Source organism: Texcoconibacillus texcoconensis, from assembly GCF_014202575.1.
GTDB lineage: Bacteria > Bacillota > Bacilli > Bacillales > Salisediminibacteriaceae > Texcoconibacillus > Texcoconibacillus texcoconensis.
On the sequence record NZ_JACHHB010000009.1, the window covers coordinates 57672 to 115342 of the forward strand.

Annotated in this window: 62 protein-coding genes (1 of these 62 only partly in view); 17 read left to right on the forward strand and 45 right to left on the reverse strand. The window is 39.9% G+C overall.

The annotated features are described in order from the left end of the window. The 9 genes from dnaK to gpr form a co-directional block, all read right to left on the reverse strand. Positions 1-1823: the 5' portion of a molecular chaperone DnaK gene (gene dnaK, locus HNQ41_RS10495; RefSeq protein ID WP_184664383.1), read on the reverse strand. Its footprint begins 13 nt before the window's first position; the window shows 1823 of its 1836 coding nt (coding positions 1-1823); it begins with the start codon at positions 1821-1823; its stop codon lies off the left edge, out of view. A 50-nt stretch (positions 1824-1873) separates the two neighbouring features. Continuing rightward, complete coding sequence (grpE, locus tag HNQ41_RS10500; RefSeq protein ID WP_184664384.1) at positions 1874-2446, reverse strand: nucleotide exchange factor GrpE; 573 nt, start codon at positions 2444-2446, stop codon at positions 1874-1876. Between the two features lie 153 nt (positions 2447-2599). Further along, positions 2600-3646: a heat-inducible transcriptional repressor HrcA gene (hrcA, locus tag HNQ41_RS10505; RefSeq protein WP_184664385.1), complete on the reverse strand. Its 1047-nt coding sequence runs from the start codon at positions 3644-3646 to the stop codon at positions 2600-2602. Between the two features lie 102 nt (positions 3647-3748). Then, positions 3749-4894: a radical SAM family heme chaperone HemW gene (gene hemW, locus HNQ41_RS10510; RefSeq protein WP_184664386.1), complete on the reverse strand. Its 1146-nt coding sequence runs from the start codon at positions 4892-4894 to the stop codon at positions 3749-3751. A 147-nt stretch (positions 4895-5041) separates the two neighbouring features. Then, positions 5042-6868: a translation elongation factor 4 gene (gene lepA, locus HNQ41_RS10515; protein ID WP_184664387.1), complete on the reverse strand. Its 1827-nt coding sequence runs from the start codon at positions 6866-6868 to the stop codon at positions 5042-5044. A 237-nt stretch (positions 6869-7105) separates the two neighbouring features. Further along, positions 7106-7321: a hypothetical protein gene (locus HNQ41_RS10520; RefSeq protein ID WP_184664388.1), complete on the reverse strand. Its 216-nt coding sequence runs from the start codon at positions 7319-7321 to the stop codon at positions 7106-7108. Positions 7322-7375: 54 nt separating this feature from the next. Further along, positions 7376-7768 carry a hypothetical protein gene (locus HNQ41_RS10525; RefSeq protein ID WP_184664389.1) on the reverse strand — a complete coding sequence of 131 codons (393 nt, stop codon included), beginning with the start codon at positions 7766-7768 and terminating at the stop codon, positions 7376-7378. Between the two features lie 14 nt (positions 7769-7782). Then, positions 7783-8955: a stage II sporulation protein P gene (gene spoIIP / locus HNQ41_RS10530; protein ID WP_184664390.1), complete on the reverse strand. Its 1173-nt coding sequence runs from the start codon at positions 8953-8955 to the stop codon at positions 7783-7785. A gap of 97 nt (positions 8956-9052) precedes the next feature. Continuing rightward, entirely contained in the window at positions 9053-10177 is a 1125-nt protein-coding gene (gene gpr, locus HNQ41_RS10535) for a GPR endopeptidase (protein WP_184664391.1), read from the reverse strand. Between the two features lie 175 nt (positions 10178-10352). Between gpr and rpsT the strand changes: the two genes are divergently transcribed. Then, the gene (rpsT, locus tag HNQ41_RS10540; RefSeq protein ID WP_184664392.1) at positions 10353-10619 is read left to right on the forward strand and encodes a 30S ribosomal protein S20; all 267 of its coding nucleotides are present in this window, start codon (positions 10353-10355) and stop codon (positions 10617-10619) included. 228 nt (positions 10620-10847) lie between these two features. Here rpsT and holA read toward each other — a convergent pair whose 3' ends face one another. After that, positions 10848-11876, reverse strand: coding sequence for a DNA polymerase III subunit delta (holA, locus tag HNQ41_RS10545; protein WP_184664393.1), 1029 nt, complete (start codon positions 11874-11876; stop codon positions 10848-10850). Between the two features lie 310 nt (positions 11877-12186). Here holA and HNQ41_RS10550 point away from each other — a divergent pair, with 310 nt between their 5' ends. Continuing rightward, positions 12187-12321, forward strand: coding sequence for a YqzM family protein (locus HNQ41_RS10550; protein WP_184664394.1), 135 nt, complete (start codon positions 12187-12189; stop codon positions 12319-12321). A gap of 58 nt (positions 12322-12379) precedes the next feature. Here HNQ41_RS10550 and HNQ41_RS10555 read toward each other — a convergent pair whose 3' ends face one another. The 3 genes from HNQ41_RS10555 to HNQ41_RS10565 form a co-directional block, all read right to left on the reverse strand. Beyond that, positions 12380-14683 carry a DNA internalization-related competence protein ComEC/Rec2 gene (locus HNQ41_RS10555; protein WP_184664395.1) on the reverse strand — a complete coding sequence of 768 codons (2304 nt, stop codon included), beginning with the start codon at positions 14681-14683 and terminating at the stop codon, positions 12380-12382. A 91-nt stretch (positions 14684-14774) separates the two neighbouring features. Further along, positions 14775-15356: a ComE operon protein 2 gene (locus tag HNQ41_RS10560; RefSeq protein WP_281394010.1), complete on the reverse strand. Its 582-nt coding sequence runs from the start codon at positions 15354-15356 to the stop codon at positions 14775-14777. Between the two features lie 72 nt (positions 15357-15428). Further along, entirely contained in the window at positions 15429-16085 is a 657-nt protein-coding gene (locus tag HNQ41_RS10565) for a helix-hairpin-helix domain-containing protein (RefSeq protein ID WP_184664396.1), read from the reverse strand. 106 nt (positions 16086-16191) lie between these two features. On the opposite strand from HNQ41_RS10565, the gene comER reads away from it, so the two are divergent. Further along, positions 16192-17028 carry a late competence protein ComER gene (gene comER, locus HNQ41_RS10570; protein WP_184664397.1) on the forward strand — a complete coding sequence of 279 codons (837 nt, stop codon included), beginning with the start codon at positions 16192-16194 and terminating at the stop codon, positions 17026-17028. A gap of 78 nt (positions 17029-17106) precedes the next feature. On the opposite strand, the gene HNQ41_RS10575 is transcribed toward comER, so the two are convergent. The 8 genes from HNQ41_RS10575 to HNQ41_RS10610 form a co-directional block, all read right to left on the reverse strand. Then, entirely contained in the window at positions 17107-17844 is a 738-nt protein-coding gene (locus tag HNQ41_RS10575) for a class I SAM-dependent DNA methyltransferase (RefSeq protein ID WP_184664398.1), read from the reverse strand. A gap of 99 nt (positions 17845-17943) precedes the next feature. Further along, complete coding sequence (rsfS, locus tag HNQ41_RS10580; RefSeq protein ID WP_184664399.1) at positions 17944-18300, reverse strand: ribosome silencing factor; 357 nt, start codon at positions 18298-18300, stop codon at positions 17944-17946. A 5-nt stretch (positions 18301-18305) separates the two neighbouring features. Continuing rightward, on the reverse strand, positions 18306-18881 hold the full coding sequence (yqeK, locus tag HNQ41_RS10585; protein ID WP_184664400.1) for a bis(5'-nucleosyl)-tetraphosphatase (symmetrical) YqeK: 576 nt from the start codon (positions 18879-18881) through the stop codon (positions 18306-18308). After that, positions 18874-19446 carry a nicotinate-nucleotide adenylyltransferase gene (locus tag HNQ41_RS10590; protein WP_184664401.1) on the reverse strand — a complete coding sequence of 191 codons (573 nt, stop codon included), beginning with the start codon at positions 19444-19446 and terminating at the stop codon, positions 18874-18876. The genes yqeK and HNQ41_RS10590 overlap by 8 nt, the downstream gene beginning before the upstream one ends. Before the next feature lie 16 nt (positions 19447-19462). Continuing rightward, positions 19463-19756: a ribosome assembly RNA-binding protein YhbY gene (yhbY, locus tag HNQ41_RS10595; RefSeq protein ID WP_184664402.1), complete on the reverse strand. Its 294-nt coding sequence runs from the start codon at positions 19754-19756 to the stop codon at positions 19463-19465. Then, on the reverse strand, positions 19756-20592 hold the full coding sequence (gene aroE, locus HNQ41_RS10600) for a shikimate dehydrogenase (RefSeq protein ID WP_184664403.1): 837 nt from the start codon (positions 20590-20592) through the stop codon (positions 19756-19758). The genes yhbY and aroE overlap by 1 nt, the downstream gene beginning before the upstream one ends. A gap of 17 nt (positions 20593-20609) precedes the next feature. Then, positions 20610-21737, reverse strand: a complete 1128-nt coding sequence (yqeH, locus tag HNQ41_RS10605) for a ribosome biogenesis GTPase YqeH (protein WP_184664404.1) — start codon at positions 21735-21737, stop codon at positions 20610-20612. Beyond that, positions 21725-22240, reverse strand: a complete 516-nt coding sequence (locus tag HNQ41_RS10610) for a YqeG family HAD IIIA-type phosphatase (protein WP_184664405.1) — start codon at positions 22238-22240, stop codon at positions 21725-21727. Before HNQ41_RS10610 ends, yqeH begins: the two co-directional genes overlap by 13 nt. Before the next feature lie 520 nt (positions 22241-22760). Here HNQ41_RS10610 and HNQ41_RS10615 point away from each other — a divergent pair. After that, positions 22761-22901, forward strand: coding sequence for a sporulation histidine kinase inhibitor Sda (locus HNQ41_RS10615; RefSeq protein ID WP_184664406.1), 141 nt, complete (start codon positions 22761-22763; stop codon positions 22899-22901). 202 nt (positions 22902-23103) lie between these two features. Here HNQ41_RS10615 and HNQ41_RS10620 read toward each other — a convergent pair whose 3' ends face one another. Further along, the gene (locus tag HNQ41_RS10620) at positions 23104-23310 is read right to left on the reverse strand and encodes a hypothetical protein (protein WP_184664407.1); all 207 of its coding nucleotides are present in this window, start codon (positions 23308-23310) and stop codon (positions 23104-23106) included. A gap of 524 nt (positions 23311-23834) precedes the next feature. Here HNQ41_RS10620 and HNQ41_RS10625 point away from each other — a divergent pair. Genes HNQ41_RS10625 through mnhG form a run of 7 tightly spaced genes read left to right on the forward strand, consistent with a single transcriptional unit; the run spans position 23835 to position 29590 of the window. Next, the gene (locus tag HNQ41_RS10625) at positions 23835-26255 is read left to right on the forward strand and encodes a Na+/H+ antiporter subunit A (RefSeq protein ID WP_184664408.1); all 2421 of its coding nucleotides are present in this window, start codon (positions 23835-23837) and stop codon (positions 26253-26255) included. Beyond that, the gene (locus HNQ41_RS10630; protein WP_184664409.1) at positions 26252-26677 is read left to right on the forward strand and encodes a Na(+)/H(+) antiporter subunit B; all 426 of its coding nucleotides are present in this window, start codon (positions 26252-26254) and stop codon (positions 26675-26677) included. Before HNQ41_RS10625 ends, HNQ41_RS10630 begins: the two co-directional genes overlap by 4 nt. Next, on the forward strand, positions 26677-27015 hold the full coding sequence (locus tag HNQ41_RS10635) for a Na(+)/H(+) antiporter subunit C (protein ID WP_184664410.1): 339 nt from the start codon (positions 26677-26679) through the stop codon (positions 27013-27015). The genes HNQ41_RS10630 and HNQ41_RS10635 overlap by 1 nt, the downstream gene beginning before the upstream one ends. After that, positions 27008-28489: a Na+/H+ antiporter subunit D gene (locus HNQ41_RS10640; RefSeq protein WP_184664411.1), complete on the forward strand. Its 1482-nt coding sequence runs from the start codon at positions 27008-27010 to the stop codon at positions 28487-28489. The genes HNQ41_RS10635 and HNQ41_RS10640 overlap by 8 nt, the downstream gene beginning before the upstream one ends. 5 nt (positions 28490-28494) lie before the next feature. Then, on the forward strand, positions 28495-28971 hold the full coding sequence (locus HNQ41_RS10645; RefSeq protein ID WP_184664412.1) for a Na+/H+ antiporter subunit E: 477 nt from the start codon (positions 28495-28497) through the stop codon (positions 28969-28971). Then, positions 28972-29253, forward strand: a complete 282-nt coding sequence (locus HNQ41_RS10650) for a Na(+)/H(+) antiporter subunit F1 (protein ID WP_184664413.1) — start codon at positions 28972-28974, stop codon at positions 29251-29253. It begins immediately after the preceding gene. Further along, positions 29225-29590, forward strand: coding sequence for a monovalent cation/H(+) antiporter subunit G (gene mnhG, locus HNQ41_RS10655; RefSeq protein WP_425506987.1), 366 nt, complete (start codon positions 29225-29227; stop codon positions 29588-29590). The genes HNQ41_RS10650 and mnhG overlap by 29 nt, the downstream gene beginning before the upstream one ends. A gap of 47 nt (positions 29591-29637) precedes the next feature. Here the strand turns inward: mnhG and HNQ41_RS10660 are convergent, their stop codons facing one another. From HNQ41_RS10660 to HNQ41_RS10675, 4 genes are all read right to left on the reverse strand, one after another. Next, positions 29638-30996, reverse strand: a complete 1359-nt coding sequence (locus tag HNQ41_RS10660) for a (Fe-S)-binding protein (RefSeq protein ID WP_184664486.1) — start codon at positions 30994-30996, stop codon at positions 29638-29640. A gap of 5 nt (positions 30997-31001) precedes the next feature. Continuing rightward, positions 31002-32414 (reverse strand): glycolate oxidase subunit GlcD, encoded by a 1413-nt coding sequence (gene glcD, locus HNQ41_RS10665; protein ID WP_184664415.1) that lies wholly within the window; start codon positions 32412-32414, stop codon positions 31002-31004. Between the two features lie 131 nt (positions 32415-32545). Continuing rightward, positions 32546-33679 (reverse strand): CdaR family transcriptional regulator, encoded by a 1134-nt coding sequence (locus HNQ41_RS10670; protein WP_184664416.1) that lies wholly within the window; start codon positions 33677-33679, stop codon positions 32546-32548. Positions 33680-33704: 25 nt separating this feature from the next. Next, a complete protein-coding gene (locus HNQ41_RS10675; RefSeq protein ID WP_343043357.1) occupies positions 33705-34511 on the reverse strand; it encodes a phosphatidylserine decarboxylase in 807 nt (268 codons plus the stop codon). 231 nt (positions 34512-34742) lie between these two features. On the opposite strand from HNQ41_RS10675, the gene pssA reads away from it, so the two are divergent. The 4 genes from pssA to deoD all read left to right on the forward strand — a co-directional run bounded on the left by pssA (position 34743) and on the right by deoD (position 39923). Further along, positions 34743-35285 carry a CDP-diacylglycerol--serine O-phosphatidyltransferase gene (gene pssA / locus HNQ41_RS10680; RefSeq protein WP_184664418.1) on the forward strand — a complete coding sequence of 181 codons (543 nt, stop codon included), beginning with the start codon at positions 34743-34745 and terminating at the stop codon, positions 35283-35285. A 213-nt stretch (positions 35286-35498) separates the two neighbouring features. After that, positions 35499-38120 carry a CBS domain-containing protein gene (locus tag HNQ41_RS10685; RefSeq protein WP_184664419.1) on the forward strand — a complete coding sequence of 874 codons (2622 nt, stop codon included), beginning with the start codon at positions 35499-35501 and terminating at the stop codon, positions 38118-38120. 356 nt (positions 38121-38476) lie between these two features. Beyond that, on the forward strand, positions 38477-38926 hold the full coding sequence (locus tag HNQ41_RS10690; protein ID WP_184664420.1) for a TlpA disulfide reductase family protein: 450 nt from the start codon (positions 38477-38479) through the stop codon (positions 38924-38926). 289 nt (positions 38927-39215) lie between these two features. Further along, the gene (gene deoD, locus HNQ41_RS10695; RefSeq protein WP_184664421.1) at positions 39216-39923 is read left to right on the forward strand and encodes a purine-nucleoside phosphorylase; all 708 of its coding nucleotides are present in this window, start codon (positions 39216-39218) and stop codon (positions 39921-39923) included. A gap of 90 nt (positions 39924-40013) precedes the next feature. Here the strand turns inward: deoD and lplA are convergent, their stop codons facing one another. The 12 genes from lplA to HNQ41_RS10755 form a co-directional block, all read right to left on the reverse strand. Next, the gene (lplA, locus tag HNQ41_RS10700; protein ID WP_184664422.1) at positions 40014-41003 is read right to left on the reverse strand and encodes a lipoate--protein ligase; all 990 of its coding nucleotides are present in this window, start codon (positions 41001-41003) and stop codon (positions 40014-40016) included. Positions 41004-41214: 211 nt separating this feature from the next. Then, positions 41215-41952 (reverse strand): RNA polymerase sporulation sigma factor SigK, encoded by a 738-nt coding sequence (gene sigK, locus HNQ41_RS10705; protein WP_184664423.1) that lies wholly within the window; start codon positions 41950-41952, stop codon positions 41215-41217. A gap of 147 nt (positions 41953-42099) precedes the next feature. Next, positions 42100-42267 carry a sporulation histidine kinase inhibitor Sda gene (gene sda / locus HNQ41_RS10710; RefSeq protein ID WP_184664424.1) on the reverse strand — a complete coding sequence of 56 codons (168 nt, stop codon included), beginning with the start codon at positions 42265-42267 and terminating at the stop codon, positions 42100-42102. A gap of 272 nt (positions 42268-42539) precedes the next feature. After that, positions 42540-43151, reverse strand: a complete 612-nt coding sequence (gene wrbA / locus HNQ41_RS10715) for an NAD(P)H:quinone oxidoreductase (RefSeq protein ID WP_184664425.1) — start codon at positions 43149-43151, stop codon at positions 42540-42542. A 300-nt stretch (positions 43152-43451) separates the two neighbouring features. Continuing rightward, on the reverse strand, positions 43452-43898 hold the full coding sequence (locus tag HNQ41_RS10720) for a MarR family winged helix-turn-helix transcriptional regulator (RefSeq protein WP_184664426.1): 447 nt from the start codon (positions 43896-43898) through the stop codon (positions 43452-43454). A gap of 97 nt (positions 43899-43995) precedes the next feature. Continuing rightward, positions 43996-45801 (reverse strand): ferrous iron transporter B, encoded by a 1806-nt coding sequence (locus HNQ41_RS10725; RefSeq protein ID WP_184664427.1) that lies wholly within the window; start codon positions 45799-45801, stop codon positions 43996-43998. A 16-nt stretch (positions 45802-45817) separates the two neighbouring features. Continuing rightward, positions 45818-46102, reverse strand: coding sequence for a FeoA family protein (locus HNQ41_RS10730; RefSeq protein ID WP_184664428.1), 285 nt, complete (start codon positions 46100-46102; stop codon positions 45818-45820). Beyond that, positions 46086-47111 carry a lysylphosphatidylglycerol synthase transmembrane domain-containing protein gene (locus HNQ41_RS10735; protein ID WP_184664429.1) on the reverse strand — a complete coding sequence of 342 codons (1026 nt, stop codon included), beginning with the start codon at positions 47109-47111 and terminating at the stop codon, positions 46086-46088. The genes HNQ41_RS10730 and HNQ41_RS10735 overlap by 17 nt, the downstream gene beginning before the upstream one ends. Further along, positions 47108-47671 (reverse strand): SAM-dependent methyltransferase, encoded by a 564-nt coding sequence (locus HNQ41_RS10740; protein WP_184664430.1) that lies wholly within the window; start codon positions 47669-47671, stop codon positions 47108-47110. The genes HNQ41_RS10735 and HNQ41_RS10740 overlap by 4 nt, the downstream gene beginning before the upstream one ends. Before the next feature lie 180 nt (positions 47672-47851). After that, positions 47852-49018, reverse strand: coding sequence for a TraB/GumN family protein (locus HNQ41_RS10745; RefSeq protein ID WP_184664431.1), 1167 nt, complete (start codon positions 49016-49018; stop codon positions 47852-47854). A gap of 181 nt (positions 49019-49199) precedes the next feature. Continuing rightward, a complete protein-coding gene (locus tag HNQ41_RS10750) occupies positions 49200-49496 on the reverse strand; it encodes a hypothetical protein (RefSeq protein ID WP_184664432.1) in 297 nt (98 codons plus the stop codon). A 12-nt stretch (positions 49497-49508) separates the two neighbouring features. Then, the gene (locus tag HNQ41_RS10755) at positions 49509-49862 is read right to left on the reverse strand and encodes a PH domain-containing protein (protein ID WP_184664433.1); all 354 of its coding nucleotides are present in this window, start codon (positions 49860-49862) and stop codon (positions 49509-49511) included. A 196-nt stretch (positions 49863-50058) separates the two neighbouring features. On the opposite strand from HNQ41_RS10755, the gene HNQ41_RS10760 reads away from it, so the two are divergent. After that, on the forward strand, positions 50059-50667 hold the full coding sequence (locus HNQ41_RS10760) for a class I SAM-dependent methyltransferase (protein WP_184664434.1): 609 nt from the start codon (positions 50059-50061) through the stop codon (positions 50665-50667). A 58-nt stretch (positions 50668-50725) separates the two neighbouring features. After that, on the forward strand, positions 50726-51667 hold the full coding sequence (locus HNQ41_RS10765; protein ID WP_184664435.1) for an arsenic resistance protein: 942 nt from the start codon (positions 50726-50728) through the stop codon (positions 51665-51667). A 42-nt stretch (positions 51668-51709) separates the two neighbouring features. Here the strand turns inward: HNQ41_RS10765 and HNQ41_RS10770 are convergent, their stop codons facing one another. The 7 genes from HNQ41_RS10770 to HNQ41_RS10800 all read right to left on the reverse strand — a co-directional run bounded on the left by HNQ41_RS10770 (position 51710) and on the right by HNQ41_RS10800 (position 57428). Continuing rightward, entirely contained in the window at positions 51710-52129 is a 420-nt protein-coding gene (locus HNQ41_RS10770) for a universal stress protein (RefSeq protein WP_184664436.1), read from the reverse strand. A gap of 123 nt (positions 52130-52252) precedes the next feature. Continuing rightward, positions 52253-53722 (reverse strand): SulP family inorganic anion transporter, encoded by a 1470-nt coding sequence (locus tag HNQ41_RS10775; protein WP_184664437.1) that lies wholly within the window; start codon positions 53720-53722, stop codon positions 52253-52255. A 259-nt stretch (positions 53723-53981) separates the two neighbouring features. Continuing rightward, a complete protein-coding gene (locus HNQ41_RS10780; RefSeq protein WP_343043358.1) occupies positions 53982-54686 on the reverse strand; it encodes a peptidoglycan recognition protein family protein in 705 nt (234 codons plus the stop codon). A gap of 246 nt (positions 54687-54932) precedes the next feature. Beyond that, positions 54933-55217, reverse strand: a complete 285-nt coding sequence (locus HNQ41_RS16930; protein WP_184664439.1) for an adhesin — start codon at positions 55215-55217, stop codon at positions 54933-54935. A gap of 66 nt (positions 55218-55283) precedes the next feature. Then, positions 55284-56018: a P-II family nitrogen regulator gene (locus tag HNQ41_RS10790; protein WP_184664440.1), complete on the reverse strand. Its 735-nt coding sequence runs from the start codon at positions 56016-56018 to the stop codon at positions 55284-55286. Further along, the gene (locus HNQ41_RS10795) at positions 55990-56739 is read right to left on the reverse strand and encodes a DUF1538 domain-containing protein (RefSeq protein WP_184664441.1); all 750 of its coding nucleotides are present in this window, start codon (positions 56737-56739) and stop codon (positions 55990-55992) included. The genes HNQ41_RS10790 and HNQ41_RS10795 overlap by 29 nt, the downstream gene beginning before the upstream one ends. Beyond that, entirely contained in the window at positions 56736-57428 is a 693-nt protein-coding gene (locus HNQ41_RS10800) for a DUF1538 domain-containing protein (RefSeq protein WP_184664442.1), read from the reverse strand. Before HNQ41_RS10800 ends, HNQ41_RS10795 begins: the two co-directional genes overlap by 4 nt. Between the last annotated feature and the right edge of the window lie 243 nt (positions 57429-57671).

The following is a 57671-nucleotide window of genomic DNA, read 5'->3' on the forward strand; positions in this document are numbered from 1 at the left end:
TCATCGTCATTTACTTCTTCGTAGTCAGCATCTACAACGTCATCTTGCCCTGCTCCAGCATCGCCTTCAGCGCCTTGTTGTGCTTGCGCTTGTTCAGCAGCTTGTTGATAAAGCTTTGTAGAAAGCTCTTGAACAACTTCTTGAAGTTCGTCTTTCGCTGTGCGGATTGCTTCGATATCTTCACCTTCAAGTGCTGTCTTCACTTTATCTTTCGCTTCTTCAGCTTTTTGCTTTTCTGCTTCCTCGACACTTTCGCCAAGATCATTGATTGTCTTCTCCGTTGTAAAGACTAACTGATCTGCTTCATTGCGAAGGTCAATTTCTTCACGACGCTGCTTATCTGCTTCTGCATTTTCTTCTGCATCTTTTACCATTTGCTCGATGTCTTCTTCAGAAAGGCCAGAAGAAGATGTGATCGTGATCGATTGTTCTTTGTTTGTGCCTAGGTCTTTCGCACGAACATTAACAATACCGTTCGCATCGATATCAAATGTCACTTCGATTTGCGGTACACCACGTGGTGCTGGTGGAATATCCGTCAATTGGAAACGGCCAAGCGTCTTGTTGTCAGCAGCCATCTCACGCTCACCTTGTAGGACGTGAATGTCAACAGAAGGCTGGTTATCTGCTGCAGTAGAGAACACCTGTGACTTGGACGTTGGGATCGTCGTATTACGCTCAATCAACTTCGTTGTTACGCCACCCATTGTTTCAATACCAAGTGAAAGTGGTGTTACGTCAAGTAAGACAACATCTTTAACGTCACCAGTTAAGACACCTGCTTGAACAGCAGCACCAAGTGCAACAACTTCGTCTGGGTTCACACCTTTGTGAGGGTCTTTTCCTGTAATTTTCTTAATTCCTTCTTGTACCGCAGGGATACGAGTCGAACCACCAACAAGAACAACTTTATCAATTTCATTTGGTTGTAGACCTGCATCTTTTAATGCTTGGCGCGTTGGTTTCATCGTTTTTTCAACAAGATCTGCTGTTAACTCTTCAAATTTCGCACGAGTAAGCGTTGTTTCTAAATGCTTAGGTCCTGCTTGGTCCGCTGTGATAAACGGAAGGGAAATTTGCGTTTGTGATACACCTGACAAATCTTTCTTCGCTTTTTCAGCAGCATCTTTAAGGCGTTGTAAAGCCATGTTGTCTTGTGACAAATCAATGCCATTTTCTTTCTTAAATTCAGCTACAAGATGATCGATAACTGCTTGGTCAAAGTCGTCACCACCAAGTTCATTATCACCAGATGTTGCACGAACTTCAAAGAACCCGTCGCCTAGTTCAAGGATCGAAACGTCAAATGTTCCGCCACCTAGGTCATAAACGAGAATCGTTTGATCGTTTTCTTCGTCTAAGCCGTATGCAAGTGATGCAGCTGTTGGCTCGTTAACGATACGTTCAACTTCAAGACCTGCAATACGACCTGCATCCTTTGTCGCTTGACGTTGGGAGTCATTAAAGTAAGCTGGAACTGTAATAACTGCTTTCTCAACAGTTTCACCTAGATAAGCTTCAGCGTCGGATTTTAATTTTTGTAGGATAATCGCGGAAATTTCTTGTGGAGTGTACTCATTCCCTTCCATTTCCACTTTGTAATCTGTTCCCATATGACGTTTAACGGAAACGACCGTATTTTGATTTGTAATCATTTGGCGCTTCGCAACTTCACCAACTTGGCGTTCACCATCTTTAAAAGAAACAACAGAAGGTGTTGTGCGGCTTCCTTCAGCGTTTGGAATTACAGTTGCTTCGCCACCTTCCATAACAGCAACACAAGAGTTTGTCGTACCTAAATCAATACCGATAACTTTGCTCATGATTAATCCTCCTATTCTACTTCCATTTATGTGCGATGTTTTTATGCTACTTATGTGTTTACTTTCACCATTGCCGGACGAATCACGCGATCGTGAAGTTGATAACCTGTTTGCAGCTCTTCAACGACAACATTGCTATCATATTCATCTGATTCTACCTGCATGACGGCTTGATGAACATGTGGGTCAAACGGTTGTCCGACTGTTTCAATTTGCTTTACACCTTCACCATTCAGCGCTTCGTGCAGTTGTCGATAAACAATATCCAGTCCTTCAAGAAGGTTTTTTGCTTCTTCAGTTTCTGGTGTTGTTTGAATCGCTCGATCGAAATTGTCAACGACCGGTAAAAGTTTTTCAAGGAACGTTTGCGAGCGATACTTCGCTTCTTGCTCTTTCGCTTGTTTCGTACGTCGTCGGAAATTATCGTAATCAGCTTGAACTCGCAGGAGACGCTCATTGAGATCGGACACTTGATGTTCCAAATCCTCAATTTTTAGCTCTTGCTCAGATTTAGCCTCTTGTTCGCTTGCTTTATCATCCTCTTGGATTTCTTGCTCTTCTGATACGGACGCTTCTTCCTGTTGCGATGTTTGCATTTCCTGCTGTTTTGATTGTTCTGTCACGACGTTCACCTCCTCAAACCTAGGACCTAGTCGATCCCTTCTATATTCAAATTTCTTCTAAACCATAACGAAACCGCCTTTTTCGGTATGAACCAAAAGACGTTCGATCAGTCCAATACTGGAGAATAAAACGAATGGCGTTATTTGTCAATATCACCACTCGTTTTTTCTTTGATATAGATTCGTCAACAGTTTCGACAAATCTTTGGAAATATAATCTAAAATCCCGATCACACGACGATACTCCATTCGCGTCGGCCCGAGAATCCCTACAGTTCCCATATGTTTACCATCGATCGAATACGATGCAGTAATAATCGTACATTGATCAAAGGGCTCCAAATCGTTCTCTTCACCAATACGAATGGTCATACCATGATTTTGCGAACGAAAGAGTCGATATATCAACGATTCCTCTTCAAACATGTTCATCATTTCTCGAATTCGATCAACGTCTCGAAACTCGGGTTGCGCCAAAATATTTGTCTTACCAGAGTAATAGATTTGTTCATGGAGCTCTGGGTTAATGGTTTCATTTAGCATCCCAATCATTTCTTCATAATGATCGAGATATTCCCGTAAAACGTAGCGAACTTCTGTGTTAATTTTCTCTTGGAGCTGAATAAGCGGAACATGCCTAAGTCGGTCATTTAAAATTTTCACAAACTTCTCTAATTCCGTTGTTTGAATGACTTCTGGGATTGACACCGTTTGTTTCTCAACATGCCCTGTATCAGTAACAATGATCGCAACCGCTGTGTCTGGCGAAATCGGTACAAGTTGAATTTGTTGTAATGACGAAGAAAACACAGCCGGCCCTAAGACAATCGACGTGTAACGTGTCAAATCAGATAGTATATTCGCGGAATGCTGAATAACCTTCTCAAGCTCGTTAAATTTTTTTGTAAACAACTGATCGATGTCAGCAATCTCATGTCGACTCAAACCCACATCCTTTGGTGCAAGGAGGTGATCAACATAATAACGGTACGCTTTTTGTGATGGGATGCGACCAGCGGAACTATGCGGCTTTTCTAGAAATCCAAGTTCTTCCAGATCTGCCATGTCGTTTCGAATGGTAGCAGGGCTGAATTTGACATCACGACGCTTGGAAACACTACGAGAGCCTACTGGCTCCGCGAAGCGAATATAATCATCAATGATCGCTTCTAAGATGAGCAATTGTCGCTCTGATAACATAGTATCACCCCTGTTAGCACTCGTGTGTTTCGAGTGCTAAATCTATTCTATACGTTACCAAATCACCATTGACTTTGTCAACGAAGTTCAACTGTAAATGAACTACTCTTCACCTAATAAAAATTGTTCAAACACATCGTTACCGAAATAGATACCTTCTTCTGTTAAAGAAACGGCTTCGTCCGTTTCTTTTATGAAACCTTTTTCCGTTAAATAATCCAAAGCGTCCGCAAATACTTTACGTAATTCAATATCATATTTTTCACGAAACATTGATTTTGAAACCCCTGCTTTCTTTCTAAGACCCATAAACATTTCTTCTTCCATCATTTCTCGCTTACTTACATGATGCTCTTCACGAATAGGTAGTTCCCCTTCTTTAATCGACGTCATGTATTTAGGTAAGGGGCCGAGGTTCTCCCGGCGCACACCTCCCATATAACTATGGGCACCTGCACCCACTCCGTAATAACCCTCGTTGTTCCAATACGTCAAGTTATGCACACTTTCATAACCTCGCTTTGCGAAGTTGCTGATTTCATATTGGCTATATCCATTTTTCTCCATCTCTTCAATGAGTACTTGAAACATCTCTGCTTCTGTTTCCTCAGATGGTAACGGGAGAACACCTTGTTTCCACCGTTGATAAAACACCGTCTTTGCTTCGATTTTCAAGGCATAACTACTTACATGATCTACATCTAAACGAAAAGCTTCGGCTAAAGTATCACGAAAACCTTCTAGCGTTTGCCCTGGTAAAGCATACATCAAGTCGATCGAGATGTTGTTAAACCCAACCTTACGCGCAGCTTTTATTGTACGTTCCACATCACCTGGAGCATGGTCTCGTCCAATTTTTTTCAACAATTGTTCGTTGAATGTTTGCGCACCAATACTTAGGCGATTAACACCACGCTGTTTCAATTGCTTAAGTTCTTCCACGCCGACATTTCCAGGATTAATTTCAACGGTATATTCGATATCACTTGCACGTTTCGGAAAATGATGAGCAATGCTACTAAGGAGTTTATCCAATTCTGTAGATTTCAACGCCGTCGGCGTTCCACCTCCAACATAAATGGAACGAATCTCCTCTGGCGGGTACAGCGATGTAACACGCTTCATCTCTTGGTCGCAACATTGTAAATACTCATCTACAGGTTGGTATTGGTAATAAAACTTATTAAAGTCACAGTAATGACATATTTGTTCACAAAATGGTACATGAACGTAAACAGCTTGAATCATGATTACCCCTCAATCTAACAGGAAAAGAAAGGCCCGGCCCTTTTAATGAACCATCAATCTAGCGCCTCCACCTTGTAGTGTCCAGCTCACTATATCGATGGGTCTAAAAAAGCCAGACCCTTTTAAATTCCCCTTTTATTTATACCTTTAGTTGTCCTCATCCATACTCAATACAGACATGAAGGCTTCTTGTGGTACTTCTACATTACCAACACTTTTCATGCGTTGTTTACCTTCTTTTTGCTTCTCAAGTAATTTACGTTTACGAGAAACGTCACCACCGTAACATTTCGATAGGACGTTCTTCCGCATCGCTTTAATCGTCGAACGAGCAATAATTTTTTGACCAATACTTGCTTGAACTGGAACTTCGAATTGCTGTCTTGGAATTAATTCTTTCAACTTTTCAACAATCGCTTTCCCACGGTAATATGCACTATCTCGGTGAACAATGACTGATAAGGCGTCGATTCGATCACCATTTAGTAAGATGTCCATTTTCACGAGGCTGCTTTCGCGATAGCCGATCATTTCATAATCGAACGAAGCATATCCCTTCGTACTTGACTTCAACGTGTCGAAAAAGTCATAAACAATTTCAGCTAATGGAATTTCATAAACGATTGTAACACGCTTATCATCCAAGTATTGCATATCAGAATAAACACCGCGTTTTTTCTGACAAAGCTCCATAACAGGTCCAACAAAATCATTTGGCACCATGATTTCAGCGCGTACAAATGGCTCTTCGACTGAAGAAATCTTCTGTTGTTCAGGCATTGAAGCTGGGTTATCAATATAAATCGTCTCGCCCTCGCTTAAATGAACAGAATAGATTACCGAAGGCGCTGTCGTAATTAATTCAATATTAAATTCTCGTTCAATTCGTTCTTGAATGATTTCCATATGCAAGAGACCTAGAAAACCACAACGGAAGCCAAAACCTAGCGCTTGTGATGTTTCTGGTTCATATTGCAAAGAAGAATCGTTTAGTTCTAATTTTTCAAGCGCTTCACGTAAACCAGTATAATTATTTGTATCCACTGGATATAAACCACAAAACACCATCGGATTCATTCGTTTATAACCAGGAAGCATTTCTGGTGCAGGGCGATTCGCATGGGTAATCGTATCACCGACACGGCTGTCACCAACATTTTTTATCGACGCTGTTAAGAAACCAACATCTCCAACTGTTAACTCATCGCGAGCTTCTGGGTTTGGCGTAAACACACCTAGTTCTTGCACTTCAAAATCTTTTTCCGTTGCCATCATACGAATTTTATCGCCAGGACGAATACCCCCTTCTACAACTCGGAAATAAACGATGACGCCACGGTACGGATCATACAAAGAATCAAAGATCATTGCTTGAAGTGGCGCTTGTGGATCACCAGGCGGGGGTGGCACTTGATCGACCACTGCCTCTAAAATATCTTCAATCCCGATGTTATTTTTCGCAGATGCCGGGATCGCCGTTTCTTTAGGTAAACCAATAACGTCTTCAACTTCCTGTAGTACACGATCTGGCTCCGCACTTGGTAAATCAATTTTGTTCACCACTGGGATAATTTCCAGATCATTATCGAGAGCGAGGTAGACGTTTGCTAACGTCTGCGCTTCAACACCTTGCGCAGCATCCACGATGAGAAGAGCTCCTTCACATGCTGCCAATGAACGCGACACTTCGTATGTAAAGTCGACGTGCCCAGGTGTATCAATAAGGTGGAAAATATATTCTTCACCATCTTTTGCCGTATATGTTAATTGAACGGCATTTAATTTAATTGTAATACCGCGCTCTCTTTCTAAATCCATCGCATCCAACATTTGATCTTGCATTTCACGTTGGGTCAATGCACTCGTATGCTCTAATATTCGATCAGCCAATGTTGATTTACCGTGGTCAATATGGGCAATAATCGAGAAATTCCTGATTTTTTCCTGTCGTTGCAACCGTTCCTTGTTGTTCATTTCACTACCACTCCTACTTTATTGGGAGAATACACTATCGTTCATTATAGCAATAAGGTTTGTGAACTTCAATGACCATCATTTTTTACCTTAAGCTGTTTTTTAAAAGATTGCTGCTTTTTAAAGATTTCACACTGGAATTCGCTACAGGTAAACGGTGGATAAGACGACATCAATTCTTATTTCAACTGTCCCATTCATGGCGTCTTCTTTGTCGCGGACATACAGTCCGTTATTTCAGTCAAAAATGCCATTTTTAAGAGCTGCACGGACATTTGTTCCGTTAATCCTCTCTTTTGCATGCAATAAGGCTGTTTTTTTGCTAATAGCGGAACTCATGTCCGTAAAAAGCTCAAAATCAGCCTTTTTCAAGTAAATAATGGAATTAATGTCGGCACTTAAGGCGAACGACATAATGGGCATTTCCACATTTAACCAACCTGACGTCGTCACTTTTTGCTTCTCCAAGTTCATCGAAAATAACAAAGTTAACGAAAGAGCTATATCCTAAGAAGACGGAGGCTCTTCAGTGTAAGAACGGTTTCGATCTAGCAATGTAAACAATGACCCGAATACTTGTTCAACGATATCGGCTGTCTTTATTCCAAGCTGAGAAAAGACATTTTGATTATGGTCAACTTTGTCATACCTCTGTTTCAAACGAACATTTTCGCGTTTTTCAATGGATTTGTCTTCTTGTCCAATAAGTTCTTCTTCCAGTATTCTTGGCTCATCATAATCAACGACACCACTAGTATATGTTTCTTCTTCTGTTTCTTCCACCTCCACAGGTAGAGACGGTGTCGCACCTTGTTGCATATTGATAAACACGATACCGAAGATTGCTCCGAAGAAAAATATGGTGGTCATGACGCAAACTTTTATAAAAAACGACTTCACGCCACTTCCTCCTCTCATTCACCCGATCCTTCTTTTTGCTCCCAATAGTATTCACTAAACACTTCCGCAAATGCGTCTACAGAACGGTAGGCTTCTTCTAATGTATTATCGACACCACCAACTTCAATTAAAACCGAGTTTTCCGACAAATCTTGGTTGTAACGTCCGTTACTTCCAGAACCACCTTTACCGATAACTCCACGATTCAAACCAGGGTACTTCTCTTCGATTTGTTCGTGCAATTCATTAGCAAACTGTAGGTTCTCTGCATAAGATTCATGATTTTCACCAATGACAAAGAGCGTTCGGGCATATGGTTCACCATTAATATCAACAGTTGTTGTCTCTCGTGGCTGAGCATCTCGATGGACATCAAAGAAAAACGCTAATTCATCGTTTGTATCGATCGCGTCTGTGACAATTTCACGAGACATATCATATGACTCACTATAATTCCATCCTCGATCATTTAACTTTGCATTAATATCACTTTTATCTACCTCTGTTGGAATCCCCTTTTCGTGAAGCCGCTGACCCAATCGTTCTCCAACGAGCGTGATATTCACTTCATCGTGAAAAGCAACGTCCGCATCTTTCAATTCAGGGAAAAATGATTCACGATTATGGGAATGAACAATATGGACGACAGGATCTTTGTTACTTATGTCTTCAACTGACTCTTCACGCTCTCCCTCTTCTCCATCTGTTTCTTCTAAGTCATTTGTTGCTACTTCACGATCTTGCATCAACACTTCCATTGGTGGTGCAGATTCAATCGACATGCTCGTAAAATCCATTCCTTTACCAGCAGTGTGAATCCGTCCATCAAACAGGGCAAAACCCGGTAGCTCACGACCTAACAAACTCCGCGGATCATCGGGATTAATACTTGTCGCTAATTCGAACATTACTGAAGACACATCAAATGGTTCACTGTCTTCAGGTAAGTTTTGCGTAAAGTACGGGTTTTCCACGCCTAAAAGATACACAAAATCTTCTTTATCGAACAATGAATCGCTCCATTCATGAACCGACGAAGAAGAAACGCTGTAATTTGGTCCAAAGGCTGTAAAAAAACTTGCTACAAAAAATAATAAAAAGACGCCGGAAATAATATTTACCACCCATTTACGTACCGCCGTCTTGATGTTTATATTTCGTTTATGAACCGGGTAATTACGCCGCATGTTCTCACCTTCTTACGATTACTTGTTTACACTTAAGACTATGTCTCTCGTAAGAAGGCTAGAACATATTTTTAGGACAAGCTAAATTTTAAATCATTTAATGTGTGTAAGAACCTACATTACCGCCATCGATTTCACCGTGTAAAGCACGGTTCAACCCTTGTGCCAATACATTGGCCATATCTTCAATAAATTCGTCTACTTCTTTCGGCGTAACCATTAAATCGTGCCCAAGTGGAGCAAGAACTTCTTTAATAAGCTGGCGCTTCTCTTGTTCATCAAGACCACCAACCATTCCTAAAATTCGTTGCTTTTCTTCGTTACTTGGCATGTGTTCCTCTGTCAGTTCTTCTTTCTCTCCAAAAGTCATTCCGGCTGGTGTTAAATTCCTCTTCGGTGAATCACCTTCTTGCATACGTTTACCAATATGTTTAAGCACAAAATCAACCGTATCACTTGTGATTGATACAGCATCCACAACTGTTGGAATACCTACAGCAATAACAGGAATACCTAACGTTTCATATGACAACTCTTTACGGTCATTTCCGACACCAGAGCCAGGATGAATGCCTGTATTCGAGATTTGAATAGTCGTATTCACTCTTTCTATAGAACGAGACGCGAGCGCATCAATAGCGATCACAAAGTCAGGCTTCGCTTTGTCAATCACCCCTTCGATAATCTCGCTCGTTTCAATACCCGTCAGCCCCATGACACCAGGTGAAATCGCACTGACAGCACGAAAACCATCGTCTACTTGTTCTGGTGCCACATCAAAAAGGTGGTTCGTAATAAGCATATTTTCGGTTGCAATTGGACCTAGCGCATCTGGTGTAACATTCCAGTTCCCAAGTCCAACGACGAGGCAACGAGCGTTTGGTGAAATATTCATCTCTTTTAAAAATTCATTCATTTCTTTTGCAAACACAGCCTGTACATGTTCTTGTAACTCCGTATCTTTTTTTCTAATCCCTTGTACGTGTAATGTCAAATACAGTCCTGCTTTCTTCCCCAAACGTTCTGACCCGCGCTCATCAATTTCAACACGCGTAACATCTACACCATTACTTTCATGCTCTTTTATGATGACACCATCTAATTCTTTCGTTTGCTTCGCTTGTTCTTCCTCTTCTTCAGTAACCATCTCTGTTGCTTCGAGCGCTAAATCCGTGCGCAAATGATACGTTTCTTCAGTGAATTCTTTTTTACCTTCATTCATCGGACATCCTCCTATCCAGCAACACAAAATCTTTACCGTTAGCTTGAACGACTTCTTCTGTTTTCATTCTTTTGTTGCAAAGAGGTGCGCATTTTGGTAAAATCCACTGTGTTGCCTAAGAAGTAAACATTAAATTACTCTTATAAGAAACGGTTGCATCAAGGAGGTGAGAAGTATGCCAAATATTAAATCCGCTGTAAAACGTGTTAACACAAACGAAAAGCGTCGTGCGCAAAACATCGCATTCAAATCAGACCTACGTACATCCATCAAGGATTTCAACACGAAAGCTGATAAGAACGACGTTGAGGGTGCAAAAGAAGCACTCTTGGTTGCAACCAAAAAGATTGATAAAGCCGCTAATAAAGGCATCATCCATAAAAACGCAGCCAACCGCGAAAAATCCCGTCTAGCGAAACGCCTAAACGAGATTTCCGCATAATGAGAGGACAAGCCTAAGGCGCCCTTTATGTCGGTAATCAATAGAGGTCTGACAATTATATGTAAGCTAATTAGCCCTTATAGAAGGCTTTATTGACTTCAAACGAACGGCGCCTTATAGCTACCGCTCTCTTTCTAGTCATCAAGATATGGCATTCTCGTCTTTTTATGAGACGGATGCCATTTTTTATTTATAAAAACCAGAGTCATTAGGACTCTGGTTTTTTGATTAAGAGGACCGAGACGTTAAATTCGCAAAAAACATCTCCACTGCCACTTGTTTATCCACTTTCCCGGATTTCATTTCATAGTCAGCATCAGCTAAACGAGCGAGTATGTAGCGAATCTCTTGAAATGAAAAACGCTTTACTTGCCTATTAGCCACCTTCACAGCATATGGATGAAGTTTAAGTTGTGAGGCAATTTGCTTTTCTGCATATCCTTCACTGACTAGCTGCTTGACTTGATACATAATCCGAAACTGCCTGGCGATCAAAGAGACGATTTTAATTGGCTCTTCCTTTTGTTTTAATAAATCATAAAAAATACGTAAAGCTTTCTCTACGTTACGATTGACAACGCCATCAACCAAGTCAAAAATGTTTTGCTCTAACGTACGAGCTACAAGTTGATCAACCAAGTTACGATCTATGGTACCATTTTCCCCTGTGAAGGTGACAAGTTTTGTCATCTCTGTTGCAAGCAACATCAAGTGACCACTTGTTCTTTCGATCAATAACATTGCCGCTTCTTTATCGATATTTACTTTCTCTTCACGAGCCCGTTGGACTAACCAATCTCTTAACTCTTGTTCAGTTAACGGCTTAGCCTCCATAACCGTCCCGTTTTGCTTCGCCAACTTCACAATCTTTTTACGTTGATCTAACTTTTCATATGGCGCAATTAAGATAAGGACCGCTTCCGCCAAAGGATCTTGAATGTATTGTTCCAATTTTTTCAGGTTATGTTCGACACTGCTTTTATCGGACACATTCGTTAAAAATGCAGCATCTTTTGCTATTACAACGCGTTTTCCTCCCATAAACGGAAACGTATACGCATCTTCCACAGCCACATCAATCGGACTTTCCTTCATATCAAGTTCGGTTAAATTAAACGCTTTTTGCTCTTCGCTTAAAGTTGAATTCACGATTGTTTGTACAAGATCTTCAATCAAAAATGTTTCCGTCCCCCATAATAAATAAAATGGGGCGACATCACCTTGTTCTGCTTGCTTTCTTAATTGAAAATACGACAACGGCTTTCCCCTTCCTTCTTCTCTTCACACTACTCATGTCTTATGATAACATGTGTGTAATAGAAAAAGGAGGTTGGCTCGAATCGCCAACCTCCATTTATGATGAACGCTGCCAATCCGTACCTAGGATCCTTCTTGGCAGCGATTATCATAACTTTGTTATGTACTGTTATGATATCCTATGCGCGAAAAGGTTATAGGTGACAACTCTTAACAATTTAATCGATTTTTTACCATGAATATGATGAAAACATATTGGATTTTTTATAAACGTCACGTATACTAATAACTGTAAGAGGAGGGATCTTTCATGAACAATGAATTCGAGAAAAATGTACAGTCTCAACGAAACGACTTTCTCGACAGTGTCGTTGGATTCGTGGTTACATTTGGCTTTTTCACAGTTATTTTTGCGATCGCAACTGTGATCGACCTCTTTGTATAACAACACGTAATACATAGTTCAATGACCCTTCGAAGGCTGACACGACGTCAGCCCTTTTTTATTGCACGACAACTTCAAATTTCCCATTTTTCCGATCAAAAATGTAGCGAACATCACCGTTTTCATCCGTTCGATATACCATTATCTCCCTTTCGTACAAACGGTCGATCACCTCATCATGCGGATGACCAAATAAGTTATTTCTACCTGCAGAAATAAGCGCGTAAGAAGGAGTGAACGTCTCAAGCAACACATCCGTTGTCGATGTGGCACTTCCATGGTGAGCGACTTTCAATATATCAACGTCTAACCCAGGGTAATCAGCAACAATCCTCCTTTCTCCTTCTTCTTCTACATCCCCTGTAAAAAGCCAAGTATTCGTTCCTAATTCAACAGAAAATACAATCGAACGGTTATTCAGAGACTTTTCCTTACCTGTCGGAGAAACAACGTAAGCAGTCGTATCGCCATCCTCCCAAACATCTCCTTTTTCCGTCCACTTTATCGGAATTCCTCTTTCTCGAAACATCATCAACACATCATGCTCCAAGTCTGTTTCTATCCCTCCAACAGGATAATGTACACGCTCGATCCCGACATGATCCACTAAAGAAGGCACTCCCCCAATATGGTCGGCATGTCCATGCGTTAATATTAAACGATCAACATTCGTGACCCCTTTCGCTTTTAAGTAAGGTAAAACGACATCACGACCTGGCTCAAAATTGAATTGTTCATGATCATCATCAAAGAAATTGGCATTTCCACCAGTGTCGATGAGGTAAATCGCTTCTCTGTACGGAAGTTCAACGTAAATCGCATCACCTTGACCAACATCTAGCATTGTTACTTCTCCTTCTCCATCAAAGTAAGGAGAAATCTTTTGCCAACTAAGTAAAAGGAAAAACGGTAATAACGATAACAAAGCACGTTTACTCCATCCATACTTCTCAAATACATACAAACTTATAAGAAACGCGAAAATAAGTAAAAACACAAGACCGATAGACGGCTTTCCAAACACAAGCGCAGAAAAATTCCTATCAACCAAATCAAATAACCAGTGCGCACCATCTAACATCAAATCTAAAAGGTGTATAAAACGTTCAGCTAATGTCGGAGAAATGTTGAGCAACAAACTGATCAAAAACGATATCGGTAATACAAAAAAGGAAATAAACGGAATGAAAAGTAAGTTTAGAGGAAGAGAAAAGAAGGACCATTCATACTGATGATATAATATGATCGGCAGTGATACGAGTTGCGCGATAATGGTCACAAGAAGCATCACTTTCCATTTACTATGAACACTTTGTAATAAGTTGTTAGAAGCTAGTAAGCTGAAGCTAATGAAAAAGGATAGTTGAAACCCAAGGTGAAATACGAGGTAAGGATCTGCAATTAACATCGCAAGCGCAACAAAACTAATCACATCAAAAGGGTGTAAGCGCACTTTGATCAAGCTTAGCACTAATACGATTGCTGTCATAAGTGAAGATCGTACAACCGACGGAGCCCCTCCTGCTAACATCACATAAACTGGTAATATTGTAACTAGAAGAACAATCGCATATTGCTTGTAAATCCCTATTCGGATAAAAATAAAAAATAAGGTTGCCGTAACAAGTCCAACATGCAAGCCGGATACGGCCAATAAATGAATAAGACCAAACACGCGATATTGCTCTTCACGTTCATTGTCAAAAAAAGAACGATCACCAAAGACAAGTGCAGAAACCATAGCCGGTGCCTCTCCAGTTGATAAGCTCGCGATCCGTTCAATTTGATCACCTCGAAACCTTCGCAGCTTATTCAAAATTCCCGTCTCTGCAGTCCTACAAAACGTCTGCTCCCCTTCTTCGACATTTAACACCCAATGAATACCCTCTTGATGTAAATATGCTTGATAATCAAAACCATAAAAATGAAACGTCTTATCAGGCTTTTCTATTCGCCCTTCGATACGACAGCGATCACCACTTTTGAGATCAAATTCTGAGAAAATCCGATCTTGATCAGCTCGGTTATAAAAACCTTGTAATCGTTCGCCATTGTCTAATTTCAGTTGAAAAGATTGTGAACCATTAACTGTATAAGAGGTTTCTAGCACTGTTCCTGTAAATATCGTCTCTTCACCGGTAAGCATTGAATCATTATTTGAAAATGTATCACCGGCATAGATGAAATAAAATGCACCAATGATTAAACAAACAACCCACAATAACTTGTTTTTACGCATTTGCGTAAAAACTAGAAAAAAAGCGAGAATAACCAGAAAATATAAAGCTGGTAACACTGTACCATTTGCAAGGAGAACACTAGTGATGGCACTAAGAACAACGAGGTACCAGCGTCCAAACATACAATCTCCCCTTTTCAATGGGATTTGGACGTGCATGTGCGAGGTTCAAAAGGAGGTGACTGACTTTGACACCTCCCGAGGCAAAAAAAAATTATGAATTCGTAAATAATCGGTTCGCTTCATCTTTTAAATTAGCGAGATCTTTTTCATTTAATCCAAGTTCCTCTAAACGATGAAGTAACCCTGCAGTGAAACGAAGTTTTTCTCCACTGTTTTGATCAAGGAGCATTTCTTCTAATTCTACTTTTTCCGTTTCTACCCCTGCTTCATGAAATAACTCTAAAGCAAACGGGTCATTTTTATAATCTTCAGCATACACAACTTTGCTGATCCCAGCTTGAATAATCGCTTTACAACAATTTAAACATGGAAAATGTGTGACGTATATTTCAGACCCTTGTGTTGGCACACCAAATTTTGCACATTGTAACAATGCATTCACTTCAGCATGCACCGTTCGAACACAATGACCTTCAACAACGTAACAACCTTTGTCAATACAATGATCGCCACCTGATATCGACCCGTTATATCCACCTGCTATAATTCGTTTATCACGTACGATCGTCGCCCCGACCATAAGACGAGTGCACGTACTCCGCAAAGATAACAAATGACTTTGCGCCATAAAATACTGATGCCATGAAATCCGCTCTACTTTTTTCCCCTCCAAAGTGAAACCTCCCTTTTGATATACATAGTGTCAGTTTAGCGACAAAAGACAGAAGTCGTCAATCTTTTCATGCTAACGATAAAAAACATGTTCATCAATCGTCTCTGCTGTTTTTTCTCCGATTCCAGTTACCCGGGATAGATCCTGTTTACTTTCAAAACGCCCATTTTCTTCTCGTTCATCAATGATGGACTGCGCACGAACTTCACCAACACTTGGTATTGTTTGCAAATCAATAACGGTCGCTGCATTGATATTAACCTGTTCATCATCACGGTTTTGCCTGTCCATTGAATCATTAAGTGAACCCCCCTCAACAACCTCTTCTTCATTTTCGTTAGGTACAACAATAATTTTTTCGTCAAACAAACGCTTTGCGAAATTAATGACATCCTCATTTGCTTCCGCAGTTAGCCCGCCTGCTTTTTCAACCGCATCAATTACACGCTCCCCTTCTTCAAATTCATACACGCCAGGATTTTCAATTTCACCTTTTATATCGACAACGATTTTTTCCGATAATGTTTTTGAAGAACCACCAACATCTGCAGCAGTCTCATCTTCAGTTTCAAACATTTCTTCCCAACTTTCTTCCGCTTCTATTTCCGTTTGCTCACTTCTGTCAAAAACAAGAAAAAAGACGAACACGACAGTTACACACAAGATAACAAGAACTGTTAAACGTTCACGAACGAAAGAAACCATACGTATCGATAATGATTTAAACATAGAATCTCTCCTCAAATCATACATTTAGAAATAAACGTGCATACCTATATCGTCGTGCACATACATTGGAAGGTAACGGACTGAAAACTGTAAAGGGGGGAAGACGATGCACACCATCGGCTTCATCGGAACTGGAAGTATGGGAAGGATATTAATTGAAGCCTATGCCAATGCCGAAGGAACAAACCAGTCTCATATTGTCATTCATAACCGAACAAGAGAGAAAGCAGAAGATATAAAACGAGATTATCCAGATATAAAAGTGGCTGACAGTGCTGAAGACGTTGCAAAACAAGCGGATTTCATATTTATTTGTGCAAAACCATTACAAATCATTCCTTTGCTACAATCAATTAATACATCACTTCATAAAGATAAGATGATCATTTCCATAACGAGTCCTATTACTGTTGATGAACTAGAAGAGGTTGTTTCATGTAAAGCAGCACGTTTCATCCCAAGTATTACCAACCGCGCTTTAGCAGGTTCATCGTTGATTACGTATGGATCACGCCTCGGTAAAAAAGACCAAGAAAACCTTTGGTCACTTGCTGAAAAAATTTCTCAACCGATTGTCATCGACGATTCTATTACCCGCGTCTCATCTGACATCGTTAGTTGTGGTCCTGCTTTTTTTAGCTTCTTACTAGAAGATTTCATTCAAGCGGCAACACAACAAACAAACATCTCTGAATATGAAGCAAGAAAATTAACGAGTGACATGATGATCGGGTTTGCTACCTTACTTAGTGATGAACATTTCACATTATCATCGCTTCAAGAGAGAGTATCAGTACCTGGAGGCGTAACTGGAAAAGGGCTAGATGTTTTGCGAGGGCAGGTCGGAAGCATGTTTCATGATTTATTTATCGCCACCCATGAAAAGTATGCGCATGACCGTGCGCAAATCCAAGAACAAGTAAATGCTTTAAATAAATCTTAAGTCAATCAGAATGAAGGCTCACATTAAGAAAGCGAGAAACGTATTTGCGTTCCTCGCTTCTTAATTCGCCATTTATCGTTAATATCCTTTTTTTGCAACGAACAAAATTCGTTCATTTTCTCCATTAGGCCTAGCTTCCGTGAAATCCGCACTTATTTCTACCTGTTCAAAACCAACTTCTCTCAACCATGTTTCATAATCTTCTGGAGAAAACGTCCGTTGTTCGTGCCATTCATCAACACGGCGGTACCCGCCCTCTTCATCATCTTGAATAAAAAAGGATAAATCATGTTCAACCATATTTGCATATTCACCTGGTTCGCAAACCCATACAAATGAGATGTCTTCTTCATTACTTGCATATAAGCGATCATTGATCTGCTGAGCGATTTTCTCACGGGAATGAACGTCAAATAAAAACGTCCCACCTTCACATAGGTGGTTATACACACGGGTAAACGCTTGTTTTACATCCGTTTCTTCCAGTACATAATTTAAACTATCACAAAACATTGTTACCGCATCATACTGGCCTAAGCCATCCATGTTTCGCATATCACGTTGAAAGAACGCGACGTCAACACCTGCGTCCTCTACTTTTTCCTTAGCAACATCTAACATGTCTTCAGAAACATCAACAGCAGACACAAGATAGCCTTCTTTAGCTAGCATCAATGCAATCGCACCTGTACCCGTCGCAACATCAAGAATCGTCGCTGGTGTTTTTACATAGTTTCTCGTAAAATTTAACCACTGTTCATACGGCGCATCTGTCATCAATTGATCATAAATATAAGCAAATTGTTGATAGCTCATTTCCCTACATCCTCTCTTTGAGACACGTGAAAAAAAGGCCGGTTACTCACAAACACTAGCAAGTACCGAACCTTTCCCATCACTTGAATCAACTTACAATTAAACACTTAATAACGAATTCACGTCGACTTCTTTGGCATCAATCCATAGTTTTTCTAAGTTGTAATATTGGCGTTCCTCTTGATGAAAAACGTGCACAACGATATCTCCAGCATCAATCAATACCCAACGAGAAGAATCGAGCCCTTCTAGACGCTTTAATTCAAATCCTTGTTCTTGCGCGGCTTTCTTCACCGCTTGAGCAATCGCGTCCACTTGTTTTTCAGAGCCTCCGTTACAAACGACAAAATACTTAGCAATCACAGATACGCCTTCCATATCTAACGCAACGATATTTTCTGCCTTTTTATCGTCCGCAGCTTGGACGAGTTGTTGTAATAACTGCTTTTCCTCCATGTACGTTAATTCCTCCCTTTCAATTTTCGCAACGCGAAGTCATTGTAAGCATGAAAAGTATCAGGATGAATCGGTTGCTGTTTGTTGACAAGAAAGGTGATCGTGTTTTTTATCGACAACAAGCACGCTTCATCCAAGTCTCTTTCTGCTTCTTCCCTTACTGCCTGCAATCCCGGGAAAGACCGTCCTGGTTCAATATAATCAGCAAGAAAGACCACCTTCTCCAACAAACTCATGTCTTTTCGGCCGGTTGTGTGTGAACGAATCGCCTTTAATACGTCCTCGTCACAAATCCCTTGCTCTGTTTTCACGAGATATGAACCAACAGGGGCGTGAAGTAATTCTCCACCTATTTCTGCAAAGGAATCATCAATATCCGTTTCATAAACAATCTTCGTCATCTCTTCTAAAGAGCGATATTTCGCATAGTCATGCCAAATCGCAGCTTCTCGAGCTTTCTCGACATTTGCACCAAAGCGCTTGGCTAATGTCTCAGACTCTTCGACAACGCGGAGTGTATGCGCATAACGAGGCGGCTTCAACTCTTGTTTTACAATTTCAAGTGCTTCGTTTTCACTCATACAGACGATACTCCTTTATATAATCAAAAACATCCTTCGTTAATAAAAATTGATTGAGGGACCCTTCTTTGATTTGATTGCGAATGGATGAAGATGAGACATCAACAAGCGCACCTTCTAGGTGGATCATCCACTCATCGTATGGTGGTACATTTCGATACCCTGGCCGATCTATACCGATAAACGTGACTAGTTCTAGCAAGTCATCGATACGATACCAATTCGGTAAGTCGTCGATCATATCACCACCGATAATAAAATAAAAGCGAGTATCAGAATAACGCTCACAAAGTTGTTTCATCGTATCGTACGTGTATGATCGCCCATCTCGTTCTAACTCTACCGTAGATAACTGATAATGTTCGTGTAAAGATACCATTCGTTCGGTTAAAGCGAGACGATCCTTTTCACTCGTTTGCGATGGCTGCTTTTTATGAGGTGGAATTCGATTAGGAAGCCACCACACTTCATCAAGATTCACACGCAAACGGGCCTCTTCTGCCATGAGTAAATGACCAATATGAGGAGGATCAAATGTCCCCCCTATGATCCCTACGTGTCGCATTTGGCTCCCCCATTAATTATTGTGGCAATTCACTTGTTGGATTATTGACGGATGTTTTGTACAAAACAATCGTCGAACCGATGACTTGCACAATATTTGCGTTCGTATCTTTTTCAATTTCCTTTGCAACCTCATTTCGGTCTTGAAGGCAATTTTGCAAAACACTCACTTTAATTAATTCTCTTGCTTCTAATGCTTCTGCTATTTGTTTTGTCATATTTTCATTCACACCAGACTTCCCTACTTGGAAAATCGGTTTGATTTGATGAGCTTGCGCGCGTAAAAAGCGCTTTTGTTTCCCTGTTAACATCATTTTCCTCCTAATGACTCAATCACTTGTTGTCGCATCAATTTTGTATCTGGTTTTTCACCTGTCCAATACTCGATGGCTAATGCTCCTTGATAAACGAACATCCCAACACCATCTAGAACTTCCGCCCCTAAATTGTCAGCTTCTTGAAGCCACTTCGTTTTAAGTGGATTATAAATTAAATCACTGACGAGCACACCTGGGCGAATCCCTTGTAAAGACATCGGTTGCTCATTTGTATTTGGTGACATTCCCACCGATGTCGTTTGAATAATAATATCATATTCATCCATGCATTTTTCCGATTGTTCAATCGTTTTAGCTTCAGTCGATTGCCACCCTTGACATAAGTCAACTAAAACCTCTGCTTTAGTAACGGTACGGTTAGCAATCGTTAACTGTCCAATTCCGTGTCTCGATAATGAAACAGCAACCGCTCTAGCAGCACCTCCCGCTCCAACAACGAGCACATGTTTATCAGATAAGTCGTCTCCGATTCTTTCAGTAAGAGATAAAAGGTATCCACGTCCATCGGTATTATAACCTTTTAACATACCATCATCATTTACAATCGTATTTACCGCTCCAATTTGTTTCGCTTCTTCTTCAATATCATCCAAATAATCCATGACATCCACTTTATGTGGAACCGTTACATTCACTCCCCGTAACCTTAGCGCACGTATCGCCTCTACTGCTTCTTTTAAACGATCAGGCTCTACATCAAACGCATGGTACGTGTAAGGAATTTGCAAACGTTCATACTGGGTATTATGCATGACTGGTGAAAGAGAATGACCAATCGGATGCCCAAAAAGACCGACGAGTTGCTTCATCTTCTTCTCCTTTCTGGTTACGTAATAAGAGCAGGTCGAAGCGTCACATTTACACCTTCTGGCACATAAGCACGTACGATCGACCCTTCACCGTGAACCGTAACCCAACCAAGGCCAGAAAACACAATATCTGTTTTTTCTTCTGGAAGTTTAAACTCTTGTTCTTTCAGTTTCGGAAATGACGACACATCTTCTGTTTTCGGAGGGCTTAACAGCTCTCCGAGATGGTTTTCATACAGATCATCTGCTTTTTCTGTCTTTGTTCGATGAATATTCAGTTCATTAGACATATAGCAAACGACAGCTTTACCTTGCGATTTTACAATATCAAGCCGAGCTAAACCAGCAAAAAAGAGTGTCTGTCCATCATCTAATTGAAACACTTTCGGCTTAATTTCTTTTTGCGGAATGATCGTCTTTAAATCGTCTTTGCCGACAGCATGATGAATTTGGTGATGGTTGATTATTCCAGGTGTATCAAACATCGTCGCTCCATCATCTAACGGAATATCAATCATATCTAATGTTGTACCCGGTACATTTGACGTCGTAATCATTAACTCATCATCACCGCCAAATTGCTTGATCAGTTGATTAATAAACGTCGATTTACCTACGTTCGTACTACCAACAATATATACATCTTTACCTTCACGCCATTTATCGATCAACCTCGCTGTTTCCGAGACTTCATCATTGCGAGCAGCACTCATCAAATGTACACCGATCGGCTTCAAGCCAAATTCACTTGCCATTTTCTTCATCCAATGAACCAATCGTCTCCTGTTCACTGAACGTGGGAGAAGATCGACTTTATTTCCAACGAGTAACACTGGGTTATTTCCTACAAATCGATGTAACCCCTGTAGCCAACTACCATCAAAATCAAAAATATCAACAATTTTAACAATTAATGCATCCTTTTGACCCAGTTGGTTTAATAATTGTAAGAAGTCATCATCTGTTAAGGAAACATCTTGCACTTCATTATAATGTTTTAATCGAAAACAACGTTGGCAAATGACTACGTCTCGACTTAATGCAGATTGTGGTGCATATCCGAGTTTGTTTGCATCTTCTGTTTGAATTGTCACACCACAGCCAGAACACATCATGTCTTCAGGACGTCCTTCTATCGTTCCCATTCAATCATCCCCTTTCGTTTCATCCAAGCAAGAGCCACTCTCTCTAAGCGCCGATTAAATTTCGTGAAAAACCCGTCACTTTCCACAACAGGCGCGACAAGAACTGTATAAAAACCAGCGCGATTGCCACCGAGAACATCTGTAAATAATTGGTCCCCAACGACGACACACTCTTCTGTTTTTCGGTCCATCTTTTTTGCAGCTTGTAAAAATGAGCGGACCATCGGTTTTTTCGCACTATAAATAAATGGAATACCGTGCGGCTCAGCAAACTTACTAACCCGTTTTTCTTGATTGTTTGAAACAATCACAATTTGGAACCCGGATTCTTTGATTTTTGCAAACCAATCAACTAATTCTTCAGTCGCTTCCGGTCGGTCCCATTCTACAAGTGTATTATCAAGATCAGTAATGATCGCTTTTATTCCACGTGCTTTCAAATCGTCTAATGATATATCGAACACAGACGGAACATATTCATTTGGAAGTAATCGACTCATCATCTTCTCAACCCTTCATTGTAAGTAGGTTTATGTAAAACGTATGCAACACTCGTCCATTTCATATCATACATGGACAAACATGTATTTTGCAATTCCTTAAATGATCATCTATGCTTGAAACCTCCCAATCTATATATCCTTTTAAACAAAATTTGAAGAGTAATGCTAAAAAAGAACCCCCACTACGTTTCGACGAATTTAAACAAAGCTGTAATTTATTATAGAAAAAATTCGACACATTCTTCAATGTTCCAACATATGTGGATAACTCCATGCACAAATCCACACAGATGTACCAAAGTAACAAACGACATATGAACAACATATCCACAGAATACCCACAAGGAACTGTGGATAAAACGAACGGTTGTTCTGATGTTTTTCACGTGATAGCATTTAATTACAGTTAGCAAATAAACAATTATATGAAAAAATAAGACACATTATGTTATGTTTTTTCTTTCCTTTACTTAATCATTGGATGTACAGGAGGTGAAACTACCATTTAGGTAGGCAAAATATGAACCATTTATCCGATGAACTACTTATGGAAACGTATGAGAAAGCTGTTGAACTAAAACTAAGTGATGACTTTATTAGATTAATAGAAAATGAATTAGAACGTAGATCATTGTTGGACAAGCTTCGTTTATCATCCTAGCTTTCTGTTTTTTTAAAAGAAACAATCGTTGTGCTTGATACAGATAATATAGAAACAATTAGAACACGAGACACAACAGTGATCCTTTTTAATTTTCTACACCTAATTATGAACTTACGATGGCGAACTCGGTAAGGTCGAAATGGGACACTAGCGCACTTTATCCATTAATCGATCTTTAAGAAGAGTTCGCCTGTTTCATTCATTTCTGAATTTGTATATACTCTCGCGGTTGGAACTTCATTTCAAACCATTGATCTTCTTCCTCTACACCAAACATTTGATAACCATCTACATTTTGACGAAAAACAATCTCCCGATTATATTCACCATTCAACCCTGCAAAAACAGCCACTAATGAAAGAAACAAACCTAATGAAACCATGATTTTAGAACGGTTTTCTTTCATGACGACTCACCCTTCCTATTCATTCCTATCTTTTAGTCTGTCGCCATAAAGAATTTTGTATACATATAAAGAACAGTATGACTAAACGGTGAAAAAATTTTTTTGAGGCGATATTTCCGTCTTTCATCATATTTAATAAATCTTAAAATTTAGGGTTAACCTACAAAAGAAGAAGGATGCAAGGAATTTTAATTTATTATATAATTCTCTATGCGTTTAATATGGAACTTTGTGTGTTCACCGACATTCCTGTAGCTGCTTGTACATGTGACAATCGAACTGCATAGCCTGTCCAATACCAAGCGTTCCCCTATTTTCTTTTTAGGTTCTCACGTTAACATTACATGAGAAATAGGAAATGTACCCTTTGGTATAGGATTGTGTCATTCAATCAATTAGATCGAATATCTGTTTAAAAGTAAGTAATTTTACATCTTTATTATTAAAATACTTTCTAAACAGAGAGAACTAGGTTGACCTGAATGCTAGCTTACGACTATTGAAAGAAGAGGAGGTTAAAGAATTTGTCTTTATTACATCTTGTCGTATTAGCCCCATTTCTCTTGGCGATTCTGATCCCTTTTTTGTATAAAAAATTTCGCCATATTCACACTGGATGGTTTGTACTAGGACTTCCACTCGTTCTCTTTATTTACTTTCTCACATTTTTACCTGAGATTAGTGGTGGGGGAGCCGTTCAGGAAACAGTCCCATGGATTCCTTCCTTAGGGATTGATTTTACCGTCTTTGTTGACGGACTAGGCCTTTTGTTTGCACTATTAATTACCGGGATTGGAACACTCGTTGTGTTATATTCCATTTACTACATAGCAAACAAAAAAGATGAGCCTTTAAACAACTTTTATGTATATTTACTCATGTTTATGGGAGCCATGCTCGGGGTTGTCTTATCTGACAACTTAATGGTCGTTTATGTCTTTTGGGAAACGACTTCTTTAGCTTCAATGCTACTTATCGGTTATTGGTTCCATAAAGAACGCTCACGGTACGGAGCACAAAAATCGATGCTCATCACAGTATTCGGTGGTTTTTCAATGCTTGCAGGGTTTACGCTCTTATACGTGATGACAGAGACGTTTAGTATTCGTGAAATCATTGCTCAAACAGATGTCATCGCAAGTCATGAGTTGTTCTTACCTGCGATGTTACTCATTTTGTTAGGCGCATTTACGAAGTCGGCACAATTTCCATTCCACATCTGGTTACCTGATGCCATGGAAGCACCGACACCTGTTAGTGCTTACCTTCACTCGGCTACAATGGTAAAGGCAGGTATTTATCTTGTCGCTCGCATGACACCTGTCTTCGGTGGAGAACCACAATGGTTTTGGTTACTTTCTGGATTTGGTATCTTCACACTTTTGTGGGGTTCTGTATCTGCAGTTCGACAAAAGGATTTAAAAGCGATCCTTGCGTTTTCAACAATCAGCCAACTCGGTATGATTATGACGCTTTTAGGTTTAGGTTCAGCCGCTGTTCATTTTGACCTAGCAAACGGTGAAACACTCTACACAACAGCCATTTTGGCAGCAGTCTTCCATTTAATTAACCATGCAACCTTTAAAGGAAGCCTATTTATGGTGGTCGGGATTGTTGACCACGAAACAGGAACACGTGATATCCGAAACCTTGGTGGTTTAATGACACTGATGCCAATTACGGCTACTGCCGCACTGATTGGAACATTTTCCATGGCAGGACTTCCACCATTCAATGGTTTCTTAAGTAAAGAGATGTTCTTTACTGGCGTACTAAACGCAACAACGTTAGATTTGTTTAACATGCAAACTTGGGGCCTGATTTTCCCAGTTATCGCTTGGATTGCCAGCATCTTTACGTTTGCTTACTGTATGATCATGTTCTTTAAGACTTTCACAGGAAAACATCAACCAGAAAAATTAAAGAAGCAAGCACACGAAGCACCTATGGGAATGCTAATTGGTCCCGTGATTCTCGCTTCACTCGTTGTCGTTTTCGGTCTATTTCCAAATGTTCTGTCATACTCGATTATTGAACCAGTTATGCGTTCGATTTTACCTAGTCTCGTTAGTGATGGTGGAGAATTTTACGTCAACATTTATCACTGGCATGGGCCGAATACCGAGCTTATGATGACAATTGGTGTTGTGATATTTGGTTCACTCGTCTATTTAAACTTGAAAAGATGGCAGGAAGCTGCGTTTTTCTTAAAAGAACGAGACCCACTTAACTGGCTTTATGATAACTCCCTCGTTTGGCTCATTGATGGTGCCACTTGGGTGAATGATCTACAATTAACAGGTCGCCTACGTGATTACATGGCGTACATGTTTGTCTTCTTTGCTGGTTTTATGGCATGGGGATTATTTTACTTTGATGCCATTGCCATTGACCTTGAAAATACAGCACCGATCTCAACTTACATTTTTGTTTTAGTTGCCGTGCTTATATTGGCGACGATTAGTATCCCGTTTATCAATCACCGTATAACTGCGATTATCGTCGTCGGTGTTATCGGGTTTTTACTAGCATTATTGTTTGTCGTTTTCAGAGCGCCAGACTTGGCATTAACACAGTTACTCGTTGAAACGGTTATGGTTGTTATGTTCTTGCTTGTCTTCTACCACTTGCCAGAACTGAAAAAAGAAAGCTTCAAACCAACAATGAAGATTTCAAACTTAGCGATTTCTATTGCAGTCGGTGTTTTTGCATCTCTGACTGCACTAAGTGCACATGCATTTAGTTACGAAAACCCGGTTGATGCCATTTCGAACTATTTCATCGAGAATGCTTATACTCTCGCAGGTGGTAACAACATGGTCAATGTCATCCTTGTTGACTTCCGTGGTCTAGATACACTTCTTGAGGTACTCGTTCTCGCTATTGCCGCTCTAGGTATTGTCGTACTAGTAAAATACACAGCGAAAGGAAGGGAGAACCTATGAACCGACAACGTCTAATTCTACATTCAATGACAAAAGTTGTTTCCTTTATCATCCTTTCCTTTTCGATCTTTCTGTTTTTCGCAGGACATAACGAACCCGGCGGTGGTTTTATCGGGGGACTTATGACAGCCTCTGCTTTGTTGCTTCTGTATGTCAGCTTTGACATACAGACGATCCGCAGAGTTATTCCATTTGATTACGTGAAGATGATTGCAGTTGGACTTTTATTAGCCATCGGGACAGGATTGATTGGTATGTTGTTCGGATTACCATTCCTGACCCAATTTGATGATTACTTCCAACTGCCAATTTTAGGGGAAACACACCTGGCGACTGCACTGCCTTTTGATCTTGGAATTTACCTTGTCGTCATTGGGGTTGCTCTGCTCGTCATTTTAACGATTGCGGAGGATGATAGCTGATGGAAATAATCATGATTATTGCCGTAGGTGTGATCTTTAGTGTTGCAACATATATGCTGTTAACGAAGAGCTTGCTACGTGTGATTCTAGGAGTTATGCTCCTCTCACACGGGGCACACCTTCTATTTTTGACGATGTCAGGATTAAAGCAAGGGGCACCACCTCTTCTCGGAGAAGAAGCGGCTAGTTACTCGGATCCGCTCCCACAAGCTTTGATCCTCACAGCGATCGTCATTAGTTTTGGTGTCACTGCGTTTTTACTTGTGCTTGCTTACCGCACATACAAAGTGCACCAAACAGATGATCTTGAAAAGTTAAGGGGAACTGCTGATGAATAACTTAGTGATTTTACCGATACTCATACCATTTCTTATGGGCGTCATCCTTATTTTCACGAACAAACGCCTATCGGTGTCGCGTACGATCAGCGTCCTTACGGCATTGGCGATGCTTGCTAGTGCATCATACTTAACATATGTCGTTTACACCGATGGCATTATGGCTCTTGAACTCGGAAATTGGGAGGCGCCATTTGGAATCGTACTCGTCGGCGATTTACTTTCATCGTCGCTTGTAGCTGTTTCAAGTTTACTAGCTGTTTCAACATTGTTTTTTATTTTCCAAACGTTTGACGAAGAACGTGAAAAAGCGTATTTTTATCCGTTCTTCTTCTTCCTGATGACAGGGGTAAACGGCTCATTTTTAACCGGAGACTTGTTCAACCTGTTCGTCTTTTTCGAAGTGATGCTTCTTTCGTCTTTCATTTTAATTTCTATGGGCGGAAAGAAAAGCCAATTAAGCGAGTCGTTAAAATATGTCATTATTAACACAGTCTCCTCATTAGTGTTCATCATCGGTATCGCTTATTTATATGCTGTGACCGGAACACTGAACATGGCTGACTTATCTGTGAAAGTCGCAGAATTAGGTCAAGAAGGAGTCTTAAATGTCATTGCACTCGTCTTCTTATTCATTTTCGGTGTAAAAAGTGCATTATTTCCACTTTATTACTGGTTACCGAAATCTTATGTCGAACCACCAACAGCCATCGCGGCGCTCTTTGGTGGATTGCTGACGAAAGTCGGTGTTTACACGATCTTAAGGACATACACGCTTATCTTTAACCAATCGAGTGAGATCTACTTTATCTTAATTGTACTCGGTGGTTTAACGATGTTTATCGGGGTTTTAGGTGCTGTGTCTCAATTTGATTTCAAACGTATTTTATCTGTACACATCGTCAGTCAGGTAGGTTATATGATCATGGGGATTGGTATTAACAGCACGATTGCAATCGCTGGTGTGTTTTACTTCCTCATTCACAATATCATCGTTAAGTCTGCTCTCTTTTTCTTTGCAGGAGCTACAGAAAAAGTAACAGGTACTTCACACCTTAAGAAAATGAGTGGCCTTTTGAAGACACACCCTTATCTCGGTTGGACCTTCTTTATCGCAGCAATTTCCCTTGCTGGCATTCCACCTTTAAGTGGTTTTGTCGGTAAGTTTATCTTAATCGTTGCTGGTTTCATGGAAGGGAACTATTTTGTCATTGCTGTCAGTCTTGCGACAGGGCTCTTAACACTATTTTCAATGATGAAAATTTTCATGACTTCATTCTGGGGAGAAGTCAAACTGCCAAAACCTGAAGCCGAGAATGTAAAAGTTGGTTCTTTGATTGCACCGATTGTTCCACTTCTCATATTTACAATCGTTTTAGGGGTGGCAGCGGAGCCGTTTTATCAATTTTCCCTAGAGCTCGCTGAGCAAATTATCAACCCTGAACATTACGTCAATTCTGTGCTTAAGGAGTAGTTGCTATGGCTAGTCAAATTTTACTTAACATCGGTATAGCTTTAATTTGGATGTTGTTACGCAACGACTACTCGCCTGTGGAATTTATGCTAGGTTACATCGTCGGATTAGGGATATTGTTCGTTCTTCGACGATTTTTAGAATTCGATTTTTACTTCCGACGGGTTATTGCAATGTTCAAACTTTTTTTCCTATTCATCTGGAAACTCATTTTATCGAACATTGACATGATTAAAATTGTTTTAAGCCCAAAGTTGGATATTGAACCTGGTATTGTTGCTGTTCCAACGAAATTACAATCAGATAGAGAAGTTACACTGCTAGCAACACTCATTTCATTAACACCTGGAACGCTTTCAATGAGTTTTTCTGAGGATGGTCGCACGATTTTCGTTCACTTTATCGATGTACCAGATAAAGAAAAGGCCATTGAAGAAATTCAAGAGTCATTTGAACATGCTATCTTGGAGGTGACGAAATAAATGTTAGACACTGTGTTTTTAATTACGCTCTTCGTGATGGCAGTTGCGATGCTCGCTTTATTTTATCGAGCCATCAAAGGACCTACCATGTCTGACCGAATCGTCGCCTTAGATACACTAGGTATTAGCCTAATCGGTTTTATCGGTATCGTGATGATGATCCAAGATACCCTTGCATATTCTGATGTTATGCTCGTTCTTGCAATTTTAGCGTTCATCGGATCGATTGCCCTCGCTAAATTTGTTGAAGGAGGTGTCGTCCTTGATCGAACTCGTGATTAGTGCGTTTGTTATACTCGGCGGATTGTTGACACTTTTAGGAGCGATCGGGATTATTCGCTTACCTGATGTCTACGGTCGTTTACATGCCGCCACCAAAAGTGCGACGCTCGGAGTAATCAGCATTATGGTCGCTGTGTTCCTCTACTTCGTTTCAACAGAGGGTGTATTTAGCGGTAAAGTATTGCTAACGATTCTTTTCGTATTTATGACGGCACCTGTTGCAGCATTTATGATTTCACGGTCTGCTTACACTGTCGGTGTAAAAATGTTTAATAAAGGTCATCAAGACGATTTAGCAAAATACGAAAATCGTGAAAAAGAAATCTCAAAAAATTAACTCATTACGAAAGAGCCTATGATGAAATCATAGGCTCTTTTAGTGTATTACATATTATTTTGCAATGAATGAGACGCATATTTTTCCTGATAATGACGTACTGCATCAGCTAGTAAGTCAACGATATGAACGCCTTTCATATGTTCAGACTTTTGCTCTCGCTCGATACCGAGTTTCATTTGTAACAAACATCCAGGATTGGCTGTCACAATCGTTGTTGCATCTGTATGTGTGGCATGAACCATCTTTTCATCGAGAATTTGCATCGACATCTCTGTTTCAATTAAGTTATAAATTCCTGCAGAACCGCAACAACGATCTGCTTGCTTCATTTCTTTATACGTTACACCTTCAATCGATTGAAGTAACTGACGAGGTGCAGAGGCCGTTTTCATCACGTTGCGTAAATGGCATGAATCCTGATATGTGATAACTTGTGGCTCAAGTACCATTTTTGGTGGACCGACCTCAACGAGAACCTCAGAAATATCAAGAACCTTATTGGAAAATTCCTTTGCTCGCTCTTCCCATTCTGGATCTCCATGAAACAATTCATCATAATCAGTAAGAAACGCACCACAACCGCCTGAATTTAATACGATATGATCAATGTCTTCCAATTTTTCAAATGCTTCAATGTTTCTTTTCGCTAGTTGTTTCGCTTTACCTTTCTCTCCGCTGTGTCCATGAAGAGCCCCACAACAATTTTGTTCCTCTGGGATCACTACTTCACAATTCGACTCCTGCAACAAATACAAAGTTGAATCGTTTGTCTTCATAAACATCGTATCCATTAAACAACCTGAGAAAAATGCGACGCGTTTCGTTTTTGTCGTTTTTGGTTCAATGTAAGTCGGACGTTTTTTTAGCTCTTTGGGTGACGGAATATTAGGTAATACTTTCTCCATCATCCCCATTTGACGTCCAGCGATGTTCACAGCTTTTGTTGCTCGCGCAAGTTTTTGGATACCTGTTTTTTGATAAAACCACATCAACCCGACAAGCTTACGCATTCTTTTTTTGTGAGGAAACACCTCATCAAAAACGACACGTCGAACCGTGCGTACAGGTAATGAGTGTTGTTTCTCCTCTTGTAAAATATCACGCGCTTGTTCGACTAATTGTCCATACTTTACACCTGAAGGGCAAGCTGGTTCACATGCACGGCAGCCAAGGCACAAACTTAATTGATCTTCTAAATCTTGATCTGGTTCAATCATCCCGTCTGCGACTGCCTTCATCAACGATATCCTTCCCCTAGGAGACGCTCCCTCATAACCTCCAGTTTCAATATAAGTTGGACATGATGGTAAACAAAACCCACAACGCATGCAATTTAATAATTCATCATCGTTCATCTTTTCTTGAAAATCACGTGAGATTTGTTGCTTACGCTCATTTGACATGGTGCTCATCGACTCACCACCACCCGTTTACGAGCCGATTTAGCAAACATTTTTCCTGGATTCATAATGTTATTTGGGTCAAGCGCTTGCTTGATCGCTTTCATCGCTGTTACGCCTTCTTCCCCAACTTTCCATGCTAAATACGGTGCTTTCATGATGCCAACACCATGCTCTCCAGTAATTGTACCGCCCAAATCAATCGCCTTAGCAAAAATATCTTCAAATGCTTCTTCCACACGTTGCATCTCTTCTTTTTCTCTAGCATCGGTCATACATGTAGGGTGTAAGTTGCCATCACCAGCATGACCAAACGTGCAAATTTGTACGTTATGATCTTCGGCAATTTGCTCAATTGCACGAACCATCTCTGCAATTTTCGAGCGCGGCACCGTCGCATCTTCTAAAATGGTCGTTGGTTTCATTCTCGCTAAAGCTGAAAGTGCAGAACGACGGGCTGCTGTTAACTGCTCTCCTTGCTCAACGGTCTCAGCTACCTCGACACTTAACGCATTTGATTCTCGGCAAATCTGTGCAATTTTCTCAATATCTCGCTCTACAACTTCCGGTTCACCATCCTGTTCAATGAGTAAAACTGCACCTACATCCGTTGGTAAACCAATATTAGCAAAATCTTCAACGACTTGAACTGTCGGCTGATCTAAGAATTCCAACGTAGTTGGAATGATTTGTGCTGCAATCGTCTTTGATACTGTTTTTGCCGCATCTTCTAAGCAATCATATAAAGCGAGCATCGTCTTTTTCGTCTTTGGCTTCGGTACGAGCTTCAATGTCGCTTCAGTCACGATACCTAGTGTTCCTTCAGAACCAACAAGAAGACGGGTCAAATCATAACCAGCCACATCTTTGGCTAGCTTCCCACCTGTACGAATAATGTCCCCGTTCGGTAGAACGACTTCTAAACCAATAACGTAATCACGTGTCACACCATATTTGAGTCCCCGTAAACCACCTGAATTTTCATTGATATTACCACCAATGGTTGAAATTTTCATTGAAGACGGGTCCGGTGGATAAAACAAATTCACCTCTTCGACAGCTTCAATCATTTCCTGGGTAATCACTCCAGGTTCGACTGTGACAGTGAGATTTTCTTCATCTATTTCAATGATTTGATCCATGTGTTGAAATAATATGACAATGCCACCTTCAACAGGTGTTGTTCCAGCACACAAGTTTGTCCCTGATCCCCTTGGGACAATTGGAACCTTTTCTTCATTACAAACCTTAACAATTTCAGAAACCTCTTGTGTTTGACGAGGCATAATTGCCGCATCGGGCATCGCTTGATAATTTGGAGTTGCATCGTATGAATACACAATTAAATCTTGTGTAGAATCTAGTAAATTCTCTTCCCCGACTATCGCTACTAACCTAGCGCGCACTTCTCCAGATAACATGTACACTCCCCCTACGTGTAAACACTTTTTCAACTTTTTTGTTTAGTACCCCAATTATAAAAATGAAAGGCGTCTTCTTCTATGTATATTCACACGAATATCACAGATGAAAACGCCTTTCTTTTGTTCATTTAATTGAATTCATACCAAAATAAGAGTGCAATATAAAATTTAGTAAGTTGTTCACCATCTTTTAATCGCTTGCCTGTTAGTTCTGCAATGCGCTGTAAGCGGTAGTGTAGCGTGTTGATATGTATATGTAAATGTTTTGCTGTTTCCTTTAAAGATAATTCACATTCCATGTACTTTCGCAAAGTCCATAACAAATCTGGTTCGTATTTTAAAGGGCCTAGTACACGATCAATAAACAATTGACGTGTATCATCACTAATCTCCGCTAAAGCTACATCTAATGTTAAATCATCATAAAAAACGGTCGTCTTATGATGCTTAGCTACACGTAACGCTTTTTTGGCATTTTTATACGATAGACTCATTTCCGCAGCTTGTTGAACAGTTGATCCCGCTGCAATGTACACATTGACGTTCTGCCGTTTTTTTAGCGTTCTTTGACAATGAACGAGCTGATCACGAACCGCTTCCCTTTCTGTTGGCAACGCTGCCTGTTTTAATAGGACAAATCGCCCTTGCCCCCAACGAATGAGAAAGTCTTGTTCAGCTACAACTAACAGTTCGTGTAACTCGTCATAGACATCATATTCAACGAATCGTACCTCTCGGGAGCTACTTTCACTCATATCAATATCAATCAAAACACAAATGCGTGAAACATCCATCTGTATACCTAAAATTTCTCCTCGTTCATACATGTCTCGATCAACGATTTGTTTGTGCGCCCATTCATATACAAATGTTTCTAAGCCTCGATTTTTTGATGCTAGCCTTTCACTTGAATACGCTTCTTGAATGATCAGCTCTGTCATGCGTTGCGTCAGCTCTCCGAATGGGCCGATATTTTTTGGATCTCCTGTTAGACCAATCACACCAATCGGTTGTCCTGTAAATTTTATCGGCAAATTAAGGCCTGCTTTCACACCATTAAAGCTTGCTACATCAGAACTTGAAATTTTAATAATATCATTTTTTTGTAAAGCCAATAAAGCACCTTCATGATATTGACCTACCCTTGTTGTATCACTTGCAGCCATTATCGTTCCTTGATCATTTACCACAATGACCTCTTCATTTACGATGTCCCTAACTTCATAAACAATCCTCTTCGCTAACGAGGATAACAGTTTCATCGTCCATCCCCCCTCAACTGTTTATTTACGTTTCAGAAATACCATTGATGAACGATCCAATACGCTCCCCTTGTCGTACTTTTTTTCCTCCTTCTTGAATGTGTGAACATTCATTTTGGAATGTCCCTTTTTCAAACAGTAATAAAACACTGGAACCAAAGGAGAAAAAGGCAAACTCCTCCCCTTTGTGCAATGTTTTTTCTTTATGAAGCACTTGAATACTATTAACATTCATAGCACCAACTTTTGCGATATTAACTCGCTTGCCACCTTGCATTTCTAATTCAGTCATTAAGCGGTAATTTTTAGATAACGGTTGATCGGCATGCTTTAGTCCAAATGGATTAACAGGAGCTGAACGAGAACCAAGTGCCCAACGTTTCACCATCTCCCCTGTCACCGGACTATGGATTCGGTGATAATCTTGGGGACTTAAGTAAAATAACAAAACCGTTCCACCTATGTAACGCTCAGCTAATTCCTCTGATCCTAATAACGTCGAAAGATCATATGTTTGTCCTTTCACCGTAAAAGCCTCATGTTCATCAATTTCTTCTGTATGAGTAAGTACCCCATCCACGGGACTAACAATGCTTGAAGGGTCTTCATCTATAGGTCTTGACCCTTCCCTTAACTTTCTACTAAACAACTCTTGTAATGATTGGTAAGAATCGATTGACTTCTCCATTTCATTTTCATCAATCTTATATGTCTTTACAAACGAGCGATTAACATACCGACTAAATGTAGAAGATGTAAAGTTTCGTAATATACTAGAAGTAAGTGGGTGGTTCGACAGTTCAACAAACTTGCGGTATAATTTAAGTTTCACGTTCATTCCTCCAAGTGAATCTTTTTCAAAAAGTATGGGGTTTTATGTGATTCATAGTTAATGCCTTAACATTATGGTATAATTATGATTTAAGAAATACTCCCTTAACACTTTTTCTAAACGAATCATTGATAAGAGCACCTTTAAATATATATAAATAGGTATTACTCTCCCGTTTTACCTTCCAGCAAACTAAAACTTTGCTGATTGATCATAAGGAGTGATCTCATTTTGACGATATTGCAACATGTTGTTGATCATACGATCAAAAAGTTTCGTAGCCAAACAGCCAATTTACTAACGATTACAAATCTAGGGCTTGGTGGTTTTGCGATTCTATTTGTTTTACAAGGGCAGTTCGGCTTAAGTGTATTAGCAATCTGTTTAGCTGCCATTTTCGACCGCCTTGACGGTCGCATCGCGCGCAAAATGAACATCGAATCTGAAATGGGCAAACAACTGGACTCATTATGTGATATCATCTCATTCGGTGTCGCCCCTTCTTTACTTCTATATCAATCGACATTAATTGATTTTGGTATAGCTGGTGCAGTCTTTACGATTATTTTCATTGCTTGTGGTGCGATTCGATTAGCTCGATTTAACGTTTCGGAAGCACCTGGATATTTTGTCGGCCTTCCGATTACGGCAGCTGGTTGTTTGTTAACCATTAGTCACCTGTTAACAGGCTCGATACCTGAACCTGCGTTTATGTTTATTATTTTAACATTATCTGTCCTCATGATAAGTAATTTCCGTGTAAAAAAAATGTAATGTCGAATCATCTCTTTTGATTGTAACATGTCCATGTAGAAAAGTCTGTTCTTCGCTTATACGAAGCTACAGGCTTTTTTATTGACTATAACTTCTTTGTCACGCCTTATACCACGTTTAGAATATGACTATAGTCATGTGCACCATTTTCTTTTTTCACACTGATGAGTACAATAATATGAAGTTCGACGATTCATGAAAGGAGACCAACTTATGCAACTCATCCTCTCACATAACCACTTAGACTTCGATGGACTCGCTTCAATGATTGCAGCAAAAAAACTACATCCGCAATCAATGATGGTTTTGCCACATAAACGTTCCTCTGCAGTAGATCATTTTTTAGCGATCTACAAAGATGCTTTCGCTTTCCACAATGAAAAGAAAGTTGATTGGAAGGCGATTGATAAAGTTATTCTCGTCGACACAGCAAACTTAGCTCGCACTGGGTTTAAGAAAATAAACAACCTTAAAGACGGTGTGTCATTCCATGTTTATGATCACCATCAACAAAAAGAGGACGACCTTACAACAGGAATCATCCAACGTGAGCAAGTAGGAGCTACAGTCACTTTACTTGTCGAACAGTTACAACAACAAAATATTAAGATTTCCTCTTTTGAAGCTACAATATTTGCCTTAGGGCTTTATTCGGACACTGGGGCTTTTTGTTTCGACTCTACGACAGCTCGTGATCTTCACGTAGGTGCTTTTCTCGTCGAGCAAGGCGCTCAACTGCAAATCATCAAAAAATACAGACAACAACCTTTAGAAGAAGAACAGCACCTTTTATTACAATCACTGTTAAACACATACGAGACGTACTCATTCAATGGTGTGGAAATTCTTTTGGCCAAGCATCGCCAAGAAGAATACACCAACAACTTAGCGATCATTTGTCGACGCATGTTAGAAACGACGAAAGCTGACGCAGTGTTTGCACTTGTTGAAATGGGGAATACAACCTTTCTCACTGCCAGATCTAGCAGTGATCGAATAAATGTCCTCCCTGTTATTGAGGCGGTTGGAGGCGGCGGACACGAACAAGCTGCAGCCGGAAAAGCCAAGAATGCTGAATGGAGCACGTTGTGCGAAGATATAAGAAGGCGCCTGGAAAAGGCAGTGAAACCAGCGATCACAGCAGAGAACATGATGTCCTCACCTGTACGTGTGATTGCTCCAGATACGGCTGTTATCGATGCTTCAAAGATGCTCTATCGCTATGGACATACTGGGTTTCCCGTTATTCAAGATGGAGAATGCACCGGTATTATATCAAGACGCGATGTTGATAAAGCTTTACACCACGGTCTCGGACATGCACCTGTAAAAGGTTATATGAGCCGCAACCCTCAAACGATCTCTAAAGAGAAATCGTTAGAAGGCATTCAAGAAATCATGATTGAACACAACATCGGGCGATTACCTGTCATAGATGATGGACAAATGATTGGAATCGTCTCACGTACTGATGTGATTCGAGCCATTCATGGGAAAAAGGAAACAAACGATCCATCACAAGTATTTCATCATGTCCCTACTCGTCACTCTGTGTACGAATTCATGTCATCATTGTTGTCTAAAGAACTATTTACGTTATTAAAGCACATTGGCGAAGAAGCTAAGCAGTTAAAAATGAATGCTTTTATAATCGGTGGCATCGTGCGAGATATTTTATTACATAAAAACAACGAAGATATTGATATTGTTGTAGAAGGGAATGGCATTGAATTAGCCAACACACTTGCAAATTCATACGGCGGATTCGTACGGACTCATCCGACGTTCCAGACAGCTACTTGGAAACACACCTCTGGTTTTAAAATAGATATCACGAGTGCTCGAACTGAATACTATGACTACCCAGCCGCGCTTCCTGATGTGGAAATGTCAAGTATAAAAGAAGATTTATACAGACGAGATTTCACGATTAATGCCATGGCCATTAACCTCCATCCCGAAAGCTTTGGAACACTTATTGATTACTTTCATGGCTATGAAGACTTAAAAAAAGGACATATTCGTACGCTTTATAACCTTAGTTTCGTTGAAGATCCTACTCGTCTATTACGGGCGATCCGTTTTGAAACACGATTCAACTTTTCGATGGATGAAGAGACCGAGCGTTTCGCATATGAATCAGTACAGCACATCCACCAAACATCCACACCTAGAATTGCTAGCGAGTTGAAGCGCCTTACTGAAGAAGGCAATCCCAAAAAAGGGTTTGAAAGGTTACAAGCATTCGGTATATGCTCATTTTTGTTCCAAAAATTACGGAGCAACGAAGACATATTATTGGACATCGAACAATTTTCAACGTTCATCGCAAGCGCAGGCACCAAATCAAAGCATTGGCAGTTCACCGATTCCATTTGGCTTAGCTACATGACTTTTACCATCCCGTGTCGACCTGGTGTACATCGAGAACTTCAGCCATTTAGCCAAAATAAACAAGACGATCGATTCATCGAACAATGGGGTACACTAATTGATCATAAATTTCATGAAAAAGACCTTACTGCACCACTTTCAGAATGGCATCAATGGTTTCATCAATATGATGATGAACCACTTTTAGCTTGGGCATATCATTCAGACATGACTCAGCAAGCACTAAGAAAAACCAAAATGGAAACATATATTAATTCTCGATCTCACTTACCACAATTCATCGATGGTAACAATTTGCAATCGCTTGGGTTTAAACCTGGGCCATGTTTCCGTGACATTCTATTTACTGTTGAACAGTGGCTATTAGATGACCCTACATTATCCCGTACAGACATAGAAACACGAATTTTACAAACCTTCCATGAAAAGAAAGAGGATTAATTGAACTTATTGCTTTGATAAAATCATCATTCATTCGAACCAATTTCATAATGAAGGGTTTTTAAAAACATCACGAAGGTCAACGTTCATTTTTGAAACTGATTGAAACGAAAGGCGGCGACTCCCAAAGGATCAGCGCAGTCTGAAAATCCAATTCAGCGACGGTTTGTGGAGCTGAATTTAGCTGAAGACAAGCCCTTGGGAAAGCGTCCGCCTGCAGTGAAAATCACAATCCATGTTCCGAAATGATCTTTACATCATCTATTATGAAATTCATTCACTTAACTTTTTTACGTAGAATAAATCATCGAACAATACTTCATACTACTTATCAAAGCAATAAGGAGTGAATGATGATGAAACTTAGGGAACAAATGCCTGAGCTCGAAGGGGCAACTGAATGGATAAATGGCGAAGTAAGCAAAAGTGAGCTCATTGGTAACAAACCAACTCTCATACACTTCTGGTCTGTCAGTTGCGGTCTATGTAAAGAGGCAATGCCTGATGTAAATGAATTCCGTGACGAATACGAAGATGAATTAAACGTGATTGCAGTTCACATGCCACGCTCTGAAAAAGACCTTGACCTTCATGTTATTCGCTCAACAGCTCAAGGACACGATATCACTCAACCTATTTTTGTTGATAACGAACACAAACTGACAGACGCTTTCGAAAATCAATACGTACCCGCTTATTACGTCTTTGACCAAGAAGGAACACTTCGACATTTTCAAGCTGGTAACAGCGGTATGAAAATGCTTCGTAAACGTGTCAATCGCGTTCTCGGTAAAGAAGAGAATTGAATAACTCACGCTTGATTTCAACTAAAAATTAAAGCGTGAGTTGGCTATGCTCTACACAAAAGTGAAATTAGTATAACAAAAACTATATAATAAACTTTTTAACCCAACAAGGCACAAAATGATCCCGACTGATAAAACGAAATTTTCGGACTTATTCGCTTCAAAATTGAATAAAAAAGGATTTTTTGAAAACGTTTAAAAAATGTACCGAAATAAAATTGAAGTTTGTAAATAGGTATGATACTTTAAAAGAGTAGTTAACCTTAAAGAAAAAGAAAGGATGATCAACATGAGCGTACATATTGGCGCTAATAAAGGTGATATCGCAGAAACAATTTTACTTCCAGGAGACCCGCTTCGCGCAAAATACATTGCAGAAAACTTTTTAGAAGATGTCACTTGTTATAACGAAGTACGAGGTATGTACGGATATACAGGTACATACAACGGAAAGCGCGTTTCTGTTCAAGGAACAGGCATGGGAATACCTTCAATCTCCATTTATGCACAAGAACTCATTGAGCAATATGGCGTGAAAAACTTAATCCGTGTCGGATCTTGTGGTGCTTTACAAGAAGACATCAAAGTGCGTGACCTTGTACTAGCACAAGCTGCATCTACTGACTCTGGCGTAAACCAACGTCGTTTCCACGGCATTGACTTTGCTCCGGTAGCAGATTTCAACTTATTAAAGAAAGCACATGACATCGCAACAGAGCGTAACTTTAATGTCAGTGTCGGAAACGTATACACAAGCGATAACTTCTACACAGAAGAAAAAGAATTGACAAACACACTAGCTAACCACGATGTGTTGGCAGTTGAAATGGAAACAACAGCACTTTACACACTTGCAGCGAAATTTGGTGTATCTGCATTAACAGTTCTTACAGTTAGTGACCACATCATTACAGGCGAAGAAACAACTTCCCAAGAACGTCAAGAAACATTTAACGAAATGGTTGAAGTAGCATTAAACGCAGCTCTTAGCGAATAATCATTTTTTAAACACTAAAAAGGTCAGACGACTGATCTCTAAAAAGAGGACAGTGTCTGACCTTTTTATGACATTAAGTATATAACCACATTAGTAACACAACGCAACGAGCTCTTCCTTCTCAACAGGGCCGAAATAATGACGCGTATCCAATTGATCAAACGCTTGTCGGATTGCTTGACGCTCGTGTTTGACTCCCTTTAATGCTTCCTCTACATCAGAAATGTCTCCTACACCAAAAAAGTCTCCATAGATTTTGCAATCTTGAATAACGCCTCGCGACACGTTCAAACGGATATCAACGCTTCCATAATCGGTACGTTTTGAGCGCTCAAGGTCAAATTTCGGTGATTTTCCAAAGTTCCACTCCCATTTTTGGTACCGTTCTTCAGAAATTTCATGGATCTTTTTCCAATCTTCGTCTGTTAACGGTTGCTCATCAATATTCTCTTCACTACCAAAAATATAACGAAGGATCGTTTTCTTGAATTCATCCATCGTCAATTTCTCACTGAGAAATTCATTGATGTTTGCAACACGACTGCGAATAGACTTGATCCCTTTTGAACGAATTTTTTCATCACTTACGTTTAAGCTTTTGACGACATTTTCGACTTCGGAGTCCAGCATAAGCGTACCATGACTAAACATTCGACCCTTTGTTGTATATTGAGCATTTCCAGAAACTTTTCTTTCTCCGACAACTAAATCGTTCCGACCGCTCAGCTCTGCTTCTACACCTAACTTGTTTAACGCATCAACAACCGGTTGCGTAAACTTTTGAAAGTTATGAAAGCTTTCTCCATCATCTTTTGTAATGAAACTAAAGTTTAAGTTTCCATGATCATGGTAAACGGCGCCGCCCCCCGATAGACGTCGAACGACATGAATCCCCTGATCCTCAACGTAATCAGTATTGATCTCTTCAATCGTATTTTGGTTTTTTCCAATAATGATTGAAGGTTCATTAATATAAAACAACAAATACGTCTCGTTGGGGTCCAAATATTTTAACGCATACTCCTCAATCGCTAAATTGATGCGTGGATCAGTGATTTGCTGGTTATCAATAAATCGCATCATATCCCTCCTTCGTCTTTTATTATAGCATGTCCACCGGAATACAAAAAAAAGAAACCACCTAGTAAACTGACTCTTGCGGTTTTCCAATATTTTAGAGGTGTAGACAACCCGTCACGCTAAAATCATAACGAAAGGCCCCTCACTTGATAAATGAGAGGCCTTTCGTTCGTACTGCTACTAAACACATATAGAAATCAACGTTTCACTTTTAATCAAAAAATCGTTTTTCTTGCCCTTTTGTACCTTCTTTTTGATGACGATAAAACTCATGAAACAATTTCATTAACGCACGCTTTTCGATCCGGGACACATAGCTTCTAGAAATACCTAAATTTCGAGCAATTTGCCGTTGTGTTTGCTCCTCTTCATTATTGAGGCCAAACCGCCTAATCACAACATCCCTTTCACGTTCATCTAAAACGTGAATATACTCATAAATTTGCCTTTTCTCCATTTTTAATTGAATCATTTCAACGACGTCTTCTGTGTCAGATTGTAACACATCCATCAAACTAATCTCATTTCCTTCTTTATCTGTTCCGATTGGATCTTGTAGTGAAACGTCTTTACTTACTTTCTTCAATGACCTTAAATGCATGAGGATTTCATTTTCTATACACCGGGCCGCATACGTAGCTAATTTCGTTCCTTTTCCAGGTGAAAAGCTTTCAATCGCTTTAATTAATCCAATTGTGCCTATAGAAATTAAGTCTTCATTTTCTTCACGGGTATTTTCAAATTTTTTGACGATATGTGCAACAAGGCGTAAATTGTGTTCAATCAAACGATTTCGTGCTTCGGGGTCGCCTTCTTCTTTCATGAGACGTAAGTATTTCTTTTCTTCTTCATCGCTGAGAGGTTGTGGAAACGCATTGTTTTTGACGAAGGATACGAACACAAACACTTCTTTGATGATCGAACTAAGTGCCGCTATAATACTTGACATTTCGTCACCTCCGATACTTAGGCATCTTACCCAAAGTATATGCCTAGCGGAGGATGTCTGTGTCTGTCTTACGAAAGTTAGAAGATGTGACAAGATAATTTTTTTAAATGATAAAAAAGCAAGCCCTCCATTTTTGGCTTGCTCTACTTAGGACTTATTGTTATCGGCAGTGGCAACCTTCTTCGCTTCATCGAAAATAATGCCTCTGCGATCTAATTCTTCCTTTAATATTTGAAGAAACTCACCATCAAGTTGTGAACGAACAGCATGCTCATAAGCTTCGACTAATAACTCATCCTTTAACTTTGTATACATTTGTAACACCCTTTATGCTTATTTCGTTAACAAATTTTATTCTATATTTAGTTTTCCGAAATTTCAATCCTTTAGAACTGAAAATTCTGATAACAATATGAACAAAATGTCATAATAAGGAATCTGCATTTTAACAAAATAGACATTTAAAACCAGATTCCTAACCTCCTTAAAGTTAAAGCATCTTTAATTAAGAAAAGACAGGGAGATTCCCTGCCTTTTGTCTAACCTTCAGTTTTTCCAAGTATGTTTACCACACATTGATAACAATATTATTGCTGACCATTTTTAACCCATTCAGCGACTTGTACTGTTCGTTTTGCTTGGTGTTTGACAGCAGCTTCAACATCTTCTTGCATTTTGCCGTCTTGGTCTACGGTTACACTCGTACCATAAGGATTTCCGCCACCCGCGAAAATCGATTCATCAGTGTAACCAGGTGTTGCGACAAGTGCCCCCCAATGAAACATTGACGTGTAAAGTGATAAGAGCGTTTGCTCTTGGCCACCATGTGCGTTTTGTGCAGATGTCATCGCACTCACGACTTTATTGACTAGTTTTCCTTCCATCCATAGTCCACCAGCAGTATCAAAGAATTGCTTCATTTGCGCTGGTACATTACCAAAACGAGTCGGTGTACTAAAAATGATCGCATCCGCCCACTCTAGATCATCTAATGTTGCCTCTGGGACATCCTTCGTCTCTTCTAAATGTGCTTTCCACGCTGGATTTGATTCAACCGCTTCTTTTGGGGCGGTCTCGGGTACTCGCAATACTTTCACATCAGCACCTGTCGTTTTTGCACCTTCTTCAGCCCACTTTGCTAACTTATAGTTTGATCCTGTTGAACTGTAATACATGATTGCTAGTTTTACGTTTGACATATGATCTCTCCTTTTCTGATGAACCTTCACCAAATAATTTTTGTGAAAACCCCATTGTCTCACTACCTGTTTTTACTGACATTTGAGCTTATTTATCATTGAAAGCCCTCTCATTAATGAAGGGAATCAGCTCTATACCTTAATGATGGTCGCTGAATGTTCTCACCTCCTCAAAAGATAACATATCTTGAAATGATATATCTTTACTTCGAGATATTTAGGCGGAATTTGTTCAAAAAGTAAGCGGAAAAACTCCCGTCTTACTTTTTGAACTGTTACTTAGAGAGAATCGATCAAATATTATAATTGCTTTGCATGAAACCCTAATTTCTTCAACTTTTCGATCATCACTTCTTTTTCCTCGGGCCCAAGACCCCCAAAGATCTGTTGAATTCCTTCACTATGTTTAGGGAAGATATGCGCCATTAAATGACTACCTTCTTCAGTGATCATTGCATACGTTACGCGACGGTCTTTCGGACAAGCTTTTCTATGTAAATAACCTTTTTTTTCGAGCTTATCAACAACATACGTAATACTCCCACTCGCTAGTAGAACTTTTTTTCCGATTTGTTGGATCGGTTGCTCCCCCTTATGATACAGCAATTCCAAGACAGCAAACTCTGTCGGGTTTAAACCATGGCTTTTAATATCCTCTTCAACCTGATCTGTGATCGCTCTTGTGGCTCTCGATAAAACGACAAATAATTTTAACGATAAATCTTGATCAACATATTGATTTTTCATTTGTTACCAAATCCCCATCATTTATCTTGAATTCAAGATAAATGTACATGAAACGATTTCCAATGTCAACACTTCACTATCATTTTCATCCCTTTGATTACAACATAACATTTACGAACATATTACCAAAACGAGCGACAATACCACCGATTAAGAATGCCGTCAAGATCGTAACCACTAAAATGCCCAGAGCCACTTTCCAATTAAACTCCCTTGTGATCGTCGCAACAATGGCAATACAAGGTACATAAAAAAGTGAAATCACTGCCCCCGTAAATAATTGGACCAATGTTAAATCCATTTCAATCATAGGCACGACAGTTAATTCTCTTCGAAAAACACCTAACAACAAAGGTGTTGAAGCTTCAACAGGAAGTTGCAACCACTGAGTCACTAACGGACGCATAAATGAACTGATGTAGTTCATCACCCCTGTTTCATAAACAACCGAAGCAATCGCAATGATTTTCATCATTGGCACCGCCCCATCTACAATGTACTCTTTCATCCGAATGAAAACTTTCCTAAAAATAATATCTTTTTTCGGCGGTAAAAGATCTGGAATTTCAACAATTGTCGATGGAAATGCTCCTGGTATGAACTTAGCTAGCAACATCCCGGCTCCAACTAACACTAAGAGACTTATGGCAAAAACAGCAACTAAAACGAATAAACTTCGCTCTCCCAAGAGAAAAATCAGTGCACCAGATTGTGCTACACACGGAATTGCTAAGCTGATTAATGAAGTAACAATCAGCCTTTCTTTATAAGAACTTAAAGACCGTGAAGCCATAATTGCAGGAACACCACAACCATACCCTAGTAGAAATGGAATAATACTTGAGCCAGGTAACCCCATTTTATTAAAAATACCATCAAGTAAAACAGCTAACCTTGGTAAATATCCGCTATCTTCCATAATTGTAAATGCAATATAAAAAGATATAACATAAGGAAAAACAAGCGTAAACGGCCATTCAAGACCTTTAACTAATAATCCATATTCACCTATGAGAACTTGAAGAAACAGACCTTCAGGAATAATTTGTTCAGCTATAAAAACAAGAGCCGGAATCAATATTTCACGAAAAAGAGGAAGGAGTATATATTGACGCAACCCCATCCCTACTCCTACGACAAAAGCAAATACCAGTCCAAGGATTAATAAGCAAAGCGGAATTCCTGGCCATGGCTTAATCATTTTATCGCCCAGTGTTTCTTTTTGCTGAACCGAAGATTCTCGTTTTGACTTTATTTCAGATGTTATCTTCTCTACCCTATGCCATGCCTCTTCCTCTGTTATCTTGCCGCCCCCTAAACAGTCATGCCCTAGAGGTTCTTGTTCAACTGTCGTACGAAGTTGTTCCTTTACTCGTTCTAGTCCCTCCTTCTCTACTGCAACAGAAGGAATAACCGGGATTTTTATTTTGTCCATTAACTTGTTGACATCAATACTTTCGCCTTTCTTTTCTAGTAAATCGATTCGATTCAAAAGCGCGATGACAGGTATTTGATGTGCTTGTATTTGATTCAATAAAAAAAGACTTCTTTCTAAATTTTGCGCATCAAGTACGACAATAATTGCTTTTGGTACTTGAGCTACATTCACCTCAGTTTTTGATTGTTGTTTACTATGACAGCCATTTGAATGACTTATACTCCCACGTCCATATAATAAATCAACCGCTATCTGTTCAGCTTCATTGGTTGCTTCTAACGTATATGTACCAGGAACATCAATAAGTTGATATTCCTGTCCTCCAACCATAATATCCCCTACGGTATACTCCACGGTCGTACCAACATAATTAGCACAATCACTATTTTTTCCTGTTAAGTAATTGAAAATCACACTTTTCCCTACATTGGGTGGACCTATTAATAAGATGGTTTGCTTTGACATCTTTATAAAACCTCCGTCATTTTGTACAGCCATTCACCATAATGTTTATTTTTTTTGCTGTCTTTCTATCAATTGCGACGCAATGACCTGAAATCTCACAAACAATCGGTCCGTTACACACCCCGAGCGCTCTAATTGTAATCGTTTTCCCTTCACGAAATCCAAAACTTTTCAGTAGAGGATCCGTTACATTATGGCAAATAACGCAAGGGGTACCTAGTGACGCTTCCTCCAGTGTTATTCCTTGATTTAGATGGTCTCGTTTATGTTCACCTTTCAACTTTTTAAACATCCATACCATATTCGATCTCCCTCTCCCGCCTTTTAATATCATGATTCATAATAAATTGCAGAACTGTAACACCTGAAATCATAAGTGGAATCCAAAAAGTGAATACTCTCGTCATCAAAGCAATCGTCAATGCATCACCATAAGTGACACCACCCACAGACAGAATGAATGCCATTGTCATTTCAAAACTACCTAGTCCTCCTGGCGACAATGGAATCATGCTAACAAGGTACGCCATATATGTCGCAATCAAGATGATACTGATAGACATATCGAATCCAAGCATGACTGACACGAGATAAACTTTCAGCGGATAAGCCATCCAAATGAACATAGAAACACTTAAAATCAAATTTCGGTATTGGGTATATTTCATAATGTGAAGGGTTTTTGCCGAAAATTGCGTCACAAATTGTATGATTTTTTCTATCCATTGATAAACATTCGGAAATCTACGCGGTAACTTCTTTCCAAAAATAATTGATGATTCGTTATTAACTGGGTACCGCTCTGCCCATTTCAATAGTTGATAAAAGGTAAATAATATGATGACGAAACAAGCAAATACTCCATAGATTATCATCGGTAGTTCTAAAAAAATGAGTGACATGATAACGGTACCAGAAATAATAAGCAAAAAAGCCAGCGTGGAAACGAGTTTGTTTGCTACGGTTAATGCAGAAACGTCTTGATAACCTAGACCCGTCTTTTTTCTTAATAAATATATTTTGACCCCTTCTCCTCCGACTTTCACCGACGGGGTTATGCTTTCTACGAATTGTCCTGTAAGGTTTATCCTAAACACATCGTAAAGTTTGATATGTACATGTTCATTGACAATAAATAAGTACCATACAAATGAAGAAAGAAATAACGTCAGTAATTGAAATAATAGCATGACGGCACCATCGGTAAGACTCATTTGACTCGCCGTCGACATCACTTCATCCCAACCAGTTTTAATCACTGTAAAAACAATTAGTAAAACACCGATGGCTAAAGGGATTCTTTTATTCAAGCACTTCCCTCCTTTTTTTCAACACCTCTAAATAAAAATGATTCTTTAAAAGCTTTCATTGGATGTACCGCTTTAGAAGTTGGTATCAATGAATCTGGCAAACTTCCATAAACAGATTCAAACTTTTCCCGCGGCTGACGAAAAACCACGCGACACCCTTCTCCACCTTGCTCCATTAAACGCTTATAAATGCGTTCCTTAGCCCCTGCTTGCAACGCAACAATTGCTACTTCAAAATCCATCCCTAAGTCTTCTTCACCATCTCCGTGGATAATTTGCACTCGGTCGTCTACACCAAATTTTTTCGTTATCTCTTTCGCATTTTTAACTGCTTCTACATCTCGGTCTATGCCTATCACTTTCGCATTTGTCATTTGTGCAATATGTATAGATGTAAATGGAAGTGAACCACAACCAATATTTAAAACAACATCCCCTTCTTGAATATTTGCCAATGCTATTTCTTGTTCGATGACGTGTTTGTATGCACGACAATAAATGGTATATCCTGGTTTAAACCCACACGTCATTTTCTCAATATTTGCAAAGAGTTTCTTCAAATGTCACATCTCCTTTGGCGTTCCGCGTTGATAATGAATATCATTACCACAAGTTTATATAGATAGATTGGTATATTCAACCTGGAAAATCCAAATATTTCAACAATCTTGTGAATGATTACACCTTTTATAAACGAAAACACGCCTTGCTTGATTGCAAGACGTGCGATAACAAAACAACTATAGATTTTGGAAAAACACTCGGATCACATCCGCACCACCGATCATCGTTCCCAATGCACTAAATATGTTCGTTAGGACAACGATGAGCAAAATTCGCGTCGCTTTATTCCCCCAAAACCCTTTGACGGTGTACACATCATCAGAAAGGTTTTCAAAGTCTTCGACACTCGGCCTTTTCATATAAGCTTGGACAAAACCAGAAAACCACCCCGCTGCCATAAGTGGGTTTAAAGAACTTAGTGGCGCGACTGCAAAAGCTGTTAAAATCGCCAATGGATGCCCAAAGGCAATAGCCGCTCCAACGGCAGAAAAGGACCCGTTCCAAAGCGTCCAACTGATTATTTGATGGATACCTGCGTCTGGATTTGACCAAAATGTATAAGCAATAATTGAAATGATCAAAAGCGGAATCGCCCATGCAATCATTTTCGGGACGTTTGATTTTGGTGGTTTTTCATTTAACTTCTGTAAATCTTGTTTTTCATGGATTTCTTTCTTTATACCAGGAACATGAGCTGCACCTAACACAGCGACAATTTTTTGTCCTGGTGCTGTTTTAATTTTTTCTGCTAAATATTGATCACGTTCATCGATTAACGGCTCTTTCATTTTCGGCGCATTTTCGGTAAATTCTTCAAGCATCGAATCGAGCATATCCTGTGACTTCATTTTTTCAAGTTCCTCTTCAGAAATGCTCTCTTTATTGAAGATACTTGCAGATAACTCGACTAACAGTTTCATCTTTCCCCAAAAACCAATCCGTCCCCAAATTCGAGAGAATGTAATTTGGATATTTCGATCAGCTAGGACAAGATCGGCACCTATTTCATCTGCTGACTCGATCCCTTGAATCATTTCCTGACCAGGCTGAATACCAAACTGCTTAGCCATTCTTTTTTGAAAAGAAGAGATGACAAGGTTCATTAAAAGAAGCGTCGCCTTCTTTTCTTTAACAACTTTAAAAATATCCATTTCTTTCCATTGGTCTCTATTCATAATTGATTGATAGCGCTGTTCATCTAACTCTACACAAACAGTATCTGGATTCTCTTCAGCAATCACTTCTTTAACTTGTTCGGCACTCTGCTTAGATACGTGCGCCGTACCAATCAAAATGTATTCTTTATCTTCTATCTGAATTCTTGTGATATTCTCTTCAGTCATTTCCGACCTTCCTTTAACGTATTCCTGATTCAATAAGCTCATAAAAATTATTATAGCACGTTTATTGATACCACCGGAAATGAAAATCGTGTTTTTTTTGTATAGCTTTAGCAGAGTAAAGGGTAGGTGCTACCGAAGTAGCACCTACCCTTTACTCCATAAAAGCATCACACTTCTTTCGTTAGGAAGGTTCCGTACGTTGTGCCGCATCAACCATCAGTAAGATACCTGTCACAATATGCATCACCATTCCTACAAACGGAATCCAAGCGACGCAAGATGTGACGATCCCTAAAATCGAACCGTGTTTATGAACACCGTCCCGACTCGATAAAATGAGTGTAACAATATGAAGGGCAAGCATAAACAATAAAGGCAACCAGTACATTCCGATCACGATCGTAGCTCCTAAAATAGGAATTCCAAGAAGGATTTCAAATGACCCTGTAATCCATTTCATCATTCTTGATGTCGGCATGCTATTCAACTCCTATTCACAAATCCGCCTTGATAAGTCGCGGTAAAACTCCATCACATCAGTCCCTTTCATAAAATTCAATGAATGCGTCTCTTTCTTTGTCGATATCTCGATATTATTCGAAAAAGAAAGCGTACCCGTTTTCTCAATCGCGATCTCCTCAATTTTACTATATGGAATACTGACGACGACCTTTTTAGATTTTGACAAAATCGAACGATCAACAAAGATAACACGGTGGCTCGTAAAAGTGACAAAATCAACCATTAATCCGTAGGTGCTTTCAATTTTTTCACCTTCAAATAAAAATTCCTCAGCCTTCTCTAGATGCTTCTTCTTATTATCGCCTTTACTAAAAACGGACATGTTCTACCCTCCTCACAATGTTCTTATTAGTTCTATGTAAGTTAACCCCTACTACATGCGCAATACTAAAGAAATATTCAACGATCAACCTATCATTTTCACCACCTCTAATCAGATGAACATAAAATAGTCGACATTTCACTGTGGAAGATCTCCTGATATAATAAACGAGATGATAAGAAAGCGGTGAAGAATAATGGAATACACAGGTGAGCGTATTATTCCGGAGAAAATGGATCCAATGAATGGAATGCTTTTAGAGCATATTGCACGCTATTATTTCGCAACCAATTATGCCCAAGGACGTGTCCTCGACATTGCTTGTGGTGCAGGATACGGAGCGAAAATGCTCGCGAAAAAGAATAAAAAAGTGATTGATGAAATCATTGCCGTTGATATCGATGAAGAAGCGATCGATTATGGTCAAGGACAATATTATCATCCACTTCTTAGCTTTCAAGTCGCTGACTTGACAGATGAACAATTGACTAACCAACTCGGCACATTCGATACGATCGTCAGCTTCGAAACGATCGAACACGTCCCTGATGACGAGTTTGCGATTCAACAATTTCATCGTCTATTAAAGCCTGGTGGAAAATTAATTGTCTCCACGCCCTTCGGTAAAGGAAGGGGAAAACCAACAAAGGAACCTTTCCACTACCACCAGATTACTGTCTACGAGTTTTTCTCCCTTTTTAACAGCTTTTCTGATACTGAATTTTATTTTCAAAAAGGCGTCATGTTTGAACCACCGCGAAAAGGCCAGCGTTACCCAATTGGCCTCGCAGTTGCTACAAAATAAAATTTAAAAGCTCAGCCACAGGCTGAGCATTTTTCATTCAACCAAGAAGGTGACAAAATTGTCGTTACTCGAAAAAACATATACACTACTTATTTTTTTATCAGTGATCATGGGCATCGCCTTTGGGCAGTTTGAACTTATCCAGGTGCATGCAGAGTCAATCATCCCACCATTACTTATCGCTATGTTATACGTGACATTTTTACAAATTCCGTTAAAAGATATTCAAAATGCTTTCAAAAACATTCGCTTCACGCTCTCATCTATCATTATTAACTTTGTATGGGTACCATTACTAGCGTGGTTACTAGCGCTTTCCTTTTTAGGTGACAATTCAGCCCTTTACATCGGCTTTATCATGTTAATGGTTACACCTTGTACAGATTGGTACTTAATTTTCACGAAAATTGCACGAGGTAACGTCGCTTTATCAACGGCCATTTTACCGTTAAACCTCATACTACAACTAATTTTAATGCCTGTTTACTTATTCGTTTTTGCCGGGACCCATGATATGATCGAGTTCTCTTTTTTACTTGAAAGTATCGTTCTCGTATTATTGACACCGTTTATTTTATCTCTTATCAGCAAAGCTTTGCTCAAAGGCAAACCAATGTTACATGAAAATCTGTTATCCATGTCTGCAAACGTGCCAATAGTATTTCTTTGTCTCGCCATTGCAGCAATGTTCGCCTCTCAAGGACAGGTATTAATCGCAAACGTTGAATTAATCGGCGATATCTTATTGCCAATTATATTATTTTTTATCATTAACTTTATCATAAGTCAGATTATAGGACATCGAATGAAGTTCGCTTATGCAGAACGGACGAGTTTAAGTTTAACGACACTTGCTAGAAATTCACCGATCGCTTTAGCGATTGCACTGACAGCCTTTCCACATGAACCGCTCATCGCATTAACACTCGTTATAGGACCTTTACTTGAACTACCGATATTAGCCATCACCTCGCAAGGCTTACTTTCTTTCAAAAAATGAACGAAAAAAAGAACACCCCCATTTCGGGTGTTCTTTTTTCGTTTATTTTACGATCATAACTGGTGCTTCCACTCTTTTAGCCACTTTATGACTTACGCTTCCAAGCACCATTTCTTGAAATCCGTTAAGACCACGGCTTCCAACGACAACGGCATCAAATTCACTCTCGTTAGCGAACTGAACGATCGCCGGTCCTGGTTCGCCGTGACGCTCGACAATTTCATAGTTGACGTTTGCTTTTTGAAGCATTTCTTCAACACCAGCAAGACGTTTTTTTCGCTCTTCTTTCAACATATCACCATCATAATGATGCAACACATCTGTCTTTGCTGTTTGCGTATCTACGGCATAAAACACGGTCATAAATGAATCGTCCTGTGTAGAGATTAACCCAATTGCTTTTTCTGTCGCTCTCAAGGAATGGTCCGATCCATCAGCTGCTAATAATACATGCTTAAACATTGTTTCGTCTCCTTCCACCTTTCAACAAACTCTACTTTTATTTTAAATCGTACAAGGTGAAATGTGAAATGTTTTCTGTTTTAACTAATTCACACATGCATCTATTTTTCGAAGCAAAACGGCTTAATGCGCTGACATATTCGGATTGTCTCCTAGCTTCATTTGCTTCGCTAAGGATGAGCTATGTTCGTTTAAACCAGTCACCTCGACTTCAATATCTCGCTGCTTATATTTCATCATCACTTTTTCGATCGCAGCAACTGCCGAGTCATCCCACAATTGTGAAGCACTAAAGTCAATAATGACCTTCTCAACTTCATCTTCGACTAAACCAAAACTTTTTTGGAAAGATTCACATGCTGCGAAAAAGAGCGGACCTGATACACGGTAGCGTTTCGTCTTCCCATTGTCTTCAAGGGACGCTTTCACACGAACGTGAGAAATTTTTGCAACGAAGAAAATGGCACTTAAGACAACACCTGCTAACACACCGATCGCTAAGTCATGCGTCACAACAACCGTACCAACGGTCACGAGCATCACGGTCGCATCTGTGCGTGGTACCTTGTGAATCGTTGCTAAAGAATGCCAGTCAAATGTACCAATCGAAACCATAATCATCACGCCAGCTAAAGCAGCAACTGGAATTTGTACAACAAGGTCACCTAATACAAGGATAAAGAACATCAGCACAACCCCTGCAACAAGGGAAGATAAACGACCACGACCTCCACTTTTTACGTTAATCACTGATTGACCAATCATTGCACAACCTGCCATACCACCGAAACAACCTGTCACCATGTTCGCGACACCTTGCCCCGTACTCTCGCGATTTTTATCACTATCCGTATCCGTCATGTCATCAACAATTGCAGCGGTTAGCAATGATTCAAGCAAACCGACCATCGTAAGAGTTAATGAGTAAGGCAAAATGATCATCAACGTCTCAAGTGTTAACGGAATATCTGGAAGCGCAAATACTGGTAGCGTATTAGGGAGTGCCCCCATATCACCAACAGAGTATACCCCAGCATTTGTGATCAAAACGATTCCTGTAACAACAATAATCGCAACTAGGGTTGAAGGAACCGTCTTCGAGACTTTCGGAAAAAGGTAAATTATTGCGAGCGTCACGGCAACAAGTGCGTACATTGCCCAAGTTGCATTTTCAAAGTGATCAAGTTGACTCATAAAGATCAAAATCGCCAGTGCATTGACAAACCCGACCATTACAGAACGTGGGACGAACTTCATAAAACGAGCAAGCTTTGTTACACCAGCTAGTACTTGCAATACACCTGTTAAAATCGTTGCCGCAAGTAAGTATTCAAGTCCATGTTCAGCAACAAGTGTGACCATTAAGAGTGCCATCGCCCCGGTCGAACCGGAAATCATTCCCGGTCTTCCCCCAGCAATCGCGATAATGACAGAAATACAGAACGACGCATACAAACCAACCATCGGATCGACACCAGCGATGATTGAAAAGGCAATCGCTTCTGGAATCAACGCCAAAGCGACAACGATTCCTGCCATGACATCTCCTTTCACGTTTGATAACCAATGTTTCTTTAATAATGCTAAAATCATACTACTACTACCTCTACTTTCTTTTTTAAATATCTATATAAATAATTAAATAGGTAAAAAGGCGTCAAGACTTTATTGATTTTAACACCTGTTTCCAAAATGTTAAAACGGGATGTAAGCGTTTGTCATAAGGGGTATTCTCCCATTTTCTTTCAGATACACCGATTTACTACCTAACTTCATGAAATCACTACGGTGTTACTTTTTTAATCAAAAAAACTGTGCTACAGAGGAAACCTGTAACACAGATCAACGCCAACTATTCTACTTCATCTTGAAGTTGACGACTCATCGTAATAAAAGCAAGCCAACTAAGTTCCGAAACGGTCAAATCACGTTCACGAACGAGCGGACTCCATCGCCCTTCATCTAAATGACCTTCATCTTCTAGTGCTTCGACATGTTCTTCAAGCATATCCCATTGCCAATCACTCAATTCCAATGTATCATCATCCTCCTCATTTCCACCATTATCCTCAGCATTTTCGTCATCACTCTCATCATTTTGGTCGTCCATATACGCTTCTAACTCCTCACGAACCGCATCCATATCTCTACCAGGGCACTCATTGCCTCTGTGACCTGAAAACTCCTGATGACCACGAACATCATTAATCCCTAATCCTAAATGGTCAAGGTTGTATTGTGCTCGCTCACGCCAACTCTCTTCTTGTGCTTCGGTAAACGAACCAGCACCAACCAAACTAATGTGATATGTTGATGTATTGTGGCCTCCGACGCCATTCGAAATGACTTCAGGGTCATACATCAATTGTATTGTTCCATCACGAAGAATGATTTCGTGATAACCAGCTGTACGCCATCCATTTACTTCAGTATGATGCCGTGCAACCGAATGTGCATCATCATTTTCACTAGCTGTGTGATGGCGAACGACAAATTCGATCTGGTCTACACTTCTCTCGCTTTCTCCACCTGGCATTTCATCACGAACATCTTCCACCAAGCACCTTCCCTCCCTTTTTGAAACAACGATATACGATCCTTTTTCTCCCCCTTTTTATAGCTACACTATTCATCATCAATTTGAAACGATACTGCAACTTACTCACTGTAAATATACAAAGCGTTCGATAAATCGAGAGGGAAAATCCTAGTTTTTTTGTAAAAAATCCTAAAGGAAAACATTTCTTCTAGCGTAAAAAATCCCTCTAATCAATGATTAGAGGGACAAAACCTTAACTTTATCTTAGCAACAGTCACTACCTGAGCCTTGCATGACCAACCCTTTTCCTTGTGGGGTATCTTGCGCTTCAAGTGTTAAACCTTCTGTTTGTGAATAAACGGCTTTTTCAAAAGCTACTTTAATACCATTGATTGTTTCAACGATATCTTCTTCTGCTGGCTCTTCCAGAGCCAAACCCATTTGGGGGCCACCTCAGCCCATACCAGAAAAAATGACTTTGATGTTTTCAGCTCCATTTTCCTGCATCACTTCTTGTAGGAAAGCTTTCGCTTGGTCTGTGATATTCATTTGCGTTTTCACCTCTTTTTTATCGTTGATATGATCATACCAACCTTGTCATATTTTCCGCAAATATTATGCCCGATTGTCGAATTCATCTTTCATCATATCATTTAGAACATGATTGATCCCGATCGTCCGTTCAACATCTAAAACAAAAGCGACCCCTTCTCCTGGCTTATTCAACTCCGCATCAACCATAATTCGTTTCATCACTCGATCCGTTTGCTTGCGATTAATTAATGTGAGAACAATATCCTTTTCTGGTTCAATCGGAATCGTGAAAAGTTTGGCGTTTTCATGGATGCCAGTTCCGCGACCATTGATAATTGTACCACCTTCTGCACCAGCTGCTGTCGATGCATCTACAACTTTATCTGCATCACCTTTATTGACAATTGTTACGATTAAGTCGTACTGAACTTCTTTATCAGTCATCGCGTTATCTTCTCCCTTCCGACTCACATGCTCCACTTTATCTCCAAAGCGATGGGCAACCCCGCCAATTTTCGACACATCGATGACAACCCCCATCCCTGTTTGGGGCTTATTTAATTGGGCCGCTCTTGTAATTTCATAAATGACTGTTTCAAGCAACGTTTCTTCGACAAGGGTAATGATCACTTCTTTTTCATGCTCAATTGGAATACCTAAGAATGATTTTTTTTCATGAATGCCAATCCCTTTCCCAAAGATGACCGTTCCACCTTCCGCACCTACGGACTTCGTCGCCTGGATCACTTTTTTTGCGAGCGACTTTTTGACGATTGTAATGATACATTTATGATCTTCTTTCAACATCACGCTCATTGTCTTTCTCCTTTCGACGATAAAGTAGTCCAAGAACAAGAACTGTTAGGATCGGTGTCAGTGCCACCATTGCGATCATACCAAAACCATCCAATAAGGGATCGCGTCCTTCAATGACTGTTGCAACACCTACGCAAACTGCCATGACAAACGTGACAGTCATTGGTCCCGTTGCCACACCACCCGAATCAAAAGCAATCGCGACGAATGTATTAGCTGAAAACCAAATAAGGATCACCGCTATTAAGTAACCAGGTATGATCAAATACCAAAGTGGAAAACCAACGAGAATCCTGACCATAGATAAAGCGATTGAAATCGCCACTCCAATTGATAAGGTATAGAGCATAACACGCTCAGATATATAACCACCGGATACTTTTTCCACTTCATGGTTTAATATGCGTACAGCAGGTTCAGCAAATGTCGCCACAAACCCTAAAATAAAGCCAACCGGTATTGCGACCCATTGAAAAGATAAACCGCCAAGAATTTCTCCCATCGCCTCACCTGCTGGGAAAAAACCGACGTGAACACCTTGTAAGAATAAAGCCAAACCGATAAACGCTAACCCCATCCCTTTAAAAATATTGACTACTTTTTCTTTCGGTAGTTTTAAAAAAGCAAACTGAAAGATGATAAAAAACAATAAAAGCGGGATCAATGCAAATGTCACTTCAAGTAAAATGTCTGTAAACCCATGGAATACTTGGATGTTCATTGATAAATCACTCCAAGAACCATTACCGCTAATATCGGGCCTATAGATGCTAACGCGACGATCCCAAAGCCATCAGCAGATTGTTTACTCCCTTTAAGAACAGAAGCTAAACCAACCCCTAAAGCAAGAATAAACGGAACAGTAAGAGGCCCTGTTGTCACGCCACCTGCATCAAATGAAATCGGCACAAAATGTCGGGGGGTGAATGCAGCTAAGGTAAAAACGAGCATGTAACTTCCGACTAAGATCCACCTTAAAGAAAAATGAAAAATGGATCTTATCATCGCAATTGCGACAAAGACAGCTACACCGAGCGCAACCGAAAGCACGAGTACTTGATTTGAAATAACACCTTGGGATACTTGGTCAACTTGTGATGACAGCACGCGAACATCCGGTTCCGCCACAGTGACGACAAATCCTAATAGGAAACCAACGAATATCACAACTGAAAATTTCGCCGACTTCGGCAAATTTGAACCAATCATCTCACCAATTGGGAGCAAACCAATGTGAACACCGAGCAAAAACAAAATTAACCCTACACTCACCATGAACGCACCGATTAAAAACTGTACAAACATCTCAAAGGGCATCCAAATGATCGTAAATTGTAATAACACGACAACCCCGACCATCGGTAATACGGCGACAATCACTTCTTTCACCATATCTTTCATTTCCTCCAAAGTAAAACCACCTCTTTGTTTCATGTGTCATGAATGCCTAAAATCAAAATGAACGTGACAATAAAAAAAGTGAGAGAATCACATATGATTTTCTCACCTTTACCCATTATTCTATTCTTTTAACCCTTCAGCAAATGCCTCAACGTTTTGTTCGATCATATCGATAAAGGATTCAGCGCCGGTACTGTCTTCACCAACCCGTCAGTATATACTTCATTACCAATTGGTACACCAGTATTCTCC

Excerpts from the sequence above, each read along its gene's own strand:
- HNQ41_RS10730 (WP_184664428.1), bottom strand. The coding sequence starts at position 46,102 with ATGGTATGGATGTTTAAAAAGTTGAAAGGTGAACATAAACGAGACCAT.
- HNQ41_RS10590 (WP_184664401.1), bottom strand. The coding sequence starts at position 19,446 with ATGCGACACGTAGGGATCATAGGGGGGACATTTGATCCTCCTCATATT.
- HNQ41_RS10640 (WP_184664411.1), top strand. The coding sequence starts at position 27,008 with ATGAATAACTTAGTGATTTTACCGATACTCATACCATTTCTTATGGGC.
- HNQ41_RS10725 (WP_184664427.1), bottom strand. The coding sequence starts at position 45,801 with ATGTCAAAGCAAACCATCTTATTAATAGGTCCACCCAATGTAGGGAAA.
- HNQ41_RS10610 (WP_184664405.1), bottom strand. The coding sequence starts at position 22,240 with ATGATGAGTCGATTACTTCCAAATGAATATGTTCCGTCTGTGTTCGAT.
- rsfS (WP_184664399.1), bottom strand. The coding sequence starts at position 18,300 with ATGGAGGAAAAGCAGTTATTACAACAACTCGTCCAAGCTGCGGACGAT.
- HNQ41_RS10660 (WP_184664486.1), bottom strand. The coding sequence starts at position 30,996 with ATGTCAAATGAGCGTAAGCAACAAATCTCACGTGATTTTCAAGAAAAG.
- lepA (WP_184664387.1), bottom strand. The coding sequence starts at position 6,868 with ATGAACAACAAGGAACGGTTGCAACGACAGGAAAAAATCAGGAATTTC.
- HNQ41_RS10645 (WP_184664412.1), top strand. The coding sequence starts at position 28,495 with ATGGCTAGTCAAATTTTACTTAACATCGGTATAGCTTTAATTTGGATG.
- lplA (WP_184664422.1), bottom strand. The coding sequence starts at position 41,003 with ATGCGATTTATTGATAACCAGCAAATCACTGATCCACGCATCAATTTA.
- HNQ41_RS10760 (WP_184664434.1), top strand. The coding sequence starts at position 50,059 with ATGGAATACACAGGTGAGCGTATTATTCCGGAGAAAATGGATCCAATG.
- HNQ41_RS10720 (WP_184664426.1), bottom strand. The coding sequence starts at position 43,898 with ATGAAAAATCAATATGTTGATCAAGATTTATCGTTAAAATTATTTGTC.
- HNQ41_RS10745 (WP_184664431.1), bottom strand. The coding sequence starts at position 49,018 with ATGACTGAAGAGAATATCACAAGAATTCAGATAGAAGATAAAGAATAC.
- HNQ41_RS10630 (WP_184664409.1), top strand. The coding sequence starts at position 26,252 with ATGAACCGACAACGTCTAATTCTACATTCAATGACAAAAGTTGTTTCC.
- hrcA (WP_184664385.1), bottom strand. The coding sequence starts at position 3,646 with ATGTTATCAGAGCGACAATTGCTCATCTTAGAAGCGATCATTGATGAT.
- aroE (WP_184664403.1), bottom strand. The coding sequence starts at position 20,592 with ATGAAGCAACTCGTCGGTCTTTTTGGGCATCCGATTGGTCATTCTCTT.
- yqeH (WP_184664404.1), bottom strand. The coding sequence starts at position 21,737 with ATGGGAACGATAGAAGGACGTCCTGAAGACATGATGTGTTCTGGCTGT.
- HNQ41_RS10615 (WP_184664406.1), top strand. The coding sequence starts at position 22,761 with ATGAACCATTTATCCGATGAACTACTTATGGAAACGTATGAGAAAGCT.
- HNQ41_RS10555 (WP_184664395.1), bottom strand. The coding sequence starts at position 14,683 with ATGTTTGGACGCTGGTACCTCGTTGTTCTTAGTGCCATCACTAGTGTT.
- glcD (WP_184664415.1), bottom strand. The coding sequence starts at position 32,414 with ATGTTATCTGGAGAAGTGCGCGCTAGGTTAGTAGCGATAGTCGGGGAA.
- HNQ41_RS10550 (WP_184664394.1), top strand. The coding sequence starts at position 12,187 with ATGAACAATGAATTCGAGAAAAATGTACAGTCTCAACGAAACGACTTT.
- HNQ41_RS10650 (WP_184664413.1), top strand. The coding sequence starts at position 28,972 with ATGTTAGACACTGTGTTTTTAATTACGCTCTTCGTGATGGCAGTTGCG.
- gpr (WP_184664391.1), bottom strand. The coding sequence starts at position 10,177 with ATGAATGAAGGTAAAAAAGAATTCACTGAAGAAACGTATCATTTGCGC.
- yqeK (WP_184664400.1), bottom strand. The coding sequence starts at position 18,881 with ATGAGTGAAAACGAAGCACTTGAAATTGTAAAACAAGAGTTGAAGCCG.
- rpsT (WP_184664392.1), top strand. The coding sequence starts at position 10,353 with ATGCCAAATATTAAATCCGCTGTAAAACGTGTTAACACAAACGAAAAG.
- HNQ41_RS10795 (WP_184664441.1), bottom strand. The coding sequence starts at position 56,739 with ATGAACATCCAAGTATTCCATGGGTTTACAGACATTTTACTTGAAGTG.
- HNQ41_RS10685 (WP_184664419.1), top strand. The coding sequence starts at position 35,499 with ATGCAACTCATCCTCTCACATAACCACTTAGACTTCGATGGACTCGCT.
- HNQ41_RS10770 (WP_184664436.1), bottom strand. The coding sequence starts at position 52,129 with ATGTTTAAGCATGTATTATTAGCAGCTGATGGATCGGACCATTCCTTG.
- wrbA (WP_184664425.1), bottom strand. The coding sequence starts at position 43,151 with ATGTCAAACGTAAAACTAGCAATCATGTATTACAGTTCAACAGGATCA.
- sigK (WP_184664423.1), bottom strand. The coding sequence starts at position 41,952 with ATGTCAAGTATTATAGCGGCACTTAGTTCGATCATCAAAGAAGTGTTT.
- HNQ41_RS10690 (WP_184664420.1), top strand. The coding sequence starts at position 38,477 with ATGAAACTTAGGGAACAAATGCCTGAGCTCGAAGGGGCAACTGAATGG.
- comER (WP_184664397.1), top strand. The coding sequence starts at position 16,192 with ATGCACACCATCGGCTTCATCGGAACTGGAAGTATGGGAAGGATATTA.
- HNQ41_RS10620 (WP_184664407.1), bottom strand. The coding sequence starts at position 23,310 with ATGAAAGAAAACCGTTCTAAAATCATGGTTTCATTAGGTTTGTTTCTT.
- hemW (WP_184664386.1), bottom strand. The coding sequence starts at position 4,894 with ATGATTCAAGCTGTTTACGTTCATGTACCATTTTGTGAACAAATATGT.
- HNQ41_RS10790 (WP_184664440.1), bottom strand. The coding sequence starts at position 56,018 with ATGAGCGTGATGTTGAAAGAAGATCATAAATGTATCATTACAATCGTC.
- HNQ41_RS10575 (WP_184664398.1), bottom strand. The coding sequence starts at position 17,844 with ATGAGCTATCAACAATTTGCTTATATTTATGATCAATTGATGACAGAT.
- sda (WP_184664424.1), bottom strand. The coding sequence starts at position 42,267 with ATGTATACAAAGTTAAAGGATGAGTTATTAGTCGAAGCTTATGAGCAT.
- deoD (WP_184664421.1), top strand. The coding sequence starts at position 39,216 with ATGAGCGTACATATTGGCGCTAATAAAGGTGATATCGCAGAAACAATT.
- HNQ41_RS10755 (WP_184664433.1), bottom strand. The coding sequence starts at position 49,862 with ATGTCCGTTTTTAGTAAAGGCGATAATAAGAAGAAGCATCTAGAGAAG.
- yhbY (WP_184664402.1), bottom strand. The coding sequence starts at position 19,756 with ATGTTAACAGGGAAACAAAAGCGCTTTTTACGCGCGCAAGCTCATCAA.
- HNQ41_RS10565 (WP_184664396.1), bottom strand. The coding sequence starts at position 16,085 with ATGTTTAAATCATTATCGATACGTATGGTTTCTTTCGTTCGTGAACGT.
- HNQ41_RS10635 (WP_184664410.1), top strand. The coding sequence starts at position 26,677 with ATGGAAATAATCATGATTATTGCCGTAGGTGTGATCTTTAGTGTTGCA.
- HNQ41_RS10750 (WP_184664432.1), bottom strand. The coding sequence starts at position 49,496 with ATGCCGACATCAAGAATGATGAAATGGATTACAGGGTCATTTGAAATC.
- HNQ41_RS10670 (WP_184664416.1), bottom strand. The coding sequence starts at position 33,679 with ATGAAACTGTTATCCTCGTTAGCGAAGAGGATTGTTTATGAAGTTAGG.
- HNQ41_RS10775 (WP_184664437.1), bottom strand. The coding sequence starts at position 53,722 with ATGATTTTAGCATTATTAAAGAAACATTGGTTATCAAACGTGAAAGGA.
- spoIIP (WP_184664390.1), bottom strand. The coding sequence starts at position 8,955 with ATGCGGCGTAATTACCCGGTTCATAAACGAAATATAAACATCAAGACG.